Source organism: Mesorhizobium sp. M7A.F.Ca.US.006.01.1.1 (assembly GCF_003997935.1).
GTDB lineage: Bacteria > Pseudomonadota > Alphaproteobacteria > Rhizobiales > Rhizobiaceae > Mesorhizobium.
This window is the reverse complement of record NZ_RZQL01000006.1, coordinates 1-56,216: the sequence shown is the minus strand read 5'-3', so window position 1 is coordinate 56,216 and position 56,216 is coordinate 1. Positions and strand designations below refer to the sequence as shown.

The window sequence follows — 56,216 nt, the reverse complement described above, 5'->3', positions numbered from 1 at the left end:
AGCCCGCTCTTGAACATCCTGACCAACTTCGCGCAAAATGCGTTCGCGCATAGCCGGATCGATTTGATCGGCGCTGAGCAACTCGGGGGAAGATGTCTCCTGCACGGAAAGAGCCGGCTTTTGCCAGCTGGCGCAACCGCCCAAAGGCAGAATGGCGAGTACGGCAAAAAGAAGTGAGTTCCGGCGCAGAAACATAGGCGATGGAGAAACTGTATTACTATTCATGTTATCTCTCAGTTATCGGGGAGGCGCGTGGCGTTCAGTTAGGAAAGGTGGGACTACTCTAACAATCCGCTGTTCGATCCGTGCGGGAGTGTGACGGATCCTGCGGGGCGAATTGTAAAGTCGGAGGCGAGGTCTTGATAAGACAGCACGGCGAGATCAACCCCGTTTCGCGTCAGAAAGCCGCGGACGAAACGTCGGACATCCATCGACGTCAACAGAATAGGGCGGGTTTGACCCGGTTCTGCGTTCGAAAGGACCTGACGTATCTGTGATAGCATCGCTTCGCTTTGCCGATCCTCCAGTGCGAGATAGGGGCCTGCATCCGAATCTCGAACCGCGCCACGCATCACATCCTCGCTCTCGCGCTCGACGACCAGGGCGGACACGATGCCCTCCGTGTTGGCATGGCGGTGGCAGATCTGTCGCTTCAAACCAGAACGGACATATTCCGTCAGCAGGGCAACGTTCTGCTCACGCTCGCTCCATTCGGCCAATGCCTCCAACACGAGACGGGTGTGGCGGATTGGGATACCTTCCTCCAGGAGGCGGCGCAGAACATCGGCAATCCGAGGAATCGGCGTCGTGCGTAGCACCTCTTTCACAAGCTCAGAATATTCCTGCTCCATTCGGCCCAGGAAATGTCGGGTCTCTTGGATGCCCACCAATCGCGGTGCGTAGCGGGTCAACGCTGCATGGACGCGCAAGGCGAGGAGTTCGCCGGGAGCCCTATGCTCCGTGCCGGCGCCCGTAAGGGCCTTTGCAGGGGTATGTTCAACCGGGAGTCTGTCCGTTTTCGGCTCACGTCTAAGGGGGACACCGCTCGAGTCGACGTGCGCTACATCGGCTCGGAGCGCCATCTGGTTTGGATCTAAGGCGTCCTGTTCGACTGGCACGCCCTCGACATCAATTCGGAATTGCGATTCAGGCAGCTGCTCGTCAACCAAGACAGGGATGCGAGGAACGATAATGCCCAGATCGGCTGTGACCAGGAGCGAAACGCGCCCAATATGTTTTTGCAATTCGGCTTGATCGACCGCCTGCATAAGATCTGGCGCTAGAAAAAATGCGATCGGGAATTCCTTCGCAGGCGCGGCTTGCTTAGGCTCCGCTGCAGTTCCACCTTTCGCATCGGCAGTGCCGGCGCCCAGCACATCAGCCTTGACAATGCTTACCGCAGCGAACACTGCGGCCAGCATCAGAAAGACGGGGAGGGGAAACCCAGGAACGAACCCCATTACAACCAGGACGCCGGCCGCCAGTCGCAAGGCTCGAGTGCTGGCCGTGAGCTGACTGACCATTTCTGTACCGAGGTTGATCCTCGCCGTCCCAGTCACACGGGTGACGATGGTCGCCGCAGTAATGGAGAGCAGAAGGGCCGGAATCTGCGATATCAATGCATCGCCTATCGTCAGCAGAGTGTAGTGATGCAGTACCTCGCCGAAGGACATGCCCTTGGAGAGCAGGCCGATCGAAATTCCACCCAGCATGTTGATGCAGATAACCACCAGCCCGGCGATGGAATCGCCCTTCACAAATTTCATCGCGCCGTCCATCGCGCCATAGAGTTGGCTTTCCTTCTCCAATTCGGCGCGCCGCCGGCGGGATTCGTTGGCATCGATGTGGCCGTTGCGTAGCTCTGCGTCGACCGCCATTTGCTTGCCCGGCAGAGCATCCAGCGTGAAACGCGCCGCCACTTCTGCCACCCGTTCGGCACCCTTCGCGAGGACCATGAATTGCACCATGGTGACGACCAGAAATATGACGAAACCCACCACGATATTGCCTGAAATGACGAAATCGCCAAAAGTATGAATAATGCTGCCGGCCTCCCCCTCGGCCAGGATCAGTCGCGTCGTTGCGACCGTGAGCGCGAGACGGAATACAGTGGAAATCAAAATAACGCCGGGCAAAGAGGAAAAATCAAGTGGAGTACTGACATACAGGGCAACCATCATCAGCAGTATGGCCAACCCCATATTGAATCCTATCAGGGCGTCGACCACCACGACCGGGATAGGCATGACCATCATCGCGACAGCCAGAAGCAGCATCAACGCAACCATTAAATCCGGGCTGGCCGGCGCACGCTTGATGAAGTCACGCAGGACGTTGGCCATCGAGACACCTTTGCAATCGGTTGAGACTTACTCTGCTGTTACGCCATGAAACGTGGCTTTCGAACTCCGAAGGCGCCTCAGCCTTGGCCAGCGCGTGACCCTGCATGAGAGCCACAAGCAGGCGCGAAATGGCTGGGCAGCAAATGTTTCCAACGCAGCCAGCTTGTCAGCACCGAGCGCGACAGGATGTTTGGCTGGCCATAGAGTGCTGCTTGATGGGGCCTGCGAGCTTTCAATATTGGAGAGCAGCAATGCGGCCATTCCTGCTCAGCAGCACACGGCTGTCCTCAATACGTTCGACCACCCATCCATCAGCCAAAATGGCGCCGACAAAATACTTCTCGCTGTCGATGACAATATATGGTTGGACCCCATGCCACACAGCTTCGACCGCGATTGCGGATGGCGCCTTCTCCTCTTTGATGAGCACTCCGTTCACCAGTGTTAGAGTACCCTTGGTGCGACGATCGAACGATTGCTGAAGCTTCTGCCAACTGATGACCGATTCAGACGTGACGGTGCCTTCGGCGGTCACAACACCCTTTGCCGACCCAATCTTGACGTCGAGAAGACCCGCTCGATCGACTTCCTCCTGCAGCTCTTGGGCCGCTGCCTCCGTAAGTTCATTGTCAGCGCGGTGACTGATCGTTCTGGACGCGACTTCAGCCCGAAGTGAATTGGGGCTCGATCCACTTGCATTGCCAAGATAGGAGATCGTGCCTGAAAGCGCGCCGATCCCGAGTGAGCTGATTATGACCATGGCGAGCACACCGATCGGTAGGCGCGGTATGCCGGTCGAACCAGGCGGCTCTGCATCCTGCACGGACAAAGCAATGGACATCTCGCCTACGAGCAGGACGACAGGAAGGGGCACAACAACGGACTGGCCTGCGGCGATATTCCGGTTGCCCTCGATACTGAGTCCGGGTGCAAGCGCCTCCAGTTCGATCGACTTGCCAAGAAGAGTTACACGAAGGTGATGCGGTGCCAGTCCCTGCTCGACAAAGACCAAATCGGCATCGAAGCCGCTGCCGATTAAACACTTTTGAAGATCCGTCTTGCCGGTCAGACCGCAATAGTGCCCCGAACGCACTTCGAAACGGAGGGAAACGGCGTCATCCACAGAGCATCTCTCAAACAGGATAGAAGCCGCATGGCAATTGCCATGCGGCTCATTTCGGGACTACGTCGCGTCAATAAGGAGACGCGCTAGGGGGCAGTCTAAAACCCGCTTCCGACATTACGAAACGCGTTCGTCGGCGGCCTTCTTGATGGTCTGGAGATTGGTCGTTAGAGTGCGCAACTGGACACTCCTTTTCGTCGCCTCCAAGCTAACATTGGTTAGTTCCTGCACTTGCGCCTGAAAAGCAGTAGCATCAGCTCCGCTTGTATTGCCGGGAGTGCCACTGTTAGTTTTATCGGTATTGCCGGCGCTACTGGTATTGGTATTGCCTGATTTTTTATTATTATCAACTGCAGCCATGATCATTCCTTTTTCTGTTGGAGTTGTGCCGTCAATAACGGCCTGTATGACCTCACGCCGGATTTCCCGCGTCAGGCATCTTCTGTGTCATCCAAAGCTTCATCGGCCTCAGCCATCGCATCGTTCGCGAATTGGAACGCGAACGATCGCAGGATACTTTGGAAGGCTTCACTTTGTGCTGCAGACTGTGAGTTGTCTTGAAGTTGATCATTTGAAACGGTCCGGTTATCCGCCCGATCGTTCCCGCCAGCTGCCTTGCCATCATTCCCACCAGCTGGCTTGCCATCATTGCCATCAGCCGGCTTGCCATCACCAGAATGCTCGGATTTCGAATCCCCATGGCCCTTTCGGATCAAGGAAGTCCCGAGGTTGCCAACTCCACTCCCAATTGCTGCTATCATCAGGTACTCCGGCATTTGCCATTGGCGGCGACGTGTTAAAGGTTAGCCTCGATCAAGCTAAGGGCGGGAGCTTTCGAGAACCTGACGGCTTTTGACAAAAACCGGCCAGCGCAAAAACGTATGCTCTGCAGGATGTTGCTCTCGCATCGAACAGTCGACCACGATCTCGGCTGTTCGGCCAATCCCGCCGTCCACGCATGCCGCGACCGAATGGCAGCCGCAGCAGCTCGTTTGCATCCTCGATGCTGTGGTGTCGAACAGGAGACACGGTCCACGTGCTGCATGACCGCAATGACCGTATTCTTGCTGGCTCCACGGGCGCACGCAACGAGCAGGAACTCGGTCTTTGCATCACCATTCTCTCGCCTGCACATCACGGCCCGGCGCGGTGAGCTCATTGGCTTCGAGAAGGTCGGCGACCGTACGAACATGGGATGGTCTGCCGGCTTTGGGAGGCCGGTGCGGATCCTCTTCTCACCATATCGAAAGCTTGAAGCGGTCGGATTTTCTTGCCCTGTTCGTGAGAACTCCCATCGTCAGCTAATCGTCAGCCAAGCGGTCTATCTAGGCCGGCCGTGCCTGACCTTCGGATCCAAAGGTCCCGTCTCGACACTTTTTGTAACTATAGATCGAAATGGTCCGCGTGATACGCAACGCACACGCTTCTCTGAAGCAAATGTGTGACTTTGTCGGTGGCGAACGAGAGGAGTGACGCATCAATAAAATCGTCAGGCACGTGTCTAGGAAGGGGAGCTAGCCGAGTTGGTCTGATTTCATTCGCTGTTCCTGGAAATCGGCGGACTGAAGCGCTGATAATCTCAGGACATCGATGGCAACGTTGCGAAAGTCCTGTGAGCTCGGGCCAATCTTGGCCTGCTACTGAGAAGCACTTTGGCGGGAACATTACGCCGTCGCGGGTCTGGCTGACCGTGACGTTAACCGAAAGATGCCGCTGGTCTCGTCAGCCGCCAGCACAATAGCAGCACATTCTCGCCTACTACGGAGACGCAATATGAAGGGCATTGGCCGACCACGGAAATCGCAGGCTGAAACTGGAGCCAGCCGCGCGGGGCGGGCGAGCAGTTCCCTTTCGCAATCAAGTCTTGCTGCGGGAGAAGGTGGACAGTCATTCGATTCCGTTGTGGAGCAGATGCGCTCTGGGGACGCCGATAGGAGGCCCTCCTCCCTTCCAGTTGCGCGCGGTCCAGGCGATGCCCGCGAAAGTCTGCCAGGCGCCTCGATTGGCGAAGATCAAATCCTGAACACACCGCCACGTGGAGCCGCTGCGCCACCACGCGGAACCGTAGCGCCACGTGGCGCAGCCGCAAGGCGGCGCGGTTCTCCCTCCATGTCTGAGGGCGAAGCCATGGCGCCGGTCGGTAGCCAACTATCAACCGCGCAGGTGGAAGGCACCAGCTCATCGTCAAATAAAGATATCAGTCCGACACAGCTCAGAATGAACAGTCTTGTTCAACAACTGACTGATTGCGAGGCTGCGGCCAGGAAAACCGACGTCCCCGAGGAGGCGGTGGAGCTGATCAGTGGGGTCGTCGATGCAGCCTCAGCAATTCTGGAGTACCGCGCTAGCCTGCCTGCGGCTGAGGCGCAGACAATTATGCCAGACGACAAGGTGCGTAGATGTTGCCAGATCGTGTGCGACGCCGCGAATGAAGTAGACAAACTTGGCCTGTCGACGATCACGAAATTGGACAAAAAGACCAAGAAAGCGGCAGGTATGGTCGATAAACTCTACTCCTACTCCCAGGCGGACCGGCAGGAGCTGTTGATTTTAAATGTGGAGAACCACCATACGGCGGCAATTAAGTGGTGGGAAAAAAAGGCATGGCGCTCCGAACGGCAGCGATCCGCCTGCGCTGCCACCGCTAGCCTATCCAGTGGAACGCCCGTGATGCGGGAAGCCGAGCGGTGCGCACTGCGGCTGCGTGCCGGCTCGGTACTGAGTGTCAGGATCTGGCTGGTCCGTGAGCGGATCGGTCTTGCGCGGGCCAAGATTGAACTGCGGGCGAGCAGGTTCGAGCCAGATTTGAAGGAACTCCTCGTCGGTCGAAATGGAGTGGTGCAGCTGATGGCAAGCGCCGCTCAAGAAGCTCTTCGCGCCCTCTCTTTGGCGAAGGGCATAATGGATGATGGCAAAACACTCAACGCTCATGATTGCGCGGTTGTAGAAAAAATCATGGAGCGGCTTTCGGATTTTGGATTGGCGTTGCACGAGGTGCATACCAAGCTAAGCCATACCTACCCAGATGCCGGCCTCCCATTGAAACTGTTCGAACGGATCGTGGACGATGCATGGATCACTGCGCACGATGCCATGCACTTGTTGAACCTGCAGTCTCCGCCGTCAGCCATCATGGCGCCACAGGCCCAGGCGGGCGCTGCGATGCCGGCCAGGGCAGGCGCTGCGATACCGGCTGACACTGCTGGTACGGCTGCAGTGTCAGAAGGCACTACAGCGCGAAGGAAAGGGAAGTCAAAGCATAAGTCGGCAGCTCGCGCCGGGACTTCTGCCGCCGGGCAGCCATCAACACCAGTCGCTGCGAACGCCGGCACAGTGCCAGCAGCCAAGGTTCTCGCGCGCTCGGATCAAGTTGCGAGTACACAGGTGAGAGCGCAAGAGGTGGCTGCGAGTTCGTCGGGGGCAGGCTCGACAATCGGGGGCGCCGCGTTGTCAATGGAGGTATTGACGGAGCGGCTCAAACGATTGGACGAACTTTTGCAGTTCGATCTGGCCGGTCAGCAAAGCGTCGTCTCCCAAGTGCGCCAGATGAAGCCTGAGGAGGCCGGTAAGGTCGTGGACGATGTGGCCCAGTACCTGCGAGCCCAGGCCATTGAGATGCAAACCTGTCTCGCCGGGTTGCAGGGGCGTAATGTACGCCTGCTACTCACCTCCACCCAGCTACCCAAAGTGCACGAACGCACAGACCAGCTCAAAGGGTTGCTGAACATGGTGCTGGGACAGGCCAACGCATTGAATGAAGGAAAAGCCGGCATTACGACTGATTGCATGAAGACCTACGCATTTCCGGCGCAAAAATACCTGGAACATTTGTGCAATGCCGACGAATTGATGCCGCCGGAGGCACCGGTCGCGCTGCGTGGCGAGCCAGGAAAGCTGTTTGAGATGAAGCTGCAGCCCAAGATGCTGGTCAATGGTGCGATGCCGAGCCCGATGTGGGTGCACATCCACACGAGTCGCCCCGTCATGGCCAGAAACTTGGAAGGGCTGGCTGATTCCGAATTCACCGCTTGCCACGTTAAATCCAACGAACAGCGCGGCTACAATCGAGAGCGAGAGGAAGCCGATGCTAGGTCCGGTCGCGAGAAGGTCATAATTCATCGCGGCAAACTCACCCCCGCTTTCTGTAAGTCCTTGTTGACCTCAGGGCTTGGCCGCCAACCACGCCATTCGCGTGCCGAGCTCCCGTCGGCGCAGGCTGCATGACAGGGCACTCAGAATGCGGCCGGCCACGCTGTGAGTCAGCGAGCATTTCTCCTGGCCAAACCGCGAATGCCGCTGCGCGAGTTGCGGTCCGGCGATTGGAGTCGATCGGCTACCGTCAGGGCCGATTTGCGATGTCGCGTTACCGGCTGTTGACGTGGCGGCGTATCTTGCCTCCCATCCAACTTATCGCCGAGATCGCGCCGCCAAGATCGAGGCGGAAGGTCTTCCTGCGAGCGCGGAGCAGGCATAGCCGATCCGATCGGGATCGGCGCATCGCAACGACCCAACGGTGTGGTGGAGAAAATTGGATTCGGGAGAGCTCGGTTCCAAGAGGCGGAGTTCCGGCCCGAATACAATCCGCTCGCAAGCACCCACGATGCGCATCCGCAGTTTATTGTCTGGGAGATGGGCTGGATTGCTCGGCGGCGCTGGCGCTAAGGCGGGGCTGTCGCCGGACAATTAGCATTCACTGCCAACAGCCTTGCAACCGTCACCAGTTGCAAGGCTCGGCGGCGGGTCGACAAATCACATGAAATCGTCGTCGGACCCGCTATCGCTGCTGTCGCTATCCTCGGTTTTGTGGAGATAGAGTGGAGGTTTGCCTGCACGCTGCCACTCACCGGCACTGTTCTTCGTCCATTTGTCGGGATGCTGCGTAGGGTCAAGCACCAGGTCGCCATGATCCACTTCAACAAACCCCATCGTCTGCGCGCGCGCTTGTGCTTCCGGATTAGCCGCACGCCAATTCAGCAACGGTCGGTCGCCGTCTATCCGAAGTTGATGCTCCAGCAGAATATCGCCCGCATTTTCGACGAGCGGATGGGCGACTTGAAGATCCACTATGGAAGTGACCTCAGTTCGACCAGGAAATTGTTCCCGCCAACTTTCCGATTCGAACTCGTTCATGCTGAATCCGCCTTCCATTCTCAGCAGTCCGGCACTCCGGTCTCCCAATTGGTAACTGAAATATCGCGCGTGCTCCGTATCTCGACGGATGCCATATTGCTGAGCAACGTCCGCGGTGCGCCTGGCTCGTGACGATACGAACTCCGAATACTCTTGAGGATTGTCGGCGATGTGCGTGATTTCATCACCATGAAATTGCCTCACCTGTCTCCTGAAGGAAGTCCTGTTGATCTCCACCACAGGAGGTCGGGAATTGAGGGAGTATGCTTGGGGAGCCGCCGATGATGAGGCGCCGCTACCTTCCGATCCGGATAAGTGCATTCGGGCAAATGTGTCCGCGAACCCTTCGCTTCCTGCATCCGATTGCTCGCCGGCATTATGCGCGCGGTAACTATCGGATGAGCCACCAATTCGACCATACATGACGATTCGTACTCCTATGTTTCGCAACCGAGCTCAAGTTAGCACGGCTGTTCAACATAGGGCGCTTAGTTGACGACTAGCTGACGAGGGCATTCCAACGGCTGCACCAATCAAATCCGCACTGCCGGCCTCAAAACCTCGGACTGCGCCACGCACCGGCCAGCAGAGGCTGCAAGGTCATGCCCGGAGGACTTGCCGTAGTTGCTGGGTGGCAGATCCGAGGGGAGTGATTGCCCCAGGCCCGCGGTTGCGCGGTTGGCCTGACAGAGACACTGGGGCACGGATGGCCAGCCGACATTTGCCACTAGCATGGAGCCAGGTCAGTTTTGAACTGGGCAGTCGTGGACTTCCATGACTAGGCCAAGCCTGCGGCAAAGAATGCTTTCGCGACAGGCTGGAAATATTGCATAGGAACCGCGTGGCCGAGTTTTGTAGTGCCTATCAGCTGACGCGCTAAGACATGGTCATGGACGATCGTCAGGCGTAGTGCCCGCGCCTCGCTCAACACATGTGAAACGCGCTCACCTTCGGCACGGCAAACTAAGAACGGCACCCCGGTTTCACCGCGAACGTAACGCAGACCGATCAGGACCGCCCTTCCTGTTAAGACCAGCGTGGCGCGATGCACGCCAAGCGCAGGCTCGTCGGCCGCCTCCTCGCGGATGCGACGCTGTTCACCTTTCAACTCTGGCGCTCCTTGCTGATCCTTCGACTCGCGCGTCACTTCGGTATTGGTCATGCGCATTTCGCGCAGATACAACGCGCGCTGGAGCAGAAGATCGATCAGTCCGCCGACCAGCAGTGCGCCGGCGCCAATTCCCATCAGCAATTTTGTCTCCATAAAGATGAGGCCAACACAGCCCATGCCGCAGATCGGCAGAGGGACCATTGTCTTCCACATCCCGAGAAGGACAATGGAAAAGGTTGCGCTGAGAACCAATACCTTGAACATGGTCTTGCAGACTTCGACCATGGAACGAGCAGACCCCAAGCGCTTCAGCCCTTCAAAGGGGTCAATTTTCTTAAAGCTGAGCTTCATCGGCTCCAGAGAGAAGACAAATCCACCATTGGCTAGCAGGCTGGCCAAAATCACCGCGGCGACAAGGGTTCCAAGCAGCGGGCCAACAGCCGCGACTGTGAGTTGGACGAGCACAACCAATGCCTGCGGCACCGCGGTATCGAAAGGTAGGCTCTGCAACTTGGTGGCTAATAGGAGCGCTTCCCGGCATTTGTCCTCGATCACGCTGCCTCTTAGCCAAAGGTAGCCGAGCCCAGCGCAAGTCCCGACCGCGCGGACGAAATCGGAGCTACGTGGCAGCTGTCCTTTTTTGCGCGCTTCACTTAACTTCTTCGGGCTGGCGGCGTGTGTCTTCTCTTCACTTGTGTCGCTCATGGCAGCAATTTGTCGAACCACTCCAGCACGCCGTTGGCACGTGTGACCTCCAGTTTCATGCTCTCCACCAGATAGGCAGCGTAGGTGACCATGAGAACTGGAAAGACAATGTTCTTGATTGCCGGAGACAGTTGGCTCGCCTTAAATTGCGGGGCAAAGCGACGCAGCAGCATCATCGATATATCAATCAGTATCAGGAAGAACACGACAGGCCCCGAAACCAATAATGCCGTGCGCATTATGCTGTCGAGAAGCCCCAACAACTCCATTGCTCCTGGCCCGCTCAGTGTCGGGTGAAACTGATACACCGGCCAGATCAAGTAGCTGCGGTACAGGACACTGATCAAAGTTTCCAGGCCTCCTGATCCGACGAATATGGCAATCGCAGTGATCCCCAGAAAAACGCCCATCGCGGAAGCCTGACTGTTCGTCGCGGGATCGGCCGAAGCGGTCGGGCTGCTGATGCCGCGTTGGTTGTCGATAAGCTCCCCGGCAGCCTGAAGGCCCCAAAGCGGAATGCCAAGAAAAGTGCCAAGGAGTACACCGACAAAAACTTCCTTGAATCCGAGCAGGGTTAGCTGGATCAGGCGCGTATCAGGATCCAGCGCCGGCAATCCGCCGCTGACGTGTGCCAGGCATGGTAGTGCGAAGCCAACAGCCAAACAGCCCCGGATCAGCCCACTGATCTGCGAGCGTGTGAATACGGGAAAGATCAGCATGATGCCCATCGCGCGGGCTGCCCCAAGACCTGCCGCAACGACGAGTTCGAAAGCCGTCTGGATCAGAATTTGAATATCGGCCGATGGCGCGTCCATGGGGCGGACTAGTAGCTAAGTGTCATTGCGGGAAACTCGGTGAAGATCTGATCGGCTAGCTCTATGAGCGGGGCGCTTAGCACAGGAGCAAACAGCCCAATCACCGCGACAACGACCAGAAGCTTCACGGTGAGCGGCAAGCTTTCATCCTGGATCTGCGTCGCCGCCTGGAGGATGCCGATGACGAGGCCGACAACCACTGATGCAATGAGCGGCGGTAGAATCCAGATCATGAAAACCACCAGTGATTGGCTCATAAGAGTAATGATGCTGGATTCAGTGATGATCAGCCTCCCGGTAACGTATAACTCAGCACAAGCCCATGCATCAATTTTGACCAACCATCAATGGCAACAAACAAGAAGATCTTGAACGGAACAGATATAACAGTTGGTGAGACCATCGACATACCCATTGCCATCAAGATAGTTGTCACTATCAGATCTATAACAATAAAAGGCAGATAAAGTAGAAATCCTATCTCAAATCCGCGCTTCAATTCTGATAGCAAGAAAGATGGTACAAGTATTGCAAAGTCATCAGGCGTGGCTGCAGCGTGCATTTCCTCTGGCCAGACCTTTTCTGTCGAAGATAGGAAAAATCGCCGCTGCTCTTCATTTGTGAATTTCTTGAGATGCTCGCGCAAGGGCTCACTTCCGGCTTTAGCGGCGCTTACCCAGTCGTCGAATGTCTGATAGTGGAGCTTGGGATCCGACATGCGGTCATAGGTCTGCTCAGCAACGGGCGCACTAACGAACATAGTGAGGATCATCGCCGCGGCGTACAGCACCACATTGGGTGGTATGGTCTGGGTCCCGAGCGCATTGCGGACGAGGAAAAGAACAATTGATACCTTTACAAAGGCCGTTGTCGTGGCAACTGCTAAAACCAGCAGACCGAGTCCGGCGGTAACCGCAAGAAGCGCCAGGATTGTCGGCTGAGCTTCACTCATTGCATGCAAACCCGCCACGGAGCCTGATGCCCAGCTCTTCTCCGATGCGGACAATGTCGCCACGCCCGATACGCTGACCATTGGCCACTATGTCGACCGGGCCGTCGATCGGCCATCCAAGTTCAAAAATATGCCCTTCGCCGGCACTTCTTAATTCCCCAAGAGAAATAGGCCAGCGGCCGCATTCAAAGACAAGCACGATCTCGACATCGTCGAGATCCTTAGTAAGCTCCAGTTGCGATCCGGGTTGTGTCATATGCGCACTCTCCAAAGGACACGGTCGCGGGCGGAAAGGCCCCCGCAAGATTAATTCATCGCCGTCAAGATCCGCCTCGGCGCACAACTGGCCGACAGCTAGGGTGATCTGGCCGCGGCCGAACGGCGCAATATCGGGCAACAATGCATCACCGACACATGCGCTTCGAAGAAGCGCCGCAGGAAGGCGAAGCGTGCCGACCTCTCCTGCAACAATGAGCGGGAGCTCTGGAGGCAGCCCGCCCAGCTGCCGCGGCAACTGGGCAAGCAGTTCGCCTAGCGCGCGAAACGCAGGCGGTACTAAGCCGTCAAGTGGCGTGAACAGGAATAGACGGCCCTTGCCCTTGACCGCGCCGAAAATGATGTCGAGTTCAAGATGAGGAGCCAGCATCGTGGCTTCGCATACCCGCACGAGTTGCACGTTCAGACGCGTCGTCTCCTCCAGTCGAGTGACAAGCGGCTCCAGAGCGAGTTCGAGAATTAGCGAAGCAGTTGGCTCGGAAGGGAAGGCCAAGCCGTTCTGCACTGTCGTGATGAACTCCTCTACGAGCGGGCGCGACAGTGACAAGATGACCGTTTCGGCTCCCACTCTCCAGACGCAGTCAAGCATCGGAATGGCAGCAGGTTCCTGCTGCCAGACAAGCCCTGCCGTTCGCACCGATAGCGGCACCTCGTTGATCCGGCTTTGAAACGGCGTGCGCGGCGCTGCTGTATCATTGAGCCACGAGACAACCGTGTGGGACAGTTTCAGAACTGGTTCGAACATGGCGGGTGTGACCGCAGCGCCTATCAAAGACTGCACGGTCGTGTCATTCGGACGACCTCTTGCGACCGTCGGATCCGGTTGCGCGGCATTTAGGCAAGCGACCCCCTCGCATATTTCAGCAGTATCTCATCGTCGGCCTCGATCTCGGCTGCGGCCTCCGAATGAGTCTCGACGGCGCGCCGCACGTCGTCCTCGATTTGTTGCCATTTGTCCCTTGCCGCCGAACATATGACCCATAGCTCCCTCGTCCTGGACGCCGCCATCTCAGCCTCCTCTTGAGCGATTTGGGTATCATCAAGCATCTGCCGTCTGGAATTGATCTCAGCGGCAAGTTGTTCAGTGTGAAGGCGGTGACGGTCGAGCGCTGCGCTAGACAAGTTGTCGAGTGACATCAGATGCTGATAGAGCGCTGCTTCTTTTCTTGAACAATGTTGCTGTATCATTGCAAGCTCCCTAGAGGCATTTTGTACGGCTGAGGCGGCCACATCGCGCTGGGCTTCCTTCTTGGACAGCTCGCCAAGGGCACGACGCTCTTGCATTTCCTTCAGAAGCCGTATACTCGAAGACTGAATCCAGTTTACGCGGTCAGACGCGACATCCATGCGACCGTCTCCTCGAAATCTGACGCGTCATCTTCGCTCTGGCGCAGAAACTCCCTCAGTTCGTCGATTGACGCGACAGCCCGGTCAGTCAGGGGATCTCCACCTGGCTTGTATTCGCCAACATTGATCAAGAACTCGGTCTCGGCATAGCGCGACAGGAGCTCGCGGAAAATGGATGCTGCCTTGCGATGTGTCCCCGAAACGACTGCATCCATGACGCGGCTGCGACTCTGCAGCACATCAATAGCGGGGAAATGCGATCGCGCCGCAATAGCGCGTGAGAGGATGACATGGCCATCGAGAATACCACGCGATTCCTCGGCGATTGGATCACCCGTGCCATCACCCTCTACAAGCACCGTATAGAAGGCCGTGATTGAGCCCCGCTCACCCATGCCGGCGCGCTCGAGCAGGCCTGGCAGCATGCCAAAAACGGAAGGAGGAAAGCCCCGTCGCGTCGGCGGCTCACCCGCAGCAAGGCCTATTTCGCGCATAGCGCGGCAGAAGCGCGTCAGCGAATCCAGCATGAGAGCAACGCGTAGGCCTTGATCGCGGAAATATTCCGCGAGCGCAGTCGCCATTGGAGCGCATTGCGCACGCTCTACCGCCGAGCGGTCGGATGTTTCAACCACGACGACCGTACGGAGAAGGCCCTCTTCACCAAGATTCCTTTCGATGAATTCACGAACTTCCCGTCCACGTTCGCCTATGAGCGCCACTATGACGACGTCAGCGGCGGCACCCTTTACGATCTGTGACAACAGCGTCGACTTGCCACCACCTGGCTCGCCATAAATCCCGATCCGCTGGCCCTCGCCGCACGTCAGCAGACCATCGAGGACACGGACCCCAAGCGGGAATGGCCGCTCAATCATGCGCCTCGTCATCGGATTGGGGGCTCTGCCATGCAGGGGCCGAGTTTCGACGGTCTTGATTTCGCCTTTGCCGTCCAATGGGCGGCAACGACTGTCGATCACGCGACCGAGCAAATCGCCGCCGACGGGCACCTCACGCATTCGGCCAGTGGCCACGACCTCTGCGCGGCTGGATAGGCCCACCAAGTCCCCGATCGGTGTCAGCAATACACCATCACCCGACAGGCCGATCACCTCGGCCTCGAGCGACAGCCCGGTTCGCGGGTCCTCTAGGAGGCAAAGTTCCCCAATACGAGTGTCTGGCAAGACGGCATGAACCAGTGTGCCGATAGCCCGCGTGATCCGACCGCGCACCGCACGCGTGTCAATTCGCTTGGCCGCAGCCCTCAAAGACGAGATTGCTGGAACGAGAGCTCGAGTGTGGGCGTCAGCGTTATGTTCTGGGACGGGCTTTCTCATAGCTCGCCTTTCTCACAGAGCGTCCCGAAACCAAGGCGCAGCGCGCGCATCTGGGCGTCAAGTCCAAGGTCAACATTGCCGTACTCGCTCCACAGCACGCAGCGTTGCGGCGACAATGTCGGGTCGGGCTCGATCCGCACCCTTGGTCGACCATCCTGGCCGTCGCATCGAGCAAACTCTCGTGCAAGCATGTCGACTTGCATGGGAGAAACATGAAGGCAAACGTCGGCGCCGCTGTATTGACACTCTATGGCGTGACGAACAGCCCTCACCAATAGCTCGCCCGGATCGAAAGCGCCGATAAGATCGCTCAATATTTCCATCACGAGCTGCGGCAATTCCTGCTCCAGAGCCGCCTTTCGTCGCGCGATTTCGGAGATTGTCTCCGCAATCAACCCTGCCATCTCCTCGGTGCCTGCATTCGAGCCCTCCATGTGGCCGCGCGCCCACGCCCGCTGGTAAACCGCGCGTGCCCAGTTTCGAACGCGCTGCCGATGCCGTTCTGCCGCGGCAAGGGCTTGCGCGGCGCTGTGCCAGGTTTCGAGCTCGCTCGCGGGTATCAGTGGTCCGACTGGACGCATCTGCGGCGCTATTGGCCCCTCGGAAAGTTCGACTGTCATTTCACCGGGGTCTCTGTCTCAAAATGAGCTACTACAAGTGAAAGCAATTGGCCGGCGGCGGTCCAATGCTCATGTGCTGGAGTCTCCGCGGCAGTCCCCTCGGGCAATCGAAGAAGCACGCGGTTACGCTCGGTCGCTGAACTGTCCTGGAGCCAAGCTCCAAGACATGCGTGTCCATCGTATTCGATTTGCTGAGCGAGTTTTTCTGGGTCCGAGATCAGTCTTTTGTCAACAGCATGCAGCAGGTGTCGGATTCCGAATGCGTGTGCATCCACGCCGATGCGTTTAACAAGGATGGCAAGCTCAGGCTGAGAGACAAACGCGACCAGCGAACGGGCATGCCAGATACTACCAGCAAGAAGGGTCGCTCGATATGGATCATGCCCGCGTAGAAGGTCCGGCCTGCAGCCGATGTGGTTCAGATCCACGTCATCGTTGCCCAGCAATTCTGCCAGCCTTGGATGCAGTCTGGAACACTTCTGCAACTTCACTAACGTTTCGGCCGATAACGCTGGATCAAGACGCGCCGCAAGACGGGTTGGATGGGCCGAAGCCGCAAGCTCGCTCGCGCCCGGAAAGTGCGGACCATCAGGTCGGGCGGTCTGTATAGGCATTGGCAATGAGATGTCACCCACGTCCAATTGCAGGCATTCTTTTGCGAATGGCCTCGACAGCAGAAGCATCCCGGCGCCCCTCGACCTTGGAAACGCCGGTTGATTGCTTGCGCCGACGCGTAACAACGCCGATCAAGAGATAACAGGCCACGGCGAATACGGCTGCGGCAAAACCTGTTACGGTCGCCAGAAGTGGCGCAGGAAGAGGTAGTGATGCTTGTGGCAAAACAGCAGTCGGATCGGGCCGTTGCTCGTGTGCGGAACGTTCTACCGGCACCAAAACCACTTCCACCTTATCGTAGGACAGGCCTTCGATGCTGTCGGCTACAAGCATCTTTATCTTTGGCAGCAGAGCCGCGACATTTGTTTTTGCGTCGTGCCTGATAAACACCGAGGCCGAGGATGGCGTGGCACCGGCTCGCACAAGGTCGTTATGCGGCAGCACGACGTGAACACGTACAGAAAAAACGCCATCGATATCGCTGATCGTCCGCGACAACTCTTCGCTCAGGGCATACACGTAACGGGCACGCTCTTCGGTCGGCGAGGCAATCAGGCCTGATCCTTGGAATATCTCACCGAGGTTCTTGAAGGATTGGCGCGGCAGCCCCTTGGCGTTCAGAAGGTTGATTGAGAAGGCGAGCAGCTTTTCGTCAACCTGGATCGTGCTGGTTCCATCCTTGGCGACCACCCGGATCGCGGCGACCCCGTTGTCTTCAAGAAGTGCGAGCATTTCATTTGCCTCACGCTCTTGCAATTGCGTGTAGAGGTCGGCTTTGCAAGCAGTGAGGGCGACGAGAACTGGCAGCATGACAAGTCTAACCGACCGCCACCCTGACAGGCCACGCATGATTTCGCCCTCGGCCAAGCCAATCATGCGCGCGGTTCAGCCTTCCTTCAAAAGTTTATTCACGGATGATGTGACGCCGCTGACGCCTTTGGAGATAAGCGCCACCTGGGTGACGCCGTTGTAAACATCCCGAAGACCAGCCATCATCGTTTCGAAGTCTTGCCCTTGTTGGGGAATGCCCGAGATTCCGGTTCCCGCCTCACCTGGAACGGGAAGCTTCTGCGCCGGTCCCGGTAGAGCGCCCTTCGAAAGGGCTATGTCATGGTCGAGCGCGGGGAAGGAAACAGTGTTGTGTGGATATAGGGAGGAAATCGTCTGCAACACGCGATCGCCCATGCCGCTCGTCGGCGCAGCCGCGCGCTGAACATCCATCGCCGCAGCAACTGGCGCCGCACTCGCTGGCCCCGCGGCGGCATCGTTTTTCAGCGAGTCGGCTGCATGCCCTAAGGCGCGCTCAAACTGGGCCTGCTCGACAATCGACGGTGATCCGACCCTGGGGAGGCCAGCCGTTAGAGTGGCAGAGATCGACGTGACAGGCATCATCATGTAAGGACTCGGTTGCTCTCTCTGACCGGGCGAGCCCCGCCCATTCATCACCCGGTGTCGGCGCAACACTCCTAGGGGGGCAAGCTGACAACAAGCTGACTAACGGCGGCGTCATTTCGACAATCTAAAATCTCTTCGGCAATTTAGTCACTTGTGATGATTTCAGCGTTTGGTTTATCAGTGCGACATGCCGAGAACGCTTATCCAACCCGTCACCCTGCATGTTTTGAGACTTCTTTGTGCCGGGTTTTTTCTGTCCACCGGGATTCACCCGGCGCATGCAGTCCCGCTGTCCCTTCCGGCGACACCCTATAGATACACGGTTCTGGATCAGGAGCTCGCTGCAGCGTTGCAGGAATTCGGCAACAACCTGAATATCAGGGTCAACATCAGTCCTGCGGTGAAGGGGCGAATTCGCGGACGTATGCCTGATTTGCCACCGCGCGCGTTCCTCGACCGCTTGACGAACCTTTACGGTCTACAATGGTACTATGACGGCCTTGTGCTCTATGTGTCTGCTGCACAAGAATCGCAAACTCGAATGCTTTTGATGACGTCGATTCGCTTCGATGCGTTCAAGGGGGCTCTCGACAAGCTTGATATCTCCGACGAGCGCTATGTGGTCAAACCCGTGCCAGGCAATGGCCTCGTCTTCGTTTCCGGTCCACCGCGCTTCGTCGCACTCGTGGAGCAGACCTTTAACGGCTTGGTGGCGCAGGCGCAGGCGCAGACTCACATAGCGGCAACGCCAAAGGAATCAGTGCTGATCTTGTTTCGCGGCTCCTCCACTACGGTCGTTCGCGACGGACGACCGGATGCTTCTTATTCTTCTGACATCCCACAACAGGATAGCGTTGGCGGGAAGCCTGAGCTGGGCAAGAAATGAACATTGAGGATTTCCCGCAGCTCTGAAGAACATGACTGCGGCTACCCCTTTGTGAACTCTTCGCAAACTCGTCAGTTTCTCGAAAGCTAATCCGCTCATGATGAGTCCCGGCAGCTCTCGCGGTGACTCCGGCCATTGTGTTGGACCGAACCTTGGAGCCGGCCCGGAACACAGCAATTGAAGGCAGGGCAGGCGCATTCGTGACCTGCCGACGCTTGGAATTGTCGAATTTTGTGAAACGCAAGGGATCTTCTGTCGGGGTCTCTTGTGGGGATTTCAACGTCACGTCTGAGGATGCATAATGTCGGCCAGTAATCTTTCAACTTTCTACCGCTCAAATTCGCTACAGTCCGCAAGGGGTTGGCCGGGCCTGAAAGTTTCCCATTTTGCGACCCAGCATCAGCAAAGTGCATCGTGCTTCGAAGCGATGCTGTCCACTTGTGTGCTGGCAGACAAGCCCGGCTCTTTCGCGCAAGGGGATCTGCCAGCGTCGAATCTTGATTCGACAATGGATAAATTGCGGCAGGACCCTTTGGGCCATCTGGCACCGGATGTCTTGACATTGAATGGCTTGGAGCAACACCCACTGGATCTGCTGCCGCCAAATATGAGGGCGGCTCTCAAGGAGGACCAATCGCAACGCTCCAAGGCGACTGAAGCCCAACATCTGCTCGGCGTCACTCCGAAGATCGAGCCGGCTCCCAGGCCGAGCCCCGGAATCACGTGGAACGGTGGGTCGCTGACCACGGCTGAGTTGCAGATTGTTGCGGTACTCAACCGTCACAAGGACCAATGCCCGCTTACTTGGAAGTCGTTGACCGACAAAGCCAATGATCCCTCTACGCCACCGGATCTGAAAGCGGCGATCCAGGGACTGCAGCAGGATTCGGGACTTTTTTATGCGATTGGCTCGCAGGGCGACGGCCGCTGTGGAGGCAAGATCAACGCCAAGGACTTGGCCGGATTTTCAAACCACCACCCACAAGTTGCTGCATTTCAGGAAGCCCAAGCGCGAAGCTACGAGCAGAACTACATACCATCCGACGGCAGCGGAGGTTTGCAGCCTTCGGTCATGACCTTGAGCGATGCCTTGCGGGAGTTTTACCGGTACTCCGAAAATCTGTCCAAGGACCTGAGTCTGGATGAGTTCAAGAAAATGGTCGGCGGCGAATCGAAAAACGGCAAATTTCCGCCCCAGGTCATTGCGGCGGCGCAATATTTCCTCGATCACCCCGATGCTTGGAACCAGTTGTGCGGTGGCTCGAAAGGGAAGATGCACAAAGAGGATTTCCTGCAAGTCGCCTCATCGTCGATGAGCCTCACGCAAACTGAGCTGAATACGGTCGAGATGATCAAGGACCATCAGGACACGTTCTTTGGAAGCGGTGTTCTGACTCGCGACAAACTGGCGAAAATGAAAGACGACAAGAGCCTTGATCCGAAAGTGCGGGAAGCAGCCTCTCAGCTCCTTTCAGATCCTCTTTTGTTTGGCCTCCTGAACAATTCGATCACGGGCTATAAGACCCATCATAAATTCTTCGACTTTGGCGGCGGGCATACGGTTGATTCCGGCAATATCAGCAAAAAAGACTTTGCCCATTTTTGCACAAACATGTCGTCTGCGAACCGCAACGTTCAGCAGCCAATCACCCACGGCGCCCAAACCGCAGAAGAGCAGAATGCCGTCGCGGACATGAAGATGGGCCTGATGGACCAGCCTGACATTAAGTCAGCCAAAAAGAACGGCGGGGCCGTCATGCACGTCGTCGACTCCGTGCTCAAAATCGAGACGAAAGTGCTCGACTTGGCGGCAACGGCGGTGGGACTGCTCAGCTTCATTCCGGGCCTCGGACAAGTAGCCGATCTTGCCTCGATGGTTCTCGAGGCTGAGTCGCAAGCAGCCAATCTCCTGCGTACGGCCATTAACGGAGGCGATATGAAGCGAGCGCTGGAGGAAGCTGGCCTCAATATGGCCGCGCAGGCGATCGGCCTTATCGCAGGCCCCGAGGTCAAGCTGGCCATTCGAAATGGGCTCGTAAAGCACCTGATGGAAGAGGCCTTGGCGGCAGGCATTGATCTTTCGGTCTCGACGGCGCAGGACTACGCAGAAGGCTATGTGAATAACCTCAAAGCGCGCCTTGCAGGCGGCCCTGAGCAAAGCCTAGGCCTTCCGAGCATGCCATCATTCCAGAGTGTGGCAAGCAATGTGCCCTTCGTCGGCATTGCCTTATCCTAGCCGTCGCCTTGCGCGGAAGCTTTGGCTCGCGCGCTGACATAAGGGTCATTGTGGCACAAGCAGGGGTTCATCCGCATCAACGCAAGCGGTGTTCCTGACGCCATCTGGATCGGACTGTGAGGGGGATGTCCGAAGTCTGTGAAGACTTCGGTATATGACGACTTCAGAGTTACGCTGAGCCCAGCCATCTCGAGCCGGTGCGCCGGGTCGAGGTTTTCACGGGCGCCGGCCGGTAGCGGGAATGGTCTCCGGAAGGCACGGCGCGGATGGTGGCGGAGCGGCGCAGCCGAAGGAACGGCTGTCGCGCGCCCAGGGCGGCCTCCCGAACAGCAGACGATGATCTCCTGCCTTGGGCCTATATCCTCGTGCCACGCTCAAGGCAGTCGGCTGAAAACAGCGCTGATTTAAAACAGCATTATCCTGCACTGCACCCTCGATCCTTGCGCTCACCGATCGCTCGTCGACACGCACGCGGTCAAGTCGTTATCGGCGCTATGCCGATGGGCTTCGAGAGCAAGGTGGACGCTGAGCGGTGCGTCAGCCTCAGGGCGCGGCTGGCCAGCTTTGGGTCTCACGCTCTATGACGGCAACACCCGGCTGATCCACTTGGCCTGTTCGCGGGCTCCCGGCAGCGGCGCGGAAGCCACGGTCCGCCTTCCTCGGCTTCAGGCCAAAGATACCGCAGCATGCTCCAGAGCTATGTCTGCCGCCTTCGCCCCATCGTCGCTGGTCATGTGGAAAGGACAAGCAGGCTACGCACCCTATAATCCCGTCGGGCAGGATTCGACAGTCGACGGCGAGACATTCGCCAAACCTCCCCCTTGATTCTCAGCAACGTTAAAAAAAATTCACATAATGTTCGTGAGTGTAGTCTCCTGTCAGGTGGTACATTAGCCCCAATATCTGGCGTCTTAGTCGTAGAAAGGACTGTGATCTATCTTCCATTAGCATCCATACCAGCGGATTTACAGCAAATGACGAGAGAGGTCTCATGCGGATTGATGGGGATAGAAGGGCTAGCGGCTTGCTGCATCCCGTCCGGGTTGATGCTAACCAATGTTGACACTGGTAAATCGCCTAAGGACGGCAGCGCATCTTGATCGCCTTCGAATCCTGGGCCTTTGCGCGCATGCGGATCTAACCGTCGGCGAGCTGGCCGATATTACCGGTCTGCCTCGCGAGCAGGTTCGACGCCACGTTCGGCGGCTGGTCAGAGCCAACTTTCTTTGCTGCAACGAACAACGTCCGCAGTCTTCGTACCATATGCAAGCAGGAGGCAAGGATGGCGAGCTGGCTCAATTGGTGGTCGATCTCCTGCCCCACGATGATGGCCATCATAAAAGAGACCTACAACGCCTGGAAGCAATACAAGACGCGCGGTTGAAGGGACCGCCTGCTTGATCGTGAAATAGATCAGTCCAAATGGAGCGCGACTACCATGGATAACTCCGCCGGCGGCGCCATCGCGCAGCCCGACACTTACGGGCGGCCTCACTTAGCCGCCGTCGACTCCCGCGTTCACGAACTGCTTCTAAGACAGGAGCGTCAGGAGCGGACAACTCTCAAACTGATCGCCTCCGAGAACTTTGCCTCCTCGGCGGTGTTGGAAGCGACCGGGTCGATTTTCACCAACAAGTATGCCGAGGGATACCCCGGTGCGCGCTACTACGCCGGAAACGAGATCGTCGATGAGCTTGAGACCCTCGCGATCGAGCGCCTGAAAGCGCTATTTGGCAGTGAACATGCCAACGTCCAGCCTTATTCAGGCTCGCCAGCCAACCAGGCTGTCTATCGCGCGCTTTTGAGCCCCCGTGACAAAGTCATGGGCTTGCCTTTACCCGAAGGCGGCCATCTGACTCACGGTTGGTCCGTCAATTTTTCCGGCAGCGATTATCAGCGCGTCCCGTACAGGCTGCACGAAAAGACACAGCAAATTGACTATGACCACTTGCGCGAGACCGCCAAGCGGGAACGCCCGAAGCTAATTTGGGTCGGCGGAACTGCTTATCCGCGTATTTTTGACTACGCGGCAATGGCCGAAATTGCTTCGGAGGTGAACTCGTATCTGGTGGCTGACATCGCCCACATCTGCGGCCTGGTTGTCGCAGGAGTGCATCCGAACCCCGTGTCCCATTGCGATGTGGTCACCAGCACCTCTCACAAGTCGATCCGCGGTCCCCGGGGTGGCTTCATTTTATCAAGGAATGAAGACCGTTATCAGCCCCTCCATCATCCGAAGAGCAAACACAATCTGGCCAAACGTATAGACCGCGCCGTGTTCCCTCTTCTGCAAGGCGGACCGCATATGAATACTATCGCCGCGCTTGCCGTCGCTTTGCAGGAAGCAGCGAACTCGTCCTTTCGTGTCTACGGTCAGCAGATCGTCCACAACGCCAAGGCTCTGGCCCAGGCACTTCTGGAGCGAGGTTATGAACTCGTCACCGGGGGCACTGACAATCACATGCTGATCCTTGATCTTCGGGACCGGTCGCTGTCAGGCAAAGCCTATGCGGAGCGCTTATCGCGTGCAGGCATCATTGCGAATTTCAATATGGTCCCGGGCGACCGGCGGCATCCGGCGCTGACAAGCGGCATCCGCTTAGGGACACCAGCGGTGACGTCCATGGGCATGCGCGAAACGGAGATGGTGCAGATCGCCGCTTTCATCGACTCGGTCTGCCGCCAGCCCGATGACCAGGAAGTTCATGCGAGCGTACGAAGAGACGTTGCCGACTTCTGCACTGCGTTCGATGTTCCCGGCATCCCCGACCGATAAGCCACCCCAATCCAGAAACTCCTCACTAACTCCAGCACTTGAAGCGAGGGCATTTTTATGACCAGGCAGTTCGTGTTCTCTTCCGAATCCGTCGGCGCGGGACACCCCGATAAGATGGCAGACAACATCTCCGATGCCATTCTCGATGCGGTCCTGCGCACCGATCCGAAGGCGCGCGTCGCCTGTGAAGTGTTGGTGAAGACGGGGATGGTCGTTGTGGCTGGCGAGATCACCAGCCATGCCCACATCGATTACAGCCAAGTCGCCCGCGATACGATACTCGATATTGGCTACGACGATGATGCGATTGGCTTTGATGGTCGACGTTGCGCCGTCGTTCTGGCCCTCACCGAGCAGTCGCCCGACATAAGCCAGGGCGTTGATGAAGGACGAGGGCAGGATCTCGGGCAAGGGGCAGGGGATCAGGGCATCATGTTTGGATTCGCATGCAACGAGACGGATACATTGATGCCCCTGCCGATCCAACTCGCTCACCATTTGACGAAAAGACAGGCCGAGGTCCGGAAAGCGGGACAGCTTGGCTGGCTGCGTCCGGACGTGAAATCTCAAGTGTCGGTACGCTACGAAGGGCTCCGCCCGGTGGCGCTGGATACCATAGTCCTGTCAACGCAGCATGACGAAGCGGTCTCACAAGCCACGGTCCGCGAAGGCGTCATTGAGGAGATCATAAAACCGGTCCTGCCGGCCCACCTGGATACTTCGGGGATCAGATTTCTGGTCAACCCAACAGGGCGGTTCGTGGTCGGTGGGCCTGCCGGCGACTGCGGCCTCACAGGACGGAAGATCATCGTCGATTCCTACGGTGGGACCGGGCGTCACGGCGGCGGTGCCTTTTCGGGCAAGGACCCATCCAAGGTTGACCGCTCGGCGGCCTATGCCGCCCGGTATGTCGCGAAGAACATCGTTGCCAGCGGCCTTGCGGAGGTCTGCGAGGTTCAGCTTGCCTACGCGATCGGCGTGGCCAGTCCGGTTTCTGTCATGGTCAATACCTTCGGAACCGCAAGGATCGAGGAAAAAAGGATCGAGCGCCTTGTTCTCGAGGTTTTCAATCTCCGACCGAAAGGCATCATCAAGATGCTTGATCTCTTACGGCCGATATACCGCAAGACGGCGACATACGGACACTTCGGGCGTGAAGAGCCTGAGTTCACTTGGGAGAAGACGGACAAAGCTGACGATTTGCTGCGTGAAGCCGGACCGGCAGCTGCGTGAGGGCGGCTGGATCAAGCGCATGCGGCAACCCATTTCAACTCGCGAGACCACGCCCGGCCGGCGTGGCAAGAAGCCGGCTCGGGTTTTGGCGGAGATTTTGATGCCGGATTATGACGTGCTTTGCATCGGCAATGCCATTGTCGACATCATCGCCCAGTGCGACGAGGAATTCCTCGAGACCAACGGCATCATCAAGGGCGCGATGAACCTCATCGACACACAACGCGCCGAACTGCTCTACAGCCGCATGGGCCCGGCGATCGAAGCGTCCGGCGGCAGCGCCGGCAACACGGCGGCCGGTGTCGCCAGCTTTGGCGGCCGCGCGGCCTTCTTCGGCAAGGTCTCCAACGATGCGCTGGGCGAAATCTACGCCCACGACATCCACGCGCAGGGCGTCGCCTTCGACACCACGCCGCTCAAGGGCGAGCCGCCGACGGCGCGCTCGATGATCTTCGTCACGCCCGACGGCGAGCGCTCGATGAACACCTATCTCGGCGCCTGCGTCGAGCTTGGCCCTGAGGATGTCGAAGCGGACAAGGCGTCTGGCGCCAAGGTCACCTATTTCGAAGGCTATCTGTGGGACCCGCCGCGCGCCAAGGAGGCAATCCGCCAGACGGCGAAGCTGGCGCACGCGGCAGGCCGCGAAGTGTCGATGACGCTGTCGGATTCGTTCTGCGTCGACCGCTACCGCGACGAATTCCTCGACCTGATGCGCTCGGGCACGGTCGATATCGTCTTTGCCAACAGCCACGAGATCAAGTCGCTCTACCAGACATCGTCATTCGACGAGGCGCTGGCGCAGATCCGCAAGGATTGCAGGATCGCCGCCGTGACCCGCTCGGAAAAAGGCTCCGTCATCGTGCGCGGCGACGAGACGGTGGTGATCAAGGCGACCGCCATCAAGGAACTGGTCGATACGACAGGCGCCGGCGATCTCTATGCCGCCGGCTTCCTGCATGGCTACACGCAAGGCCGCGACCTGCAGACCTGCGGCGACCTTGGCTCACTGGCGGCCGGATTGGTGATCCAGCAGATCGGCCCCAGGCCACGGCAGAATCTGCGCCGCGAGGCTGAGCAGGCGGGGTTGCTGTAACCTTAAGCCCGGCGCTTGTGCCGTAGGCGGCCGGTCGCGCCGCTGCCCTTCGCAGGCTCAGGGCGTTCGAAGCTCGAAAAGCCAAGCAATTGGCTTTTCGTCCGCTGCGCGGACCGCTTCTCACCGTCGCGCTGTTGTCACACATCGCACCTACACGCAATCTGGGCGTCCCGCGACTGACATTTCGGTGCGCCCGGATTCGTTGCCGCCGCGATTTCCGTTTTCCGCACTAGAAATTCAACAATCGGCCGCAGCTGAGGGGGAGCGCGCGGCCAGAAGACAGATGCATGAACAGATTTCAGATCCAGGGCCTCAAGCAGGGCGACTTCGCGGAGATGGTCGCGGAGGACGTCGAACGCGCGCTTGCCCACTATGACGAGGCCATCAACAAGCCCACCATGGTCTCGGTCGGCAAGATCGCCGGCAGCATAGCGTCCGCCGTCACCTTGCTGTCGCCGAAGTACCAGCGCGCCATCGACGCCATCCATGCCGACCTGCCCGGCCTGGCCTCGAAATTCGTGCGCGCGCTGGCGGCGGAAGCCGCGCGCCGCAGCGAAGCCGGTATTGCCGGCGTGACAAATCCGCCGACGACCCCGTTGGCCGATGTCGAGCCTCCTTCGCAACCAAAGTCCGACGATCTCGAATCGATGCTGATCGAGGACTGGGCGGGCCGCGTCGCCGGCTCAACCTATCTGGAAGAGCATTTGCGCATCGCCCGCTCGACCCTGCACCGCTGGCAGCGGCGGGGTGAGGTCATCGCCTTGCGCAAGGGCGGCCGCAAACATGTCTTCCCGCTGGCGCAGTTCGTCGACGGCCGGCCGGTTGCAGGCATTCGCGACGTGCTGTCGCTGATCACCAATCCAAGGCTCGCATGGCTGTGGCTGACGCGTCCCTCGGCGCAGCTCGACGGTCGCGTCCCGATCGACATGCTGCGCCAGGATCAGGTCGACGAGGTCGTCGAGGCCGCGCGCGTGTTCGCGCCCGGCTGAACGCCTCGCGGACTCACCGCTAGGGCTCCCCCCTCAAGTCCCCGCCGTGTAGGCCGCGATCGCCGCCATGTTGACGATATCGCTGTCCTTGGCGTTCAGCGAAACAATCTGAACCGGCTTGTTCAGGCCGACCAGCAGCGGACCGATGACCGTCGAGCCGCCGAGTTCCTGCAGCATCTTGGTCGAGATCGAGGCCGAGTGGAACGCCGGCATGATCAGCACATTGGCCGGGCCGGTCAGACGGATGAAGGGATATTGCGCCATGGCCCGCGCGTTGAGGGCGACGTCGGCGGCCATTTCGCCGTCATATTCGAAATCGACACGACGCTTGTCGAGAATGCGCACCGCTTCCTGGACGCGTTCGGAGCGTTCGCCCTGTGGATGGCCGAAGGTGGAATAGGCGAGCATGGCGAGCCGTGGCTCGTAGCCCATGCGGCGGGCAAAGCCTGCGGCCTCCTCGGCGATGTCGGCGATCTGCTCGGCATTGGGCATATCGTGCACGGCGGTATCGGCGACAAGCACGGTCCTGCCCCGCGCCAGCACGATCGAGACACCGATGACGCGGTGGCCGGGCTTGGCGTCGATGACGCGGCGGATGTCGTCGAGTGCTGTCGAATAGTTGCGGGTGACGCCGGTGACGATGCCGTCGGCGTCGCCCAGCGCCACCATGCAGGCTGCGAAGTGGTTGCGGTCGTTGTTGATCAGCCGCTGGCAGTCACGGAACAGGAAGCCTTTGCGCTGCATGCGCTCGTAGAGATAGTCGGTGTAGATGCCGTTGCGGCGCGACAGCCTTGCATTGATGATCTCGATGCCTTGCTTGTTGAGGTCGATGCCGGCGTGCTTGGCGTTTTCCTTGATGACGTCGTCGCGGCCGAGCAGGATGGCGGTGCCGAGCTTCTGATTCACATAGGAGACGGCGGCCCGCATGACCTGCTCCTCCTCGCCCTCGGCGAAGACGATGCGCTTGGGCTGGCGGCGCACGCGGTCGTAGATGCGCTGCAGGGTCGAAGCGATCGGGTCGCGGCGGGCGGAGAGTTCCTGCGCGTAACGATCGAGATCGAGGATCGGCTTGCGGGCGACGCCGGAATCCATCGCCGCCTTGGCGACCGCAATCGGGATGGCCGAGATCAGGCGCGGATCGAACGGCACCGGAATGATGTAGTTGGGGCCGAATTTCGGCCGGTTGCCCTGATAGGCGGCGGCGACGTCGTCTGGCACGTCCTGGCGCGCCAGTGCCGCCAGCGCCTGGGCGGCGGCGATCTTCATGTCGTCATTGATGGTGGTTGCCCTGACATCCAGCGCACCGCGGAAGATATAGGGGAAGCCGAGCACGTTATTGACCTGATTGGGATAATCAGAACGCCCTGTGGCCATGATGGCGTCTGTGCGGATTTCAGCGACCTCCTCCGGCGTGATTTCCGGGTCGGGATTGGCCATGGCGAAGATGATCGGGTTCTTGGCCATCGACTGCACCATGGCGGTGGTCAGCGCGCCCTTGGCGGAGAGGCCGAGGAAGACGTCGGCGCCGTCGAGCGCCTCGGCGAGGCTGCGTGCCTCGGTCTTGACTGCATGCGCCGACTTCCACTGGTTCATGCCTTCGGTGCGGCCTTGGAAAACCACGCCCTTGGTGTCGCACAAGGTGATGTTTTCGGGCGCAAAACCCATCGCCTTCATCAGCTCGATGCAGGCGATGCCGGCGGCGCCAGCGCCGTTGCAGACCATTTTCGTGGTCTTCATGTCGCGGCCGGTGATCTCCAGCGCGTTGATCAGGCCGGCGGCCGAGATGATCGCGGTGCCGTGCTGGTCGTCATGGAAGACCGGGATGTCCATCAATTCGCGCAGGCGCTGCTCGATGATGAAGCATTCCGGCGCCTTGATGTCCTCGAGATTGATGCCGCCGAAAGAGGGCCCGAGGAAACGCACGCAGTTGATGAACTCGTCGGCGTCCTCGGTATCGACCTCGAGATCGATGGAATCGACATCGGCGAAGCGCTTGAACAGCACCGCCTTGCCCTCCATCACCGGCTTGGAGGCCAGCGCGCCGAGGTTGCCGAGGCCCAGGATGGCCGTGCCGTTGGAGATGACGGCGACCATGTTGCCGCGCGTCGTGTAGTCGAAGGCGCGCGAGGGGTCTTCGGCGATGGCCAGGACAGGAACCGCGACGCCAGGCGAATAGGCGAGGCTGAGGTCGCGTTGCGTCGCCATCGGCTTGGTGGCGACGACCTCCAGCTTGCCGGGGCGCCCCATGGCGTGGAATTCGAGCGCTTCCTGCGCGCTGACGGACGGACCGCTGTTCTCGGTTTTCCTGGCCATGATGTTCTTGATTTCCTCGCCGGTGCAGCACCTCGTTGAAGCGGGTGCTTTGTTTCGGCCCGAATTAAGACCACGCGCTGCCGCGTGTAAACCGCCAGTGTGCTGGAATCGCCGTTCGCATCGGCAATTGCGGACAAGTCGCCGTCCCGTCGTCCCCTGTTTTTCGAAGCGCCGGCATTAAACCGCACCATCACATCTGCTAGCGTGCCGCGTATGAACATGCATAGCCCGAACGAGCCAGACGCCCCCGAGGCGATGACGCCGGTGCCGACCGCCCACGCCGGCGCCACGCCGATGATTGAGCAATTCATCGAGATCAAGGCGGCTAACCCCGATTCGCTGCTGTTCTACCGCATGGGCGATTTCTACGAGCTGTTCTTCGACGACGCCGAAAAGGCGAGCCGGGCACTGGGCATCGTGCTGACCAAGCGCGGCAAGTATCAAGGGCTCGACATTCCGATGTGCGGCGTGCCGGTGCATGCCGCCGACGACTATCTGCAAAAGCTGATCGGCCAGGGTTTCCGCGTTGCCGTCTGCGAACAGATCGAGGATCCGGCCGAAGCCAAGAAACGCGGCGGCAAATCGGTGGTGCGCCGCGACGTGGTGCGGCTGGTGACGCCTGGCACTATCACCGAGGACAAATTGCTGGCGCCGTCGGAATCGAGCTTCCTGATGGCACTGGGGCGGGTGAAAGGCGGAGCGGACCACTCCTTCGCGCTGGCCTGGATCGACATCTCGACCGGCGCCTTCCGCGTCACCGACACCACCGCCGACCGGCTGCTGGCCGACATCTTCCGCGTCGATCCGCGCGAGTTGATCGTTGCCGAGCCGGTGTTCCACGACCCGGAGCTGAAGCCGGTGTTCGACGTGCTCGGCCGCGTCGCCAGCCCGCAACCACCGTCACTGTTCGATTCGGCGTCGGCGACAGGGCGCATCGCCCGCTTCTTCGATGTGGCGACGCCGGACTCGTTTGGCGCCTTTTCGCGCGCCGAACTGTCGGCGATCTCGGGCGCCATCGCCTATGTCGAAAAGACGCAGAAAGCCGAGCGCCCGCCGCTGTCGCGGCCCGAACGCGAGGAGCAGGGTTCGACCCTTTTCATCGACCCGGCGACACGCGGCAATCTGGAACTGCTGCGCACACTGTCGGGCAGCCGCGACGGCTCGCTGTTCAAGGCGATCGACCGCACGGTGACGGGCGGCGGCGCAAGGCTGCTCGCCGACCGGCTGATGGCGCCGCTGACCGACCCGGCTGCGATCGGCGCCAGGCTGGATTCGGTGTCGTTCTTCCGTTCCGAAACGCGGCTTTGCCAGGCGGTGCGGGCGAGCCTGAAGAGCGTTGCCGACATGCCCCGCGCGCTGTCCAGGCTGGCGCTCAACCGGGGCGGGCCGCGCGATCTCGGCGCGCTGCGCGCCGGTTTCGAGGCGGCTGCCGCGATCGCCGAAATCTTCGCCGCGACCGCCCTGCCGCAGGAATTGACGGCCGCACTCGCCGCCATCCATGCACTGCCCCAAGCGCTTTCGCAGCATCTGATACAGGCGCTTGGCGACGAACTGCCGCTGCTCAAGCGTGACGGCGGCTTCGTGCGCGGCGGCTACCATGCTGATCTCGACGAGATGCGGGCGCTGCGCGACGAATCGCGAAAAGTGATCGCCGGGCTGGAACGCTCGCTGATCGACGAGACCGGCATCCGCTCGCTGAAAATCCGGCACAACAATGTGCTCGGCTACTATATCGAGGTGACCGCCAACCATCATGCTGTGATGACCGGCAGCGATGGCGCCAAGGCGCGCTTCATCCACCGCCAGACCATGGCCAACGCCATGCGCTTCACGACGACCGAGCTTGCCGAGCTTGAGACGAAGATCGCGAATGCCGCCGACCGGGCGCTGAGCATCGAACTGTCGGCCTTCGATGCGCTGACGGCGGAAGCGGTTGGTGAGGCGGAAAAAATCCGTGCCGGCGCCGACGCGCTGGCCGTGCTCGACGTATCAGCGGCACTCGCGCTGCTTTCGGAAAGCGAAGCCTGGTGCCGGCCGGTGGTGGATTCCAGCCTTGCCTTCGAGATTGCGGGCGGGCGGCATCCGGTGGTCGAACAGGCCTTGCGCCGTTCGGGCGAAGGCTCGTTCGTTGCCAATGATTGCGACCTGTCGCCGGAGGGGAGCGCCAGGAACGGCGCGATCTGGCTCCTGACCGGCCCCAACATGGGCGGTAAGTCGACATTCCTGCGGCAAAACGCGCTGATCGCCATCCTGGCCCAGACCGGCTCCTTCGTGCCGGCGACCTCGGCCCATATCGGCGTCGTCGACCGGCTGTTCTCGCGTGTCGGCGCCTCGGACGATCTGGCGCGCGGCCGCTCGACCTTCATGGTCGAGATGGTCGAGACGGCGGCGATCCTCAATCAGGCCGGAGAGCGCGCACTGGTGATCCTCGACGAGATCGGCCGCGGCACCGCCACTTTCGACGGCCTGTCGATCGCCTGGGCGGCGGTCGAATATCTGCACGAGAAGAACCGCTGCCGGGCGATCTTCGCTACTCACTTTCACGAAATGACCTCGCTGGCCGGCAAGCTGGCGCGGCTGCACAATGTCACCATGCGGGTCAAAGAATGGGAAAACGACGTCGTCTTCCTGCACGAGGTCGGCAAGGGCGCCGCCGACCGCTCCTACGGCGTGCAGGTCGCGCGGCTGGCCGGCCTGCCGGAAGCGGTGGTCGACCGGGCCAAGGAAGTCCTGCACCAATTGGAAGAGGGCGAGGTTTCCGGCAAGACCAACCGCCTCGTCGACGATTTGCCGCTGTTTTCGGTGGCGGTGAGGCGGGAAGCACCGAAGCCGGTCAAGAGCGACGCGGTGGGCGCGGCACTTGGCGACATCAACCCGGACGAAATGACGCCACGGGAGGCGCTGGAAGCGCTCTACCGGCTAAAAGGGCTGGCGGGGCCGTAGTCAGATCATCTCCAGCCCGCGCTTGCGCGCCGGCGGCGGGAAGGCGCGGTCAAGATCGGCGATGTCCTGCGGCGTCAGCTTGATGTCGAGCGCGGCGACATTCTGGCGGACATGCTCCTGGCTGCTGGCCTTCGGGATGGCGATGACGCCTTTCTGATGCATCACCCAGGCCAGGGCGATCTGTGCCGCGGTCGCATCGTGGCGGGTGGCGATGGCGTCGAGCCCGGCATTGCGCGCCAACGCGCCCTGCTCAACCGGCGAATAGGCCATCAGCGGAATGTTGCGCTGCCGGCCCCAGGGCGCCAGGTCGAATTCGAGCCCACGCCGGACCAGATTGTAGAGCACCTGGTTGGTCTGGACATTGTCGCCACCTGGCAGGCCAATCAGCTCTTCCATCTCGTCGGTGTCAAAATTACTGACGCCCCAGTGGCGAATCTTGCCGGCCTTTTTCAAGGCCTCGAAAGCCGCGACCGTCTCCACCAACGGTACGCTGCCCGGCCAATGCAAGAGATAGAGATCGATGTGGTCGGTGCGCAGGCGCTTCAGGCTATTTTCGCAGGCGCGCTGCACGCCCGCGCGCGAAGCATTTGATGGCAGAACTTTCGAAACCAGGAAGGTCTCGTCGCGGCGCCCGGCAATGGCTTCGGCCACCACCTCCTCGGCGCCGCCGCTGGCATACATTTCGGCGGTGTCGATCAACGTGATGCCGAGGTCGAGGCCGAGCTTGAGAGCGTTGACCTCAGAGGTGCGGCGACTGTTATCCTCGCCCATCTTCCATGTGCCCTGGCCAAGCACCTGAACGGCTTCGCCTGAGGGCAGTTTGGTGGTTCTGATGGTCGACGGCATGGCGGGCTCCAGTTCGGCCGGATCGCATCACAGGCTGGGCGAGAAATCCAGAGGCGTTCTCGCCGCCTTGGCAATTACCGAAAGCTACTTCACCGGATGAGCGGCGAGCCAGGTCTGCATCTGCTTGATCTCGGCTTCCTGCGCGGCGATGACGCCTTCGGCCAGCTTGCGGATTTCCGGGTCCTTGCCATTGGCAAGTTCGACCTTGGCCATGTCGATGGCACCCTGGTGGTGCGGGATCATGCCTCTGACGAAATCGACGTCGGCATTGCCGGTATAGTCGGACGCCATCATGTCGGCATGCATCTTGTCCATCGCCGCCTTGTAGCCTTCCGTCGAAGGGCTGGTCGCATCCGTCGCCATGGCACCCATGTCGTGTTTCATTTCCTCACTTTGCGCCGGAACGCTTTCGAGGAAGACGGCAACCAGCATTCCAGCCGCCATCAGCAGCAGCACGATTTTTTTGGCCAAGGTCATTCATGGTCTCCTGTTGGATGGTTTCGTATTTGGGGGTTTGGATCAGAGTTTCAATGTTCTCAGCCGCAATGCGTTTGCGATCACGGACACCGAGGACAGACTCATCGCCGCCGCTGCCAGCATCGGCGACAGAAGCGTGCCGGTGAGCGGATAGAGCACGCCGGCGGCGACCGGCACGCCAAGCACATTGTAGAGGAAGGCAAAGAACAGGTTCTGGCGGATGTTGCGGATCGTCGCCTGGGCCAGCGTGCGCGCCCGCACGATGCCGTTGAGATCGCCCTTGACCAGAGTGATGCCGGCGCTTTCGACAGCGACATCGGCGCCGGTACCCATGGCGATGCCGACATCGGCAGCGGCAAGCGCGGGCGCATCGTTGACGCCGTCACCGGCCATGGCGACACCTTTGCCCCCGGCGCGCAGCTCCTCGATGAGGGCTGCCTTCTGCTCCGGCAACAGGCCGGCGCGGACCTCGTCGATGCCGAGGCTTCTGGCGATCGCCCTTGCCGTGCGTTCATTGTCGCCGGTCGCCATGATGATCCGCAAGCCGCTGTTATGCAGCGCCTTGATCGCCTCGGCGGTGGTCGCTTTGACCGGGTCGGCAACGGCCACGATGCCGGCCAGTTTTTTGTCGACAGCGACGAACATCGCCGTCTTGCCTTCGAGTTGCAACGCCTCGGCCTTAGCCGAGATGGATGCGATGTCGACGCCAAGGTCCGCCATCATCGCGGCATTGCCGAGCGCGACCGTCTTTCCCGAGACCGAACCGGAAACGCCCTTGCCGGTGACCGCCTCGAAGTCGCTGGCCTCGGCAACGGTCATACCGCTCGTGGCGGCGCCGTCGACGATGGCTTCGGCCAGCGGATGCTCCGAGCCTTTCTCCAGACCGGCGGCAAGCGCCAGCAATTCGTCTTCGGAGAAGCCGTTTGCCGTGACGACATCGGTCAGTTTCGGCCGGCCTTCGGTCAGCGTACCCGTTTTGTCGACGATCAGCGTATCGACGGAAGCAAAGCGCTCGAGCGCCGCGGCCTCCTTGATCAGCACGCCGGCATGCGCTCCGCGCCCGGTGGCGGTCATGATCGACATCGGCGTGGCGAGGCCAAGTGCGCAGGGGCAAGCGATGATCAGCACCGACACCGCCGAGACGATGGCAAAGATCAAGCTGGGCTCGGGTCCGAAGATCGCCCAGGCGATAAAAGCCGCTATCGCCACCAGCACCACGGTCGGGACAAAGTAGAAAGAAACGCGATCGGCCAACCCTTGAATCGGGGCGCGTGAGCGCTGTGCCTTGGCGACGAGTTCGACAATGCGCGCCAGCGTCGTCTCGGCGCCGATCCGCTCGGCGCGCATGATCAGCGAACCTTGTCTGTTGAGCGTGCCGCCGGTCAGCGCATCCCCCTCGGTCTTCTCGACCGGCAAGGGTTCGCCCGTGATCATCGACTCGTCGATCGAGGAACGGCCTTCCAGCACTGTGCCATCGACCGGCACGGCGTCGCCGGGGCGGATGCGCAGGCGATCGCCGGCCTTGACCGCATCGAGCGGCACATCGCTTTCGGAACCGTCGGCGGCGATCAGCCGCGCAGTCTTCGGCGCGAGATCGAGCAAGGCGCGGATTGCCGAACCGGTCTTTTCACGGGCGCGCAGCTCCAGCACCTGGCCAAGGAAGACCAGCGCGACGATGACGGCGGCAGCCTCGAAATAAACCGGCACCGCACCGCCATGGCCGCGGAACTGATGCGGAAACATGTCCGGAAACAGCGTGGCGACGACGCTGTAGAGATAGGCAGCGCCGACGCCGAGCGAGATCAGCGTCCACATGTTGGGGCTGCGGTTGACGAGCGAATCCCAGCCGCGATGGAAGAAAGGCAGCGCCGCCCACAACACGACGGGGCTGGCCAATGCCAGCTCAAGCCAGACCTTCGTCCGCTCGTCGACAAAAGCCTCGAAGGTCAGGCCGAGCATCGGCGCCATGGCGACGATCAGCAACGGCACAGACAGTGCGGCACTGACCCAGAACCGCCTGGTGAAGTCGATCAGTTCCGGATTGGGCCCCTCGTCACCCGTTGGTACGCCCATCGGCTCCAGGGCCATGCCGCATTTCGGGCAGGAGCCGGGCTTGTCGCGGATGATCTCCGGGTGCATCGGGCAGGTGTATTGCGTGCCCTTGGGCATCGGCTGCGGTGCCGGCCTGTCGCCGAGATATCTTTGCGGCTCGGCCTCGAATTTCGGCTGGCAGGCGGCCGAGCAGAAATAGAAGCCCTGGCCCTCGTGGCGGGCAAAATGCCCGGCTGTCGCGCGGTCGACGCTCATACCGCAGACCGGATCGGTGGCCGTCAGGAATTTTTCCGACGCGGCGACGAATTTCGTGCGGCAGCCCTGGCTACAGAAATGATAGAGATGGCCATCATGCTCGGCCGTCGGCTTGCCGGCAGCAGGATCGACGATCATCCCGCAGACCGGGTCGCGGACGACGCTCTTCGTGGTAGGCACAGCTCCTTTTGTCGAGCAGCAGCTACCATGCGCGTGATGATCGTGATCGGAATGCGTCATTCGAAAATGCCTCGATGGGTCGGTGTGTGACGCGGAGATAGGGCTTCCAGTAACTGGAAGGTCAAGGGCTGCTTTGACTTTTCTTTTCCGGTCCACGGTGCGCCCATCCTCCCCAAAAAAAGTCTCACGCGGCAACACCACGCCTGCTAGAGAGCGAGCGTCCCGGGGTGAGATTTTCTTTGGCAATGAAGCGTCTGGTCATCAATCTCGATCGGTCTCCCGATCGACTTGCCCGCGTGACGGCGGAATTTGCCCGCATCGGCGTCCCGTTCGAACGCGTTCAGGCCATAGACGCACGGGACCGGCCGGACCTGGACCAGATGCCGCAAAATGTCGGATATCGGAACAGGCTGCCATTGACCGACGGCGAGATCGCCTGCCTGCTCAGTCACCGGGCCTGCTGGGCTGTCATCGCGCAAGGCGACGCTCGCTATGGGGCAATCTTCGAGGACGACATCGTCTTTGCCGCAAAAGCCGGCGCATTGCTTCGCGATAGCGACTGGATCCCAGCCGATGCCGAAGTCGTCAAGCTCGAAAGCTATTTTTGTAAGACCGTGATCCGACGCAAGCGCATTGCCATCGGTCACGGCTTTTCCACATCCAAACTCGACGCCGGACATATAGGAACCGCCGGCTACATCATCTCCAGGCGAACCGCGCTCGACCTGATCAAGGCCACCGAGGAGATCGGCATCGCTGTCGACGACCTTGTCTTCAATCCGGAGTTTTCGGTTTTGCGAGGCAAGACGATCTATCAGCTTGTTCCTGCGCTCTGCGCGCAAGATCAGTTCCTTGGCGACAGGGGGCTGCAATTGCCAAGCCTGCTCAGGGAAAAGCGGGATATCCAGTGCGCCGCACCCGCCGGGACCGGAAAACGCAGAAAGACAGCCATAGCGAAGGTAAAAGCCGAGGCTCGGCGAATAGGCAAGCGCATTGTCGATTTCCATCGACTGAAGCGGAGAATGGTCATTCCATTTATCTATCCGAGCCAAAGCTCATCGGGGTCTTGAACCGGCTTTCAACGCCCCATACCCAGCGGCGCCAAAACGCGCTATAGACGCCGCCGAAACGGCAAGGCCGACTGGATATATGGCAAGAATCTCCCTGAAGCTCGACGAATTGATCGACGGCGAAGCCTTACGCCGCGAGATGACCGCGCTGACCGCCGCCACGGCGGGCGACGGCTCAGGGCAGGCTGCGCGCAATGGCGTGCTCCAGCTGCTCAAGGGACGACTGGCGGAAGGGCGCGCCATTGCCGAACGCATGCTGATGGACGATGGCGGCGGCAGCGCATGCGCGGCGCGGCTATCGCATCTCATGGACGAGATCATCCGGGCGCTTTACGATTTCGCCGTCACCCATGTCTACCGGGTCAAGAACCCGTCCTCCGCAGAGCGCATGGCCGTCGTCGCTGTCGGCGGCTACGGCCGTGGAACGCTGGCGCCGGGATCCGACATCGACCTTCTGTTCCTGCTGCCTTACAAGCAGACGCCGTGGGGCGAACAGACAGTCGAATACATGCTCTACATGCTGTGGGACCTGGGGCTGAAGGTCGGCCACGCCACACGCAATATCGACGAATGCCTGCGCCTGTCGCGCACCGATGTCACCATCCGCACCTCGATCCTCGAAGCACGGTTCCTGTGGGGCGAGGAAAAGCTCTATGATGAACTGATGCTGCGCTTCGACCATGAGGTGGTGCGCACGACCGGCCCCGAATATGTCCAGGCCAAGCTTGCCGAACGCGACGACCGCCATGCCAAGGCCGGCGAAAGCCGCTATCTGGTCGAGCCCAACGTCAAAGACGGCAAGGGCGGCCTGCGCGACCTGCAGACGCTGTTCTGGATCGGCAAATACTTCTACCGGGTGCGCACCGGCGAGGAACTGGTCGACAAGGGCGTCTTCACCGAGGGCGAGTACCGCGAGTTCCAGAAGGCCGAGGATTTCCTGTGGGCGGTACGCTGCCACATGCATTTCCTCACCGGCAAGGCCGAGGAACGGCTGCATTTCGACATCCAGCGCGAGATCGCCGAACGGCTCGGCTACACCACACACCCCGGCCTGTCGGCGGTCGAGCGCTTCATGAAGCACTACTTCCTCGTTGCCAAGGACGTCGGCGACCTGACCCGCATCTTCTGCGCCGCGCTCGAGGAAGAGCAGGCCAAGCACGTGCCGGGCTTCAACCGTATCTTCCTGACTTTCTCGCGGCGCAAGCGCAAGCTTGCCGGCACCTCCGACTTCATTGTCGACAACCACCGCATCAACATCGCCGACGACCAGGTGTTCGAGCGCGATCCGGTCAATCTGCTCAGGCTGTTCTGGTTCGCCGACAAGCACGGTCTGGAATTCCACCCTGACGCGCTGAAGCTGCTGACCCGTTCGCTCGGCCTGGTCAACAAGTCGCTGCGGCGCGACGAGGAGGCCAACCGGCTGTTCCTCGACATATTGACGTCGGACCGCAATGCCGAACTCAATCTGCGGCGCATGAACGAAGCCGGGCTGCTCGGCAGGCTGATCCCGGATTTCGGCAAGATCGTCGCGATGATGCAGTTCTCGATGTACCATCACTACACGGTGGACGAGCATCTGATCCGCTGCATCGGCGTGCTGGCCGAGATCGAGCGCGGCGACGGCGAAAAGGTCCACCCCCTGTCGCACACGCTGATGCCGGGGCTGAAGAAGAGCCGCGAAGCGCTCTATGTCGCCGTACTGCTGCACGACATCGCCAAGGGCAGGCCGGAGGATCATTCCGAGGCCGGGGCCAGGATCGCACGTCGCATCTGCCCGCATATGGGGCTGTCGCCGGCCGACACCGAAACCGTTGCCTGGCTGGTCGAGCATCATCTCGTGATGTCGATGACGGCGCAAACCCGCGACCTCAACGACCGCAAGACCATCGAGGATTTCGCCGCGATCGTGCAGTCGGTGGAGCGGCTGAAGATGCTTTTGATCTTGACCGTCTGCGACATCAGGGGCGTCGGACCGGGTGTCTGGAACGGCTGGAAGGGCCAGTTGCTGCGCACGCTCTATTACGAGACCGAACTGCTGCTGACCGGCGGGTTTTCGGAAGTATCGCGGGCCCAGCGCACGGCGGCGGCGCGCGAGCGCCTGGCCGAGGCGCTTGCCGACTGGCCGGACAAGGCCCGCAAGCGCTATGTCGGCCAGCACTACGAGAATTACCTTTTGACCGTCGACCTCGCAGACCAGCTGCGCCATGCCGAGTTCATTCGTGAGGCAGACGCGTCGGGCAACAAGCTTGCCACCATGGTCAAGACCCACCAGTTCGAGGCGGTGACCGAAATCACCGTGCTGGCGCAGGACCACCCCCGCCTGCTCTCGGTTATCGCCGGGGCGTGCGCCGGGGCCGGCGGCAACATTGTCGACGCGCAGATCTTCACGACGTCGGACGGCCGCGCACTCGACACGATCCTGATCAGCAGAGAATTCGACCGCGACGAGGACGAGCGCCGGCGTGCCGAGCGTGTCGGCCGGCTGATCGAGGACGTGCTGTCGGGCAAGAGCTGGCTGCCGGAAATGATCGAGAAGCGCACCAAGCCGCGGCGTGGCTCCAAGGTGTTCAAGATCCCGCCGCGTGCCGAAATCCGCAACACGCTGTCGAACCGTTTTTCGGTCATCGAGGTCGAGGGCCTCGACCGGCCGGGGCTGCTGTCGGAGATCACCGGAACGCTTTCCGACCTGTCGCTCGACATCGCATCGGCCCACATCACCACCTTCGGCGAAAAGGTCATCGACACTTTTTATGTCACCGATCTCACTGGCCAGAAGATAGATAGCCCGGCCCGCATCGCCACCATCCGCAATCGGCTGATGGCAACGCTCGAAGGCATCGTGCCCGAACGCGGTGGCAAGTCCAGGGCGGCGGCCGAGTGACAACGACCATCACTTTGTCCCAATTGCGCAGGCAGTTCCCAAAAGCATGAGCCTCGTCAAGAAATTCGCAACGGTCGCTTCCGGCACGCTGATGAGCCGCGCGCTCGGTTTCGGCCGGGAGATGCTGATGGCGGCCGCACTTGGTACCGGACCGGTCGCCGATGCCTTCAACGCCGCCTTCCAGTTCCCCAACACCTTTCGCCGGCTGTTTGCCGAGGGGGCCTTCAACGCCGCCTTCGTGCCGCTGTTCGCCAAGGAGATCGAGACCCACGGCACCGAAGGCGCCAAGCGCTTTTCCGAGGAAGTGTTCGGTGTGCTGTTCACGGCGCTGCTGGCGCTGACCATCATCATGGAACTGTCGATGCCGCTGATCGTGCGCTATCTGGTGGCGCCGGGTTTTGCCGGCACGCCGGGGAAGTTCGACACCACGGTGACGCTGGCGACGATCATGTTCCCCTATCTGATCTGCATGTCGCTGGGCGCCATGATGGCGGGCATGCTGAATTCGCTGCGCCGCTATTTCGCCGCCGCGGTGGCCCCGGTGTTCCTCAACATCATCCTGATCGGCGTGCTCGCCTATGCCTGGTACAAGGGCTCGGACGCGCTTACCGTCGGCTACGGGCTGTCCTGGGGCGTGCTTGCCGCCGGACTGGTGCAACTGGCAATCGTCTGGGTGGCGGTGCGCCATGCCGGCATCTCGATCGGCTTTCGCCGTCCGAAAATGACGCCTGCCGTCAAGCGGCTGCTGGTCCTGGCGCTGCCGGCGGCCATCACCGGCGGCATCACCCAGATCAACCAGTTGATCGGCACGGCAATCGCCTCGGCGCAGAACAGCGCGGTCTCCTCGCTCGCCTATGCCGACCGCATCTACCAGCTGCCGCTCGGCGTGGTCGGTGTTGCGGTCGCCATCGTGCTGTTGCCCGAACTGTCGCGGGCGCTGAAGTCGGGCAATCTGATCGAGGCGGCCAATCTGCAGAACCGCTCGGTCGAGTTCACGCTGTTCCTGACGCTGCCGGCAGCCGCCGCGCTCTGGGTGATGTCGGAGCCGATCGTGCGGCTAGTCTATGAGCGCGGCGCGTTCGCCGCCAACGGCTCGACGCCGACAGTGGCGGCGATCCTGGCGATCTTCGGCCTCGGCCTGCCGGCCTTCGTGCTGATAAAGGCCTTCACGCCGGGTTACTTCGCCCGTGAGGACACGCGCACGCCGATGATCTTTGCCGCCATCTCGGTGGCGGTCAACGTCACCACGGCGCTGACGCTGTTTCCACGGATGGGCGCGCCTGGCATCGCGGTGGCATCGGCCGTCGCCGGCTGGGTCAACGCGGTGATGCTGCTCGGCGTCTTGATCCGGCGCGGCCACTGGGGCCGCGACGTGCCGCTGATGAAACGCATTCCACGGCTGGTGCTGTCCGCGGTGGTGATGGGGGCAGCACTCTATTTTGCAGAGCACTGGTTCGCGGTCAGGCTTGGGCCAGGCTCGCCGCTGATCGTCAAGGCGACGACGCTGCTGTCGCTGGTTGCAGGTGGGGCGCTGCTCTACTTCATCACGGCGTTTGCCACCGGCGGCGCGGATTTCGGCATGATCAGGCGCAATGTTGGACGGAAGGGATCGCCGCCGACTAGGGAACAGTCTCCAGATCCGTGAGCCGGAATTCGTCCGCAGTCGAAAGCATCGGAACGCCGTAGTAGCGCGCGCAAGCGTAGTGAAAACAGTCGGCCAAGTTCAGGCGGATAGCGTTGTTGCGAAACCGCAACGCAGCCTCAACGGACAGCGATGTTGCGTCTGAAGCTGGTGGAAGCTCCCGCAAGGCAATTGCCCGCTCTTCGAGAAAACGGCTGACTATCTTCAGGCTTACATCGACCGGTATGGCCAGCTTTTCCGATCGTGAAAGCGCCATCGCGGCTTCCCAGACGGCGATCGCCGAGGTGAACGGAGCCGATGCTTCGATAATCGCTTGCGCACAGCGCTCAGCTTCGGCCTCTTGGCTCAGCATCGCAACAATAGCGGCTGCGTCGACAAACATCAGTCTTCGCCCGACAATTCGTCATAGATCGAGCGCGGTAGCGGGTTGCGCGCCCGATCGCTAAGCTCAATTCCGAACTCGGCGCGGAGCCTTGCCGCTGTCTCCAACGGCGTCTCGCGGTTGCGCCGGCGTTCGAGTGCCTCACGCATGGCGATCACGATCGCCTCGGTTATGCCGACGCCCTCGACCTTCGCGAAGGCGCGCGTCAAGCTGTCCGCCTCCTTGTTGTTGATGTTGATCGTCATCACAGCCCTGCCTATCGGAATTGTAGCAATAATTATGTAGCAATCTACATGATGTTGTCAACATACTGATAGCTTCTTTGAGGCTCCCGACCGCCTCTTGATCCTCTCCACGCCTTCGTCCATAAGCGCGCCGTCGCAAGACTTTCGCCGCGCGCGAAACGGCCCTCCACAAGCCATGAGGACAATCATGACCGCCTTCAAGCCACTCGTCTTTTCCGGTGTCCAGCCGACCGGCAATCTGCATCTCGGCAACTATCTCGGCGCCATCAAGAAATTCGTTGCCCTGCAGGACACCTCCGATTGCATCTATTGCGTCGTCGACCTGCATTCGCTGACAGCCCAGCTCGTTTATGAAGACCTGGCCGACCAGACGCGGTCGATCACCGCTGCGTTCCTGGCCTCGGGCATCGACCCGAAGAAGCACATCGTCTTCAACCAGTCGCGGGTCATGCAGCACGCCGAGCTTGCCTGGATCTTCAATTGCGTGGCGCGCATCGGCTGGATGAACCGCATGACGCAGTTCAAGGACAAGGCCGGCAAGGATCGGGAGAACGCCTCGCTCGGCCTGCTTGCCTATCCGTCCCTGATGGCGGCCGACATCCTGCTCTACCGTGCCACCCACGTCCCTGTGGGTGAGGACCAGAAGCAGCATCTGGAGCTCACCCGCGACATCGCGCAGAAATTCAACAATGACTTCTCCGACCGCATCGCGGCCCTTGGCGTCGGCGTCGAGATGCAGGTCGGCGAAGAGACCGTGAACGGCTATTTCCCGCTGACCGAGCCGGTCATCGGCGGGCCGGCGGCGCGCATCATGTCGCTGCGCGACGGCTCCAAGAAAATGTCCAAATCGGACCCGTCGGATCTGTCGCGCATCAACCTGACCGACGATGCCGATGACATCTCGAAGAAGATCCGCAAGGCCAAGACCGACCCGGAAGCGTTGCCGAGCGAGCTGGACGGCCTGGCCGGCCGGCCCGAGGCGGAGAACCTGGTCGGCATCTATGCGGGTCTCGCCGAGATATCGAAGGCGGATGTACTCAAGGAATTCGCCGGCCAACAGTTTTCCGTGTTCAAGCCGGCCTTGGCCGATCTTGCAGTGGAAAAACTGGCGCCGATCGCCAGCGAGATGCGCCGCATTTCGGATGACCGCGCCTATGTCGACGCGGTGCTCAAGGACGGTGGCGAGCGCGCCGGCGTGCTGGCCGAAGCGACGATGAAGACGGTGCGCGACATTATCGGCCTGCTGCAGGGCTGATCGCGACATCGGGCGCACTGGCACAAGGCCGGCGACTTGCCGCCGGTCCGCCACAGTGGCAGATTGCGGCCGTAAGACACCGAGTAGATAGACATGGTCTCCAAACGCCTCAGCCGCGAAGCCGGCCATCGCAGGAAATTCCTGACGATCATCGACGACACGCCGGAATGCGAGCGTGCCGTCGCCTATGCCTCGAAACGGGCGCAGAGCACCAGCGGCACGCTGGTGCTGCTCTATGTCATCGTGCCGGACGATTTCCAGCATTGGCTGGGTGTCGAGAAGATCATGCGCGAGGAAGCCAACGCCACGGCGCGCGCCGCACTCGACAGCTATGCCAACAAGGTGCGCCAGAAGCTCGGCATCGAGCCCGAGATGGTGGTGCGCGAAGGCAAGCCGACGGAAGAGATCCACAAATTGATCGAGGAAGACCAGGACATCGCCATTCTGGTGCTGGCCGCCGGCGCGGGCAAGGAAGGCCCTGGGCCGCTTGTCGGCGCCGTGGCCGGCAAAGGTGCCGCCTTCCCGATCCCGGTGACCGTCGTGCCGCAGAACCTGTCGGACGAAGAAATAGACAGCCTGGCCTGAGATTCTGCTCTTCAGGTGATGCCGGTCCGATTTTGGGCGCGCAAAAACATTCCGCCAGCCAGCTGTTCCGGCGATGCGTTTCGCTTGAATGTCCAGCCAATTGAGCCTATTTAGAATTGTTCCAAACTAGATGCCCAAACGGGCACGGAGACGGCCATGTTCATCCAGACCGAATCGACGCCAAACCCGGCGACGCTGAAATTCCTGCCCGGCAAGGAAGTGCTTCTGGAAGGCACCGCCGATTTCCGCGATGCCGACAGCGCGGCCGTCGCCTCGCCGCTGGCCGGCCGGCTGTTCGAAATTCCTGGCGTCACCGGCGTTTTCTTCGGCTATGACTTCATCACCGTGACCAAGGATGGCCCCGACTGGCAGCATTTGAAGCCGGCGATCCTCGGCGCCATCATGGAGCATTTCATGTCCGGCGCGCCCGTCATGGCCAAGGCTGGCCCGGCCGCCGAGACCAGCCAGACCGGTGAGTTCTACGACAAGGCCGACGAAGAGCTGGTCATCACCATCAAGGAACTGCTCGATACACGGGTGCGCCCCGCGGTCGCCCAGGATGGCGGCGACATCACCTTCCGCGGCTTCGAGAACGGCACGGTGTTCCTGCACATGAAGGGCGCCTGCGCCGGCTGCCCGTCCTCGACGGCGACGCTGAAGCACGGCATCCAGAATCTCCTGCGTCACTTCGTGCCGGAGGTACAGCAGGTCGAGCAGGTCTCCTGACGCCCCTTTGATAATTCTACCCTGCTGACCATCTGGTCCGATTTCTTCGCTTCCGGCGCATCGGCCAGAAGGAACTCCAGAATGATCTACGAACTTCGGGTTTACCGGGCTTTGCCGGGGCGCTTGCCGGCGCTTCTTGATCGCTTCGACAAGATCACCCTCAAATTATGGGAAAAGCACGGTATCCGCCAAGCGGGTTTCTTTACCACGCTGATCGGAGCTTCGAACAACGAACTGACCTACATGCTGGCATGGGAATCGCTGGCCGAACGTGAAGAGCGCTGGACGGCGTTCGTGAAGGACCCTGCCTGGACGCAGGCGCGGGAAGATTCCGAACGTGATGGCCAGATCACCGAGACAATCACCAACCAAATTTTGGTCCCCACCTCGTTCTCGGCGGTGTCCTGACCACTGAGCAGGCGTCGCATCGCGCAAACAACAAAAAACCGGGCCGAATTGCCCGGTTTTCTGCTTGGGACGTCCGTTGTTGCCTAGACGGTCCGCGTACGAAAACTGCCTCTAGAGAACGATGACCTTGGCGCCGACCGAGGCGCGGTCATAGAGATCGATAATGTCCTGGTTCATCAGGCGGATGCAGCCAGACGACATCGCCTTGCCGATCGAATTCCATTCCGGGCTGCCATGCAGGCGATAGCCTGAATCGCCGCCCTTGTTGAACAGGTACATGGCGCGCGCGCCGAGCGGGTTCTTCAGGCCCGGCTCCATGCCGCCGGCAAACTTTTCCAATTCCGGTTGGCGCTGGATCATCTGCCTCGGCGGCGTCCAGGTCGGCCATTCGCGCTTGAGCGCAATATGGGCGGTGCCATGCCATTCGAAGCCCTCGCGGCCGACGCCGATGCCGTAGCGAATGGCCCTTCCGTCGCCCTCGATGAAGTAGAGGAACTTGTTCTGCGTATCGACGATGATCGTGCCCGGCTTTTCCGGGCTGTCGTAGTTCACTTCCTGCCGATGGTACTTCATCGGCACCTTCTCGATCGGGATGCGCGGCAGCTGGTAACCGGCGTCGGTGACCGCGCCATAGTCGTTGGAGAAGATCTGCGAGCCGATGGTGCTGCAACCGGCGATAGCAGTGGAGAGCGCCAGTGCGGCGATGATTGCAAACGACTTCATGCGCATCAGGTGATCCGGTGCCCCGCCCAAACTCGGCGGCACGAGTGGCCGCTCTCTCATCATCATTCATGCTGGCATTTGCTTTGCTTGCCAAGCGCGCGATGCCTATATGCCTGCCTTGACGTACCGGTAAGCGTATCACTATGGCATTTTGGCAACAGGACTCACAGGATTGTGAAGCAAATTCAAGGGGCCTGCTCCACAGGTTCCTGGAAATCGAGGAGAACCGTCATGAATGTCGGTGACGCCGCCCACCGCTCCGGCCTGCCGGCCAAGACCATCCGTTATTATGAAGAGATCGGCCTGATCGCCCCGGCGCGTGCCGCCAATGGTTACCGCGATTATTCCGGAGACGATATCCATCGGCTGGCCTTCCTGCGCCGTGCGCGCAATCTCGGCTTTTCCATCGACGATTGCCGCCAGTTGATGGCGCTTTACCAGGATCGCGACCGCGCCAGCCACAACGTGCGCGAAATCGCCGCCGCCCATGTCACGGCGATCGAGGAGAAAGTGCGCGAGTTGCAGTCGATGCGCTCGACGCTGCAGAAACTGATCCATGCCTGCCACGGCGACGAAAGGCCGGATTGTCCGATCCTTGATGACATGGCGGGCGCGGCGTTGCCCGGCGACAAGGGCGCCTCCGCGCCTGCATGATGACCGTATGTCGACGAGGCCCGACGCCTGGTCGACTCCTGCCGGGAGAACATCCGCAATGGTCTCGATGACCGTCGAACTGCGCAATGTGGAGGACACGCAGGCGGCCATGGGCTGGGCAGGCGGCCACACGATCATCGTCGACCGGCCCGAAGGCAAGGCCGGCGGCATGGGCCTGGGCTTCAATGGCGGCCAGTTGCTCGCCCTGGCGATCGGCGGCTGCTTCTGCAACGACCTTCGCTACGTCGCCGAGGAAATGGGCGTAACGCTCGACAACATCGCCGTGACCGTGACGCTGAACCTCGAAGGCAAGCCTTTGCTCGCGACCTCGTCAACCATGACGGTTTCATGCACGACGCTGGACGGCTCCGACCCCGCGGAGATCATCACAAGGGCCGCGGCGATTTCCACGGTCAGCAACTCCCTGCGCCAGGGCGTGCCGGTGAGCATTGAAACGGCCGCAACGGCGACCGGCTTGTCGGAGGAATGATCCACGGGAACAGGCGCATCTGGCCGCGTGGACTGTCAGAGACCGCTAAAAAGCCCCGCCGCCGCACGGCAGAACGATAGACCCAATTTTCTTTGGCATCTGGGCGCGTCAATCCGCCGCTCTATGTCTTCCCTTGTCGAAATGATCAACGATGGAGGTTGGCATGGATCGGCGATTGTTTCTGACTGGAATGCTTGGGCTGGCAGGGGCTGCGACCGTCGTCGCAATCGCGCGTCCTGCCACCGCCTTGGCCGGCATCCCCAATACGGGGCCCGGCATTCTCGATGAACTCGACAAACCGTCCGACGACATTCTCGACCCGGATGGTCCCGATGTCCGGGACGGCGTCGAGTTCGTGCGGCACCGCAGGTGGCACCGCCGCCGTCGTCGACGCGGTTGGAGGCGGGTTTGCCGTCGCTACTGGCGCCACGGTTCCTGGCGCCGCAGATGTTTCCGCCGATCCTTCTGGATCCACTTCTGACGAGACCAGCAACGCGAAGGTCCCGGCGTCCGCCGGGGCCTTCGCTATCGCTGCGGCCTTGAACCCAATCGGCAAAAAAGGCCCGCCGCCCCTCGGCAGCGGGCAGGTCCTGGAGTGCCGGGGGATCAACCCGGCATGGGATCAACGAGCGGGTCACCGGTTGGTTGCAGGGATCGGCCCGGTAGCCTTCCTTTGGGTGGACCGCCACCGGGCCTGACCGGAGCGGGGTGTATTGGGGGAGCCCCGGCTGCCTCCAAAATATCACCTTTCGCTTATATTCGCTCTAGCTAATTTACATAGAGCCATGCACCACCGCAGATGGGTTGCGCACTTCACGGAAGTGTCGAAGTGACGTCTCCCTGCTTATGCCATTCGGCATTCGCGGAACTAAAGCGGTTGCATCCGGCTTTGGTTGGTGACGCGCAAAGACTTTTTCCTGCTATCTTGAAGCTGCCAAATGGAAGTTGACCGGCGCGGCATATCAAGTCGATTCGCGCTGACGATCTCTTTGTTTTTCGAGGAACTGCTTGGCGTGTTCCGCCCAATCAGCCGCCGTGACCTTGTGCTCCTGAACGGACTTTCTGAAAGCCTTGCGCAGAGTGTCAAGGTCAAAGGCCCACATTTGTTGGCCTTCGGTAGTGTTCGATTTTGCGTCGCCCGTTCCCATGAAAGCGACGGTATGCACCGCAAACTCTATCTAGCAAGGATCAATGCCTGACTTCTTTTGGGTATATCCGGGTATGTCAAATATACAATGGCCGGTCGATAAGGGCCTCCTGGGTAGCGCCTACCACTTCGGTGGGCCCTGGTAGAGATACCGGATCGGGAAGGCGACCGTCACGCCTGAAATTACAATCAGTAGAAACCAATAGAGGTATGGGTCTTGAATCCGATCAAGGTCAAGCCAGCCACCGCCGTGCCTTGGGATGGTGGCTTTCCCTGCCCATAGCCAAAAGCCAACGAACCCGCCTCCAACCAGCACCTGTGCGACCAAAAGACCCTTGAGGACCGCGTCCGTAGTTTTGCTTCTTTCGGCCATAAGTGCCCCTGTAAGCGCGCGGCTAAGGCGTACCTGCGCAGCCTGGCTTGTCAAATACGTATGGATGCCGACTTAAGGTATATATTCCTATATATTATTGGGTTTGTCAACCGGATATTCGCCTGCATAAAGGCGATTATGTCGTTGACAAACCAAACCAGACAAGGCATAAAGATTCCAACAGCTTAGGAACTTTCGCCATGTCCGTTCTCTCCCGCCCTCACTTCCGCGACGAAGCCGCCGCTTTCGAGCATGTCGAGGGTATGCTTTGGCCGTATGGCCCGGTCTGCCACCACTGCGGTTCGATGGAAAAGCCCTACAAGCTGGTAGGCGTCCGCACCAAGGCATCGAAGAAAAACCCGAACGGTATCGAGCGCCACGGCCTCTACAAGTGCCGCGACTGCAAGGGCCAGTTCACTGTCCGCATGGGCACGGTCTTGGAAGAAAGTCACCTGCCGCTGACCATCTGGCTTCAGGCTATCCACCTCATGTGTTCGTCCAAGAAAGGTATCAGCGCCCATCAGCTGCACCGCACCTTGGAAATCACCTACAAGGCGGCTTGGTTTCTGGCGCACCGCATTCGCGAGGCCATGCGCTCTGGCGACTTCTCCCCCATGGGCGGCAACGGCAAGACCGTGGAAGTTGACGAGACGTACATTGGCCGCCTTGCTGGCACGCCTGTGAAGCGTGGCGGCGGCGCACACAAGAACTCTGTCGTTACGCTTGTCGAGCGTGGTGGCCGCGCCCGTTCCTTCCACGTCGATACCGCCCGCATTGGCACCGTGATGCCTATCGTTCGTGCCAACATCGCCAAGGAAAGCGCCTTGATGACTGACGAGGCTGGCATGTATCGCCGCGTGGGCCAGGAATTCGCTTCGCACGATGTCGTCACGCATTCCAAGGACGAATATGTTCGCTACGAAGGCGAGAAGATCATCCACACGAACACCGTGGAAGGCTACTATTCGATCTTCAAGCGCGGCATGAAGGGCATTTACCAGCATTGTGGCGAGCACCACTTGCACCGCTATTTGGCAGAGTTCGACTTCCGATACAGCAACCGTTCGGCCTTGGGCATCGAGGACAACGTTCGTTCACTCATCGCCTTGAAGGGTGCCGCTGGTAAGCGCCTTACCTATCATGGGCCTCGTTACAGCGAAGCATGATCACTACAGAAAGCCGGTGCAGCTAACGCTTCCGTTGTGGAAAGGCGAAGCGCGATGGCGAAACAAACGCGGAAAGTTTCGGTAACGGAACGAAAAACTGTGGGCGGCGCGCCCATATAAGGAATTTTTTTACCGTGTCAAGCCTAATGGTCTTGAATCGCTCCTAGAACGCTATATCTTGATTCGCGAGCCCTGCTTCGGTCGAAGCTTCTAGTTCCACTAGGAGTATTTATGTAGGCCCTAGCGGGGCTTTACCGCTTCCTCATCGATCTCGAACTCTCTGGGCATAAATCGCCAATGGCGATATGGCTGCTCCCATCGGTCAATGTAGCCGTTGGGCGTACCGGTGTTGATTCCGATGTTGAAATTGGGATGGATCCCGCGAATTAGGCGGTTAATTTCTTTGTAGACCGCTTCCTTCGCCAACGTGCGTTTGCCGCGTCGTTTCGCTCCATCAGGCTTTGCCTTATGTAGATCGTTCAAACGAAAATACATAGACCCCAGGATTATGTCCAAGCCCTGTAAAATGTCATGCTCATGGGAATTGACCTGTGCTATTTGTTCCTTCGGGAAATACACCCCACAACCATAGAACGCGTTCGTCTTTGATATGCTACAAATGTAATTACGAAATCGCTCTATCTTTTCTTTGCTGTCCGGCATGTCGTCCAGAAGAGTTGTTATAAAAACCCTGTCAATTCCATTTGGATTACAGTGGCGCAATCCAAATGCGTGTTTTAGCATCTGGTAGTATAGCAGAAAGTATTCATTCTCGCGATGTTCGTCCGTTAAGTTCTTGGGCTTATGATAGTTATGGGTGAACATAATCCGAATCTTCACCCGGCCACTCACCACAAAGTCGAAAAACAATCGGATGAATTCGATGTACTTTTCCTGATACGCCTTGGTGACCTTTGTCCATTTCATTTCGCCGAATATATTGAGTTCCTCTTTTTTCTCCCTGAGAACCTTTTCGATCGCTTGACGGTCAGCGGATTGGATCAAGGCGCTTCCGTAGAAATTGGAAAAGTGCGGGCCTTTCTTTGAAGATTCATCGCAGTATATGGTGTAGTGCCTTTTAGGCATGCTCGACCCGAGGTGGTGTTGAAATGAACAAACAACCTAACCAACAACTCGGCAAGTTCAAGCGGCGTACTGCGCCCGAACTGGAAGCCGGCCAGTCAGCCAAGGACAAGCAATATCAGAAGTTTGTCGAGAAGGCGCGCGAACTGGAAACCGACGAGTCAGAGGAAGCCTTTGACCGTGTGTTGAAAAAGGTAGTGAAGGCGGGAAAGCAAAGCGGCGGGAAGTCGTAACCACCCGCCGCCTTGTAGGTTACGAGTTCAAACGACGAAGCGCTTCTGCTCGGCTACCGGGATGAAGTTTGCCGGTGTTTACCTCAGAGATGCGACCGCCGTTCGTGTCGTATCGAGCAGCGATGCGACTCTGTTTCTCGCCGTGCATAAGTTCAATCTGAACCGTAACGGCGTCGTCAAAAGTGAGCCTGTAACAAGGCTCGTCTGCTTTGGTAGCCATGATGGCTATTCCTTTTCGAAATAGCCGGCAAGGGTCTTGACTTGCGCCACGAACGCGACAATTGTCCCGTCGTGGTCCACAAATTTCCGCCCTCACCGGCGGTTGCTTCTAAAGGCCGGTTCAGTGTCACCTGAACCGGTCTTATCTATTTGTGACAACGAATCGCCCCAAATAAACAGGTTGAGCATCGTGGAGCGTTGCAACCGAGTCAACGCGGACTCGGCAGCTCATTTGACGATTTTGTTCGGTTTACGTTCTTTTTGGAGGGAAGCGCATTCCCCTACGGCTGGGTAGAGCCTATAGGGCTAATTGCGCGCTAGCTAATATGCCTGTAGCTTAAGCATGCGGTCGTCGCCCAAATCGACCCGCAAGAGTGACCGGTGCGACTTAGATCCCCCAAATCACACCCCTCTAGGTCGCACCGGGCCTCGCTTTGGTCTAGCCATTCCCCCTACCGTTGAGTAGCGCCTGCCATGCGACTTTGTGCCCAGCGACCTTGGGAACTAAGTCCCGCTTGAGAGATTGCTAGTGCGCGATTAGCGAGAGCACTGGGCATGGCCGAACTGACTACCGCCGCAGAAATGGCGAACGCTGCGGGCATTGACCCGGACACGTTTCGCGAGGCTTTGCGCGGTTGCGATTTCGTATGGCACAATCCCCCTGACGACTGGACGGTTGAGATTGATAGCCGCGAGCATGAGTCTATGCGGACCGTTCTGGTGATACTTCTCTTGAAGCGTAAAATTAACAAACGCCGGGCCTAAAGGAACGACCTTCGGTCAGCCCGTCCGCTTGTGGGAAGCATCGCGACGATCACGGATCGAGGCGAGCAACTCGGTTTCCGTGGCCCCGGGGAGCAGTTGGAAAACATTGAGCACTGCCGCCGCGATTTGCTCTGCCTCAATCGAGGCGCGGTCTATGTCGGCGTCGGCGCATACTTGGTCGAACACACGCTGGCATAGGGCCAGATTTTCCGGGGCCAGGAATTCGAAGTCCGACAGAATCATACCGTGGCCCCTCGCTTTTCATGAGCAAGTATGAATGTACGAAGTCGTACGCCGAAATTGCAAGGTCAAATCAGTGCCGGCCTGTCAGCCCCTACTGCAGGGTAGCGCCCAGCACGGTACGCTTTTAGACCGTGAGCCCGTGGAGCGGAACGTTCGGCGGCCTTCATAGTTTGGCCAGCATCTTGGAGAATCCACCATGGATGAGCCAAAGAAACCGGTAATTGGTCCAGAGGCGGCCTTCGTTGAACGCTTGGTCAAAGAGGCCGGGATTACCGAAGATCAAGCCCGCGAACTGATAGTGTTCCTGGGTCTGAATTGGGCATCGTTGGTACGTGAAGCGAAGCTGTTGAGAAAATCGGCCCGCCCATGATGGCGGATTGCAGAGGCGTCTCTGACTTCCATTCGAGTTTGTGCAAGATCGTCAAGCAAGGAACGCATTCGCCCTCTTTCGTGCGCGACGCCGGCCCGTAAGGCGCGGGCTAGCTCGATGTCAGTGAAGGCGTCGGATTGGGAGAAAAGCATCCCCTATGAAGCACGGCTAGCCGCTTATTTCTAGATTGGTTTGTCAACGACATAATCGCCTGCATAAAGCAGGTTCAAACCGTGAACAGAATCTGGCATGGTGCCCGGCATGCCGATCATCTCCCCCATCCCCATCAACCCTCTCATCGACGGCCGCCAGTCCGAGCGCGCCATGCTGGTGCGGCGCGGCGTACAGCGGCTGCTCATGGATATGGGCGCACATGTGTTGCCCGAACTGTCGCTGGCTACGGGCCGCCGCGCTGACCTCGTCGCGCTGACCCGGCAGGGCGATATCTGGATCATCGAGATCAAATCCTCGATCGAGGATTTCAGGGTCGACCGCAAATGGCCCGACTACCGGCTGCATTCCGACCGCTTCTTCTTCGCCACCCATCCCGGCGTGCCCTCGGAGATCTTTCCGCAGGAGTGTGGCTTCATTTTCTCCGACGGCTACGGCGCCGAAATCCTGCGCGATGCGCCCGAGCACCGCATGGCGGCGGCAACGCGCAAGGCGCTGATGCTGCGGATCGCGCGGGCCGGCGCTTCGCGGCTGCTGGCGGCGGAGCTTGCCGGCGTGTCGGTGCCGGCGCTGGAGGGTGAGAGCGAGTAGCGGACGTCCTTCAGTCTATGACCGGCTCTACTCTTCATCGTCCTCCACGCCACCCTTGGAGGGTGCCATGAGCAGCACGGCAGCACCCAGGATGGCGGCGATGAAGGAACCGGCGAGGATGCCGACCTTGACCGCGTCCTGCAGCGCCACGTCGCCGGCGAAGGCGAGCAGGCCGATGAACAGGCTCATGGTGAAGCCGATGCCGCACAGCAGCGATATGCCGACCATGTGCGTCCAGCCGGCATTGGCAGGTAGGTCGGCAAGACCGAGCCGGATCGCAAGTGCCGAGGAGCCGAACACGCCGACCAGCTTGCCGACCACCAGGCCGGCGGCGACACCCAGCGTCAACGGCTCGATCAGCGCACTGACGCTGAGGCCGGCGAGCGAAACGCCGGCATTGGCAAAGCCGAAAATCGGGATGACGACGAAGGCCACTATCTTGTGCAGGCCGTGCTCGAGCCGGTGCAGCGGCGAATGGTCGAGATCGTGGCCGATCCCGGCGGAGCGCTCAAGCGGGATGGTCAGCGCCAGCGCCACGCCGGCGAGCGTGGCATGGACGCCGGATTTCAGCACCAGAACCCACAGGACGACGCCCAGAACGAGATAGGGCACAAGCGTCATCACCCGCATGCGGTTGAGCACGACAAGGGCGGCAATAACGGCGAAGGCGGCACCCAGATAAGCCAGCGAAAGGCCGCTGGTGTAGAAGATGGCGATGATGATGACGGCGCCGAGGTCGTCGATGATGGCGAGTGCTGTGAGGAACACCTTCAGCGAAGCCGGCACGCGGCTGCCGAGCAGCGACAGCACGCCGAGCGCGAAAGCGATGTCGGTGGCGGTCGGGATCGCCCAGCCGGACAGGGCGGCCGCATTGTTGCGGTTGACGGCCACATAGACGAGTGCCGGGACCACCATGCCGCCGGCGGCTGCAATGCCGGGCAGCACACGCCGAGGCCAGGTGGAAAGCTGGCCGTCCAGCATCTCGCGCTTGATCTCCAGCCCAACGAGCAGGAAGAACACGGCCATCAGCCCGTCATTGACCCAGTGCGAGACGCTGAGCGGGCCGAGATAGGCGTGGAGCGCGGAGAAATAGGTTTCGGCGAGCGGCGAGTTGGCGACGATCAGCGCCAGAGCCGCCGCCACCATCAGGATGATGCCGCCGGCCGCTTCACTATCGAGAAATTCGCGGAAGACGGAAACCGGCCGATGCTTCAGATCCTGCATGTCGCCTCCGTCATGCCGCCTGTTTCGGCGGGCTTCAATCGGCAAGATGGCAAACGGCGGCCTTAACGCGGCGCGCGCTTGGCCAGGATGCGCTGCAAGGTGCGGCGGTGCATGTTGAGCCGGCGCGCTGTCTCGGAGACGTTGCGCTCGCACATCTCATAGACGCGCTGGATATGTTCCCAACGGACGCGGTCGGCCGACATCGGGTTTTCCGGCGGCGCCGCGCGCTCGCCGGCGGTGCGGGTGAGTGCGGCGAAGATATCGTCGGCGTCGGCGGGCTTGGAGAGATAATCGACCGCACCGAGCTTCACCGCGGTCACCGCGGTGGCGATGTTGCCATAGCCGGTCAGGATGATGGTGCGCGAATCCTCGCGCTTTTCGCGGATGGCCGCGACCACGTCGAGGCCGTTGCCGTCGCCGAGCCGCATGTCGACCACGGCGTAGGCGGGTGGATTGGCGCGCGCCTTGGCAACCGCCTCCTCGACGCTCTCGGCCGTCTCGACCACGAAGCCCCTGGCTTCCATGGCGCGGGCCAGACGCGTGAGGAACGGCTTGTCGTCGTCGACGACAAGCAGCGAGGTGTCCTCGCCTTCAACCATTGCGCCAATATTCTCGTCGCCTGTCATAGTCTCAAAATTCCTGCTGCCTTAATTTTACGCAAATATAGTTCCTGAGCCTCCTTGTCCAATTTTTAGAGGTCCTTCAAGGCTCTCAGGCGGTGTCGAACATGCTGGCCGAAGTGATTTCCGGATTGAGGAACACACCACGCGGCCACGATATCTGGACCATGGCGCCCTCGCCCAGGCCGCTCGAATTGCGGAAATCGAGCACGGCGCCGGAGCGTTCGAGCAGGGTCTTGGCGATGAACAGGCCGAGGCCCAGACCGCCGCCGGTTTCATTGCCCTGGCGCGTCGACATATAGGGCTCGCCGATGCGGTCGATGATCTCGGCCGGAAAGCCGGGGCCGTCATCGATGATCGAGAAGGTGACGGTGGCCTCGTCCCAGCTCCAGCGCACGGTGACGCTTTTGCGGGCGAAATCGACGGCGTTCTCGACCAGATTGCCGAGGCCGTAAATGACGCCCGGATTGCGTCGACCGACCGGCTCGGGGCCGATGCGTTCGCCGGGCCGAAGCTTGATCGAGATGCCGAAGTCCCGGTGCGGCGCGGTGACCTCCTCGACCAGCGAGGTCAATGGCAGCCGCGAAAGATGCGCCTCGCCCTCGGAAGACAGGCTGGTCAGCCGCTTGAGAATCTCGCGGCAACGCTCGCTCTGCGAACGCAACAGCGTTACGTCTTCCCCATATTTCGGATCCTTGCCGAGCGCCTTTTCCATCTCCTTGGCGACAAGCGCGATGGTGGCGAGCGGCGTGCCGAGCTCGTGCGCGGCGGCGGCGGCCAGCCCGTCGAGCGCCGAAAGGTGCTGCTCGCGCTGCAGCACCAGCTCTGTTGCGGCGAGCGCATTGGCCAGAAGCCGGGCTTCGGCGGCCACCCGGAAGGCGTATATGGCGGTGAAAGTGATCGAGG

Annotated in this window: 54 protein-coding genes (1 of these 54 running past the window's edge); 24 read left to right on the top strand and 30 right to left on the bottom strand. The window is 60.1% G+C overall.

Going from position 1 to position 56,216, the window contains the following annotated elements; genetic code table 11:
* The 5 genes from EN943_RS02440 to EN943_RS02420 form a co-directional block, all read right to left on the bottom strand.
* Positions 1-225, bottom strand: partial view of a tetratricopeptide repeat protein gene (locus EN943_RS02440; protein ID WP_082826568.1) — the beginning only. The gene continues 318 nt to the left of window position 1, outside the view; only the first 225 of its 543 coding nucleotides appear in the window; it begins with the start codon at positions 223-225; the stop codon falls past the left edge of the window.
* A gap of 53 nt (positions 226-278) precedes the next feature.
* A complete protein-coding gene (gene sctV / locus EN943_RS02435; RefSeq protein ID WP_063169272.1) occupies positions 279-2,342 on the bottom strand; it encodes a type III secretion system export apparatus subunit SctV in 2,064 nt (687 codons plus the stop codon).
* A 232-nt stretch (positions 2,343-2,574) separates the two neighbouring features.
* On the bottom strand, positions 2,575-3,465 hold the full coding sequence (locus tag EN943_RS02430) for a hypothetical protein (protein ID WP_024505382.1): 891 nt from the start codon (positions 3,463-3,465) through the stop codon (positions 2,575-2,577).
* A gap of 117 nt (positions 3,466-3,582) precedes the next feature.
* Positions 3,583-3,825: a nodulation protein NopA gene (locus EN943_RS38185; RefSeq protein ID WP_224570034.1), complete on the bottom strand. Its 243-nt coding sequence runs from the start codon at positions 3,823-3,825 to the stop codon at positions 3,583-3,585.
* 71 nt (positions 3,826-3,896) lie between these two features.
* Complete coding sequence (locus EN943_RS02420; protein WP_081714433.1) at positions 3,897-4,226, bottom strand: hypothetical protein; 330 nt, start codon at positions 4,224-4,226, stop codon at positions 3,897-3,899.
* A 1,348-nt stretch (positions 4,227-5,574) separates the two neighbouring features.
* Between EN943_RS02420 and EN943_RS02415 the strand changes: the two genes are divergently transcribed.
* Positions 5,575-7,689 carry a hypothetical protein gene (locus EN943_RS02415; protein ID WP_224570035.1) on the top strand — a complete coding sequence of 705 codons (2,115 nt, stop codon included), beginning with the start codon at positions 5,575-5,577 and terminating at the stop codon, positions 7,687-7,689.
* A 525-nt stretch (positions 7,690-8,214) separates the two neighbouring features.
* Here EN943_RS02415 and EN943_RS02410 read toward each other — a convergent pair.
* From EN943_RS02410 to EN943_RS02355, 12 genes are all read right to left on the bottom strand, one after another.
* Positions 8,215-9,018, bottom strand: a complete 804-nt coding sequence (locus tag EN943_RS02410) for a hypothetical protein (protein ID WP_024505378.1) — start codon at positions 9,016-9,018, stop codon at positions 8,215-8,217.
* Between the two features lie 355 nt (positions 9,019-9,373).
* Positions 9,374-10,411, bottom strand: a complete 1,038-nt coding sequence (locus EN943_RS02405; protein WP_024505377.1) for an EscU/YscU/HrcU family type III secretion system export apparatus switch protein — start codon at positions 10,409-10,411, stop codon at positions 9,374-9,376.
* Complete coding sequence (gene sctT, locus EN943_RS02400; protein WP_063169270.1) at positions 10,408-11,226, bottom strand: type III secretion system export apparatus subunit SctT; 819 nt, start codon at positions 11,224-11,226, stop codon at positions 10,408-10,410. The genes EN943_RS02405 and sctT overlap by 4 nt, the downstream gene beginning before the upstream one ends.
* Before the next feature lie 8 nt (positions 11,227-11,234).
* Positions 11,235-11,510: an EscS/YscS/HrcS family type III secretion system export apparatus protein gene (locus EN943_RS02395; protein ID WP_024505375.1), complete on the bottom strand. Its 276-nt coding sequence runs from the start codon at positions 11,508-11,510 to the stop codon at positions 11,235-11,237.
* Positions 11,511-11,512: 2 nt separating this feature from the next.
* Complete coding sequence (sctR, locus tag EN943_RS02390; protein ID WP_029354851.1) at positions 11,513-12,178, bottom strand: type III secretion system export apparatus subunit SctR; 666 nt, start codon at positions 12,176-12,178, stop codon at positions 11,513-11,515.
* Positions 12,171-13,199: a type III secretion system cytoplasmic ring protein SctQ gene (sctQ, locus tag EN943_RS02385; RefSeq protein WP_095769044.1), complete on the bottom strand. Its 1,029-nt coding sequence runs from the start codon at positions 13,197-13,199 to the stop codon at positions 12,171-12,173. The genes sctR and sctQ overlap by 8 nt, the downstream gene beginning before the upstream one ends.
* An 89-nt stretch (positions 13,200-13,288) precedes the next feature.
* Complete coding sequence (locus tag EN943_RS02380) at positions 13,289-13,801, bottom strand: hypothetical protein (protein ID WP_063169269.1); 513 nt, start codon at positions 13,799-13,801, stop codon at positions 13,289-13,291.
* Positions 13,777-15,135, bottom strand: a complete 1,359-nt coding sequence (gene sctN, locus EN943_RS02375) for a type III secretion system ATPase SctN (protein WP_063169268.1) — start codon at positions 15,133-15,135, stop codon at positions 13,777-13,779. The genes EN943_RS02380 and sctN overlap by 25 nt, the downstream gene beginning before the upstream one ends.
* The gene (sctL, locus tag EN943_RS02370; protein ID WP_024505371.1) at positions 15,132-15,755 is read right to left on the bottom strand and encodes a type III secretion system stator protein SctL; all 624 of its coding nucleotides are present in this window, start codon (positions 15,753-15,755) and stop codon (positions 15,132-15,134) included. The genes sctN and sctL overlap by 4 nt, the downstream gene beginning before the upstream one ends.
* Positions 15,752-16,438: a nodulation protein NolU gene (locus EN943_RS02365; protein ID WP_210326671.1), complete on the bottom strand. Its 687-nt coding sequence runs from the start codon at positions 16,436-16,438 to the stop codon at positions 15,752-15,754. Before EN943_RS02365 ends, sctL begins: the two co-directional genes overlap by 4 nt.
* On the bottom strand, positions 16,383-17,246 hold the full coding sequence (gene sctJ / locus EN943_RS02360; RefSeq protein ID WP_024505369.1) for a type III secretion inner membrane ring lipoprotein SctJ: 864 nt from the start codon (positions 17,244-17,246) through the stop codon (positions 16,383-16,385). The genes EN943_RS02365 and sctJ overlap by 56 nt, the downstream gene beginning before the upstream one ends.
* Before the next feature lie 9 nt (positions 17,247-17,255).
* Positions 17,256-17,765, bottom strand: a complete 510-nt coding sequence (locus tag EN943_RS02355) for a nodulation protein NolB (protein ID WP_024505368.1) — start codon at positions 17,763-17,765, stop codon at positions 17,256-17,258.
* A 187-nt stretch (positions 17,766-17,952) separates the two neighbouring features.
* On the opposite strand from EN943_RS02355, the gene EN943_RS02350 reads away from it, so the two are divergent.
* The 7 genes from EN943_RS02350 (at position 17,953) to EN943_RS02320 (ending at position 26,978) form a co-directional block, all read left to right on the top strand.
* Entirely contained in the window at positions 17,953-18,651 is a 699-nt protein-coding gene (locus tag EN943_RS02350; protein WP_024505367.1) for a secretin N-terminal domain-containing protein, read from the top strand.
* A 301-nt stretch (positions 18,652-18,952) separates the two neighbouring features.
* Positions 18,953-20,887, top strand: a complete 1,935-nt coding sequence (locus EN943_RS02345; protein ID WP_024505366.1) for an HrpF/NolX family T3SS translocon protein — start codon at positions 18,953-18,955, stop codon at positions 20,885-20,887.
* Between the two features lie 1,056 nt (positions 20,888-21,943).
* Complete coding sequence (locus EN943_RS02340) at positions 21,944-22,288, top strand: helix-turn-helix domain-containing protein (RefSeq protein WP_082826567.1); 345 nt, start codon at positions 21,944-21,946, stop codon at positions 22,286-22,288.
* Positions 22,289-22,325: 37 nt separating this feature from the next.
* On the top strand, positions 22,326-23,663 hold the full coding sequence (gene glyA, locus EN943_RS02335) for a serine hydroxymethyltransferase (protein ID WP_063169266.1): 1,338 nt from the start codon (positions 22,326-22,328) through the stop codon (positions 23,661-23,663).
* A gap of 57 nt (positions 23,664-23,720) precedes the next feature.
* Complete coding sequence (gene metK / locus EN943_RS02330; protein ID WP_063169265.1) at positions 23,721-24,896, top strand: methionine adenosyltransferase; 1,176 nt, start codon at positions 23,721-23,723, stop codon at positions 24,894-24,896.
* 100 nt (positions 24,897-24,996) lie between these two features.
* Complete coding sequence (locus EN943_RS02325) at positions 24,997-25,989, top strand: adenosine kinase (RefSeq protein WP_027039710.1); 993 nt, start codon at positions 24,997-24,999, stop codon at positions 25,987-25,989.
* A 287-nt stretch (positions 25,990-26,276) separates the two neighbouring features.
* Positions 26,277-26,978: an antitoxin Xre/MbcA/ParS toxin-binding domain-containing protein gene (locus EN943_RS02320; RefSeq protein ID WP_127411356.1), complete on the top strand. Its 702-nt coding sequence runs from the start codon at positions 26,277-26,279 to the stop codon at positions 26,976-26,978.
* Positions 26,979-27,011: 33 nt separating this feature from the next.
* On the opposite strand, the gene EN943_RS02315 is transcribed toward EN943_RS02320, so the two are convergent.
* Positions 27,012-29,291: an NADP-dependent malic enzyme gene (locus EN943_RS02315; RefSeq protein ID WP_127411355.1), complete on the bottom strand. Its 2,280-nt coding sequence runs from the start codon at positions 29,289-29,291 to the stop codon at positions 27,012-27,014.
* Between the two features lie 213 nt (positions 29,292-29,504).
* Here EN943_RS02315 and mutS point away from each other — a divergent pair, with 213 nt between their 5' ends.
* Entirely contained in the window at positions 29,505-32,234 is a 2,730-nt protein-coding gene (gene mutS, locus EN943_RS02310) for a DNA mismatch repair protein MutS (protein WP_127411354.1), read from the top strand.
* On the opposite strand, the gene EN943_RS02305 is transcribed toward mutS, so the two are convergent.
* The 3 genes from EN943_RS02305 to EN943_RS02295 form a co-directional block, all read right to left on the bottom strand.
* The gene (locus tag EN943_RS02305; RefSeq protein WP_127411353.1) at positions 32,235-33,080 is read right to left on the bottom strand and encodes an aldo/keto reductase; all 846 of its coding nucleotides are present in this window, start codon (positions 33,078-33,080) and stop codon (positions 32,235-32,237) included. It lies immediately after the preceding gene.
* Positions 33,081-33,164: 84 nt separating this feature from the next.
* On the bottom strand, positions 33,165-33,557 hold the full coding sequence (locus EN943_RS02300; RefSeq protein ID WP_127411352.1) for a DUF305 domain-containing protein: 393 nt from the start codon (positions 33,555-33,557) through the stop codon (positions 33,165-33,167).
* A 42-nt stretch (positions 33,558-33,599) separates the two neighbouring features.
* Positions 33,600-36,104: a heavy metal translocating P-type ATPase gene (locus EN943_RS02295; RefSeq protein ID WP_127411351.1), complete on the bottom strand. Its 2,505-nt coding sequence runs from the start codon at positions 36,102-36,104 to the stop codon at positions 33,600-33,602.
* Positions 36,105-36,289: 185 nt separating this feature from the next.
* Between EN943_RS02295 and EN943_RS02290 the strand changes: the two genes are divergently transcribed.
* The 3 genes from EN943_RS02290 to murJ all read left to right on the top strand — a co-directional run bounded on the left by EN943_RS02290 (position 36,290) and on the right by murJ (position 41,640).
* A complete protein-coding gene (locus EN943_RS02290) occupies positions 36,290-37,114 on the top strand; it encodes a glycosyltransferase family 25 protein (protein ID WP_127411357.1) in 825 nt (274 codons plus the stop codon).
* Positions 37,115-37,193: 79 nt separating this feature from the next.
* On the top strand, positions 37,194-39,995 hold the full coding sequence (locus EN943_RS02285; protein WP_127411350.1) for a [protein-PII] uridylyltransferase: 2,802 nt from the start codon (positions 37,194-37,196) through the stop codon (positions 39,993-39,995).
* A 46-nt stretch (positions 39,996-40,041) separates the two neighbouring features.
* On the top strand, positions 40,042-41,640 hold the full coding sequence (gene murJ / locus EN943_RS02280; protein ID WP_127411349.1) for a murein biosynthesis integral membrane protein MurJ: 1,599 nt from the start codon (positions 40,042-40,044) through the stop codon (positions 41,638-41,640).
* Here the strand turns inward: murJ and EN943_RS02275 are convergent.
* A complete protein-coding gene (locus EN943_RS02275) occupies positions 41,615-42,019 on the bottom strand; it encodes a type II toxin-antitoxin system VapC family toxin (RefSeq protein WP_127411348.1) in 405 nt (134 codons plus the stop codon). The two genes, murJ and EN943_RS02275, sit on opposite strands and share 26 nt — an antisense overlap.
* The gene (locus EN943_RS02270; protein ID WP_127411347.1) at positions 42,019-42,264 is read right to left on the bottom strand and encodes a type II toxin-antitoxin system VapB family antitoxin; all 246 of its coding nucleotides are present in this window, start codon (positions 42,262-42,264) and stop codon (positions 42,019-42,021) included. Before EN943_RS02270 ends, EN943_RS02275 begins: the two co-directional genes overlap by 1 nt.
* A gap of 187 nt (positions 42,265-42,451) precedes the next feature.
* On the opposite strand from EN943_RS02270, the gene trpS reads away from it, so the two are divergent.
* From trpS to EN943_RS02250, 4 genes are all read left to right on the top strand, one after another.
* Positions 42,452-43,519, top strand: a complete 1,068-nt coding sequence (gene trpS, locus EN943_RS02265; protein ID WP_127256391.1) for a tryptophan--tRNA ligase — start codon at positions 42,452-42,454, stop codon at positions 43,517-43,519.
* A 93-nt stretch (positions 43,520-43,612) separates the two neighbouring features.
* Positions 43,613-44,104, top strand: a complete 492-nt coding sequence (locus tag EN943_RS02260; protein WP_013528063.1) for a universal stress protein — start codon at positions 43,613-43,615, stop codon at positions 44,102-44,104.
* Between the two features lie 156 nt (positions 44,105-44,260).
* Positions 44,261-44,830 carry a NifU family protein gene (locus tag EN943_RS02255; protein ID WP_023811631.1) on the top strand — a complete coding sequence of 190 codons (570 nt, stop codon included), beginning with the start codon at positions 44,261-44,263 and terminating at the stop codon, positions 44,828-44,830.
* A gap of 81 nt (positions 44,831-44,911) precedes the next feature.
* Entirely contained in the window at positions 44,912-45,238 is a 327-nt protein-coding gene (locus tag EN943_RS02250; RefSeq protein ID WP_027039720.1) for an NIPSNAP family protein, read from the top strand.
* A 111-nt stretch (positions 45,239-45,349) separates the two neighbouring features.
* Here EN943_RS02250 and EN943_RS02245 read toward each other — a convergent pair whose 3' ends face one another.
* On the bottom strand, positions 45,350-45,967 hold the full coding sequence (locus EN943_RS02245; RefSeq protein WP_013528066.1) for a L,D-transpeptidase: 618 nt from the start codon (positions 45,965-45,967) through the stop codon (positions 45,350-45,352).
* A 225-nt stretch (positions 45,968-46,192) separates the two neighbouring features.
* Between EN943_RS02245 and cueR the strand changes: the two genes are divergently transcribed.
* Together cueR and EN943_RS02235 are read left to right on the top strand one after the other, a co-directional pair.
* Positions 46,193-46,615: a Cu(I)-responsive transcriptional regulator gene (gene cueR, locus EN943_RS02240; RefSeq protein ID WP_127411346.1), complete on the top strand. Its 423-nt coding sequence runs from the start codon at positions 46,193-46,195 to the stop codon at positions 46,613-46,615.
* 58 nt (positions 46,616-46,673) lie between these two features.
* Positions 46,674-47,105, top strand: a complete 432-nt coding sequence (locus tag EN943_RS02235) for an OsmC family protein (protein WP_127411345.1) — start codon at positions 46,674-46,676, stop codon at positions 47,103-47,105.
* Between the two features lie 145 nt (positions 47,106-47,250).
* Here the strand turns inward: EN943_RS02235 and EN943_RS37545 are convergent, their stop codons facing one another.
* Positions 47,251-47,535 (bottom strand): hypothetical protein, encoded by a 285-nt coding sequence (locus EN943_RS37545; protein WP_164778048.1) that lies wholly within the window; start codon positions 47,533-47,535, stop codon positions 47,251-47,253.
* A 508-nt stretch (positions 47,536-48,043) separates the two neighbouring features.
* Between EN943_RS37545 and EN943_RS02225 the strand changes: the two genes are divergently transcribed.
* Positions 48,044-48,304, top strand: coding sequence for a hypothetical protein (locus EN943_RS02225; protein WP_127411343.1), 261 nt, complete (start codon positions 48,044-48,046; stop codon positions 48,302-48,304).
* 521 nt (positions 48,305-48,825) lie between these two features.
* Positions 48,826-49,791, top strand: a complete 966-nt coding sequence (locus tag EN943_RS02220; protein WP_127411342.1) for an IS1595 family transposase — start codon at positions 48,826-48,828, stop codon at positions 49,789-49,791.
* A gap of 240 nt (positions 49,792-50,031) precedes the next feature.
* On the opposite strand, the gene EN943_RS02215 is transcribed toward EN943_RS02220, so the two are convergent.
* Entirely contained in the window at positions 50,032-50,877 is an 846-nt protein-coding gene (locus EN943_RS02215; protein WP_127411341.1) for a DUF3800 domain-containing protein, read from the bottom strand.
* Positions 50,878-50,900: 23 nt separating this feature from the next.
* On the opposite strand from EN943_RS02215, the gene EN943_RS02210 reads away from it, so the two are divergent.
* A complete protein-coding gene (locus EN943_RS02210; protein WP_127411340.1) occupies positions 50,901-51,107 on the top strand; it encodes a hypothetical protein in 207 nt (68 codons plus the stop codon).
* Between the two features lie 774 nt (positions 51,108-51,881).
* Positions 51,882-52,091: a hypothetical protein gene (locus EN943_RS02200; protein ID WP_127411338.1), complete on the top strand. Its 210-nt coding sequence runs from the start codon at positions 51,882-51,884 to the stop codon at positions 52,089-52,091.
* Between the two features lie 15 nt (positions 52,092-52,106).
* On the opposite strand, the gene EN943_RS02195 is transcribed toward EN943_RS02200, so the two are convergent.
* A complete protein-coding gene (locus EN943_RS02195) occupies positions 52,107-52,334 on the bottom strand; it encodes a hypothetical protein (protein ID WP_127411337.1) in 228 nt (75 codons plus the stop codon).
* Positions 52,335-52,530: 196 nt separating this feature from the next.
* On the opposite strand from EN943_RS02195, the gene EN943_RS37535 reads away from it, so the two are divergent.
* A complete protein-coding gene (locus EN943_RS37535; protein WP_164778046.1) occupies positions 52,531-52,704 on the top strand; it encodes a hypothetical protein in 174 nt (57 codons plus the stop codon).
* Between the two features lie 261 nt (positions 52,705-52,965).
* Positions 52,966-53,466, top strand: a complete 501-nt coding sequence (locus EN943_RS02190; protein WP_164778045.1) for an MmcB family DNA repair protein — start codon at positions 52,966-52,968, stop codon at positions 53,464-53,466.
* A 27-nt stretch (positions 53,467-53,493) separates the two neighbouring features.
* On the opposite strand, the gene nhaA is transcribed toward EN943_RS02190, so the two are convergent.
* The 3 genes from nhaA to EN943_RS02175 all read right to left on the bottom strand — a co-directional run.
* Entirely contained in the window at positions 53,494-54,690 is a 1,197-nt protein-coding gene (nhaA, locus tag EN943_RS02185; protein WP_127411335.1) for a Na+/H+ antiporter NhaA, read from the bottom strand.
* A 62-nt stretch (positions 54,691-54,752) separates the two neighbouring features.
* Positions 54,753-55,316 (bottom strand): ActR/PrrA/RegA family redox response regulator transcription factor, encoded by a 564-nt coding sequence (locus EN943_RS02180; RefSeq protein WP_013528072.1) that lies wholly within the window; start codon positions 55,314-55,316, stop codon positions 54,753-54,755.
* An 85-nt stretch (positions 55,317-55,401) separates the two neighbouring features.
* The coding region (locus tag EN943_RS02175; RefSeq protein ID WP_164778044.1) for an ActS/PrrB/RegB family redox-sensitive histidine kinase at positions 55,402-56,216 on the bottom strand (815 nt) is incomplete at its 5' end.

What these genes read in the sequence shown, in the direction of transcription:
- sctV (WP_063169272.1), bottom strand. Translation starts at nt 2,342, where the DNA reads ATGGCCAACGTCCTGCGTGACTTCATCAAGCGTGCGCCGGCCAGCCCG.
- EN943_RS38185 (WP_224570034.1), bottom strand. Translation starts at nt 3,825, where the DNA reads ATGGCTGCAGTTGATAATAATAAAAAATCAGGCAATACCAATACCAGT.
- EN943_RS02420 (WP_081714433.1), bottom strand. Translation starts at nt 4,226, where the DNA reads ATGATAGCAGCAATTGGGAGTGGAGTTGGCAACCTCGGGACTTCCTTG.
- EN943_RS02415 (WP_224570035.1), top strand. Translation starts at nt 5,575, where the DNA reads ATGTCTGAGGGCGAAGCCATGGCGCCGGTCGGTAGCCAACTATCAACC.
- EN943_RS02410 (WP_024505378.1), bottom strand. Translation starts at nt 9,018, where the DNA reads ATGTATGGTCGAATTGGTGGCTCATCCGATAGTTACCGCGCGCATAAT.
- EN943_RS02405 (WP_024505377.1), bottom strand. Translation starts at nt 10,411, where the DNA reads ATGAGCGACACAAGTGAAGAGAAGACACACGCCGCCAGCCCGAAGAAG.
- sctT (WP_063169270.1), bottom strand. Translation starts at nt 11,226, where the DNA reads ATGGACGCGCCATCGGCCGATATTCAAATTCTGATCCAGACGGCTTTC.
- sctR (WP_029354851.1), bottom strand. Translation starts at nt 12,178, where the DNA reads ATGAGTGAAGCTCAGCCGACAATCCTGGCGCTTCTTGCGGTTACCGCC.
- sctQ (WP_095769044.1), bottom strand. Translation starts at nt 13,199, where the DNA reads ATGTTCGAACCAGTTCTGAAACTGTCCCACACGGTTGTCTCGTGGCTC.
- EN943_RS02380 (WP_063169269.1), bottom strand. Translation starts at nt 13,801, where the DNA reads ATGGATGTCGCGTCTGACCGCGTAAACTGGATTCAGTCTTCGAGTATA.
- sctN (WP_063169268.1), bottom strand. Translation starts at nt 15,135, where the DNA reads ATGAGAAAGCCCGTCCCAGAACATAACGCTGACGCCCACACTCGAGCT.
- sctL (WP_024505371.1), bottom strand. Translation starts at nt 15,755, where the DNA reads ATGACAGTCGAACTTTCCGAGGGGCCAATAGCGCCGCAGATGCGTCCA.
- EN943_RS02365 (WP_210326671.1), bottom strand. Translation starts at nt 16,438, where the DNA reads ATGCTTCTGCTGTCGAGGCCATTCGCAAAAGAATGCCTGCAATTGGAC.
- sctJ (WP_024505369.1), bottom strand. Translation starts at nt 17,246, where the DNA reads ATGATTGGCTTGGCCGAGGGCGAAATCATGCGTGGCCTGTCAGGGTGG.
- EN943_RS02355 (WP_024505368.1), bottom strand. Translation starts at nt 17,765, where the DNA reads ATGATGATGCCTGTCACGTCGATCTCTGCCACTCTAACGGCTGGCCTC.
- EN943_RS02350 (WP_024505367.1), top strand. Translation starts at nt 17,953, where the DNA reads ATGCCGAGAACGCTTATCCAACCCGTCACCCTGCATGTTTTGAGACTT.
- EN943_RS02345 (WP_024505366.1), top strand. Translation starts at nt 18,953, where the DNA reads ATGTCGGCCAGTAATCTTTCAACTTTCTACCGCTCAAATTCGCTACAG.
- EN943_RS02340 (WP_082826567.1), top strand. Translation starts at nt 21,944, where the DNA reads ATGTTGACACTGGTAAATCGCCTAAGGACGGCAGCGCATCTTGATCGC.
- glyA (WP_063169266.1), top strand. Translation starts at nt 22,326, where the DNA reads ATGGATAACTCCGCCGGCGGCGCCATCGCGCAGCCCGACACTTACGGG.
- metK (WP_063169265.1), top strand. Translation starts at nt 23,721, where the DNA reads ATGACCAGGCAGTTCGTGTTCTCTTCCGAATCCGTCGGCGCGGGACAC.
- EN943_RS02325 (WP_027039710.1), top strand. Translation starts at nt 24,997, where the DNA reads ATGCCGGATTATGACGTGCTTTGCATCGGCAATGCCATTGTCGACATC.
- EN943_RS02320 (WP_127411356.1), top strand. Translation starts at nt 26,277, where the DNA reads ATGAACAGATTTCAGATCCAGGGCCTCAAGCAGGGCGACTTCGCGGAG.
- EN943_RS02315 (WP_127411355.1), bottom strand. Translation starts at nt 29,291, where the DNA reads ATGGCCAGGAAAACCGAGAACAGCGGTCCGTCCGTCAGCGCGCAGGAA.
- mutS (WP_127411354.1), top strand. Translation starts at nt 29,505, where the DNA reads ATGAACATGCATAGCCCGAACGAGCCAGACGCCCCCGAGGCGATGACG.
- EN943_RS02305 (WP_127411353.1), bottom strand. Translation starts at nt 33,080, where the DNA reads ATGCCGTCGACCATCAGAACCACCAAACTGCCCTCAGGCGAAGCCGTT.
- EN943_RS02300 (WP_127411352.1), bottom strand. Translation starts at nt 33,557, where the DNA reads ATGACCTTGGCCAAAAAAATCGTGCTGCTGCTGATGGCGGCTGGAATG.
- EN943_RS02295 (WP_127411351.1), bottom strand. Translation starts at nt 36,104, where the DNA reads ATGACGCATTCCGATCACGATCATCACGCGCATGGTAGCTGCTGCTCG.
- EN943_RS02290 (WP_127411357.1), top strand. Translation starts at nt 36,290, where the DNA reads ATGAAGCGTCTGGTCATCAATCTCGATCGGTCTCCCGATCGACTTGCC.
- EN943_RS02285 (WP_127411350.1), top strand. Translation starts at nt 37,194, where the DNA reads ATGGCAAGAATCTCCCTGAAGCTCGACGAATTGATCGACGGCGAAGCC.
- murJ (WP_127411349.1), top strand. Translation starts at nt 40,042, where the DNA reads ATGAGCCTCGTCAAGAAATTCGCAACGGTCGCTTCCGGCACGCTGATG.
- EN943_RS02275 (WP_127411348.1), bottom strand. Translation starts at nt 42,019, where the DNA reads ATGTTTGTCGACGCAGCCGCTATTGTTGCGATGCTGAGCCAAGAGGCC.
- EN943_RS02270 (WP_127411347.1), bottom strand. Translation starts at nt 42,264, where the DNA reads ATGACGATCAACATCAACAACAAGGAGGCGGACAGCTTGACGCGCGCC.
- trpS (WP_127256391.1), top strand. Translation starts at nt 42,452, where the DNA reads ATGACCGCCTTCAAGCCACTCGTCTTTTCCGGTGTCCAGCCGACCGGC.
- EN943_RS02260 (WP_013528063.1), top strand. Translation starts at nt 43,613, where the DNA reads ATGGTCTCCAAACGCCTCAGCCGCGAAGCCGGCCATCGCAGGAAATTC.
- EN943_RS02255 (WP_023811631.1), top strand. Translation starts at nt 44,261, where the DNA reads ATGTTCATCCAGACCGAATCGACGCCAAACCCGGCGACGCTGAAATTC.
- EN943_RS02250 (WP_027039720.1), top strand. Translation starts at nt 44,912, where the DNA reads ATGATCTACGAACTTCGGGTTTACCGGGCTTTGCCGGGGCGCTTGCCG.
- EN943_RS02245 (WP_013528066.1), bottom strand. Translation starts at nt 45,967, where the DNA reads ATGCGCATGAAGTCGTTTGCAATCATCGCCGCACTGGCGCTCTCCACT.
- cueR (WP_127411346.1), top strand. Translation starts at nt 46,193, where the DNA reads ATGAATGTCGGTGACGCCGCCCACCGCTCCGGCCTGCCGGCCAAGACC.
- EN943_RS02235 (WP_127411345.1), top strand. Translation starts at nt 46,674, where the DNA reads ATGGTCTCGATGACCGTCGAACTGCGCAATGTGGAGGACACGCAGGCG.
- EN943_RS02225 (WP_127411343.1), top strand. Translation starts at nt 48,044, where the DNA reads ATGGAAGTTGACCGGCGCGGCATATCAAGTCGATTCGCGCTGACGATC.
- EN943_RS02220 (WP_127411342.1), top strand. Translation starts at nt 48,826, where the DNA reads ATGTCCGTTCTCTCCCGCCCTCACTTCCGCGACGAAGCCGCCGCTTTC.
- EN943_RS02215 (WP_127411341.1), bottom strand. Translation starts at nt 50,877, where the DNA reads ATGCCTAAAAGGCACTACACCATATACTGCGATGAATCTTCAAAGAAA.
- EN943_RS02210 (WP_127411340.1), top strand. Translation starts at nt 50,901, where the DNA reads ATGAACAAACAACCTAACCAACAACTCGGCAAGTTCAAGCGGCGTACT.
- EN943_RS02200 (WP_127411338.1), top strand. Translation starts at nt 51,882, where the DNA reads ATGGCCGAACTGACTACCGCCGCAGAAATGGCGAACGCTGCGGGCATT.
- EN943_RS02195 (WP_127411337.1), bottom strand. Translation starts at nt 52,334, where the DNA reads ATGATTCTGTCGGACTTCGAATTCCTGGCCCCGGAAAATCTGGCCCTA.
- EN943_RS37535 (WP_164778046.1), top strand. Translation starts at nt 52,531, where the DNA reads ATGGATGAGCCAAAGAAACCGGTAATTGGTCCAGAGGCGGCCTTCGTT.
- EN943_RS02190 (WP_164778045.1), top strand. Translation starts at nt 52,966, where the DNA reads ATGCCGATCATCTCCCCCATCCCCATCAACCCTCTCATCGACGGCCGC.
- nhaA (WP_127411335.1), bottom strand. Translation starts at nt 54,690, where the DNA reads ATGCAGGATCTGAAGCATCGGCCGGTTTCCGTCTTCCGCGAATTTCTC.
- EN943_RS02180 (WP_013528072.1), bottom strand. Translation starts at nt 55,316, where the DNA reads ATGACAGGCGACGAGAATATTGGCGCAATGGTTGAAGGCGAGGACACC.